The following is a 56275-nucleotide window of genomic DNA, read 5'->3' as shown; positions in this document are numbered from 1 at the left end:
TCGGCCCCAACGGCGCCGGCAAGACCACCTGCTTCTACTGCATCACCGGACTGATCTCGCCCAACAGCGGCAAGATCCTGCTCGACGGCCAGGACGTCACCACCCTGCCCATGTACCGGCGGGCCCGCCTGGGCATCGGCTACCTGCCCCAGGAAGCGTCGATCTTCCGCGGCCTGTCGGTGGAGGACAACATCCGCGCCGTGCTGGAACTGGTCGAACCCAGCGCCGCCCTGCGCGAGGAAATGCTCGACCTGCTGCTGACCGAGTTCGCCATCGGCCACCTCCGGCGCGCCTCGGCCCTGTCGCTGTCCGGCGGCGAGCGGCGCCGGGTCGAGATCGCCCGCGCCCTGGCCAGCCAGCCCCACTACATCCTGCTCGACGAGCCGCTGGCCGGCATCGACCCGATCGCCGTCGGCGACATCCGCGATCTGGTCGCCCAGCTCAAGGACCGTGGCCTGGGCGTGCTGATCACCGATCACAACGTGCGCGAAACCCTGGACATCGTCGACCGGGCCTACATCCTGCACGAAGGCTCGGTGATGATGGAGGGCGCCCCGCATGACATCGTGGCCCATGAAGGCGTCCGCCGCGTCTACCTGGGCGACCGTTTCCGGCTCTAGCGCCTGACCGCCATGGCCTTTGCTCCCCGCCTGGAACTCCGCCAGAGCCAGTCGCTGGTCATGACGCCGCAGTTGCAGCAGGCCATCAAGCTGCTGCAACTGAACAACCTCGAGCTGACCGCCTATGTCGAGGCGGAGCTGGCCGAAAACCCCCTTCTCGAACGCGACGAACGGCGCCCGGACGATGGCGCCGGCCGCGTCGAGCCGACCGACACCCGGCCCGGCGCCGACCAGGGGGTGCTCGACGGCCTGGCCCCGCGCCGCGAGGCCCCGGTCGACGTGGAGCACGACAACAACCACGACGAAGGCTCGCCGGGCGAGGCCGCGCCCAGCCCCTATGCCGCCCCGGGCGCCAGCGGGCGCGGCGGCGACGGCGAGTTGCCGAGCCTGGAGGAGACCCTGGCCGAGGGCGACACCCTGCGCCGCCATCTGGAACGCCAGATCGGCCTGGAGTTCGCCGACCCGGGCCAGCGGCTGATCGCCCTGGCCCTGCTCGACGGCCTGGACGCCGCCGGCTACCTGCGCGCCGAGGCCGACCAGTTGGCGGCCCAACTGGGCGCCGACCCGGCCCAGGTGGCGGCGGTGCTGGCCCGCCTCAAGCGGCTCGACCCGCCGGGTGTCTTCGCCGCCGACCTGGCCGAGTGTCTGGCCCTGCAACTGGCCGAGAAGAACCGCCTCGACCCGGCGATGGAAGCCCTGCTCGCCAACCTCGACCTGCTGGCCCGGCGCGACCTCTCCGCCCTGCGCGACATCTGCGGCGTCGACGAGGACGATCTGGCCGGGATGATCGCCGAGATCCGCCGCCTCGACCCCAAGCCGGGCAGCGATTTCGCCGCCGCCCCGGCGCAGACCCTGATCCCCGACGTGCTGATGCGCCCGGCCCCGGACGGCGGCTGGCTGGTCGAGCTCAACCCCGACACCCTGCCCCGGGTGCTGGTCAACAACCGCTATCTGGCCCGGGTTTCGGGCTCGCTGAAGCGCGAGGACAAGGCCTTCCTGGCCGACCGTCTGGCCACCGCCCAGTGGCTGACCCGGGCGCTCGACCAGCGGGCCCGCACCATCCTCAAGGTGGCGACCGAGCTGGTGCGCCGCCAGGACGGCTTTTTCGCCCACGGGGTGAGCCACTTGAAGCCGCTCACCCTGCGCGACATCGCCACCGCCGTCGAGCTGCACGAAAGCACGGTCAGCCGGGTGACCAGCAACAAGTACCTGATGACCCCGCGTGGCATCTTCGAGCTGAAGTACTTCTTCACCCAGGCCATCGCCGCCACCAACGGCGCCGAGGCCCACTCGGCCGAGGCGGTGCGCCACCGCATCAAGGGGCTGATCGACGCCGAGCCGGCCGACGCCGTGCTCTCCGACGACGCCCTGGTGGCCCTGCTCAAGGCCGAGGGGATCGACATCGCCCGGCGCACCGTGGCCAAGTACCGCGAGGGCCTCGGCCTGCCCTCCTCGGTGCAACGCCGGCGCGAGAAAAAACAACGGGCCGCCTCGGCCTGAGCCGCCGTGGGGCGGCTGGCGCTGTCATGCTTCGCCGCTTGACACGGTGGGCGGGGCAAGACTAAGGTCCGCCCCCTCTAGAGAGAGGGTCTTTTTGGACAAGGTTGGGCGTGCCGTCTCCGCCCCGGATGGGTCGGCCGGCGCCGACGCTCCGCCCGGAAAGCGCCACCAACCCGACCCGGTACGGGAACCAAGGCAAACAGGGCAGGACCATCCCCTTGGAACAATGATCGCGAACCACGTTTTTGCAAGGTTCGCCCGGCCCGTGACCGGAACGATGTGACCGACAGCGCCAGGACCACATAGGCCAAGGGCCACGCCGCCAACCGCACACCACCGCCCTCGACGGGCCGTTCCGCCGGTCGACCGCGAGGCGTTCAGTCACCACGACCGCCATCCTTCAAACAACGCCCCCCAATGGGCGATCCCAATCCAGAAGGTCAGCGATGGAAATCTCCGATCTCATCACCTCCGAGGCCGTCATCGCCAACCTCAAGGCGACCAGCAAGAAGCAGGCCTTGCAGGAACTGGCCCGCCGCGCCGCCGACCTCAGCGGCCTGCACGAAAGGGCCATCTTCGACACCCTTCTGGAGCGCGAGCGCCTGGGCACCACCGGGGTCGGCAACGGCATCGCCATCCCCCACGGCAAGCTGGCCCAGCTGGACCGCCTGATGGGCCTGTTCGCCCGCCTGGAACGCCCGATCAACTTCGACTCCATCGACGAGCGCCCGGTCGACCTGATCTTCCTGCTGCTCGCCCCGGAAACCGCCGGCGCCGATCACCTGAAGGCGCTGGCCCGGGTGTCGCGTCTGCTGCGCGACAAGGGCACCTGCGAGAAGCTGCGCGGCAGCGACAGCGGCGAGGGCCTGCACGCCCTGCTCACCCAGGCCGAGAACTCCCAGGCCGCCTGAGGCCGGGCGCAGCCTCGAAGCCGCCCCGCCGGCCGGCACCGACGGTATCAGGGGGTCAGGCCGGGCAACTGCATGGCCATGGCGGCCACCAGCAGACTGACCACCACATCGACCATGACCAGCGCCGCCCCGGTGCCGGGGCCCACGTCCAGACCCTTCTGGACCATGAACCAGCCATACAGCAGCAGGGCCGACATAAAGCCCAAGAACAGCAACTGCTCGATGCCGCCGGCCAGACTGCCGCTGGCGGCGAACAGTTGCAGCGGCAGGGCGACCACGTTGGCAAACACCTGGAACCAGTTGTAGCCGACCAGATAGCGCAGCCCGTGCTGGCCGCGTTCCATCCAGTCGGCCAGCGGCAGCATGATCAGCGGATAGAGCATCCAGCCGATGGCGAAGACCAGCACGTCGCCGACCATCTGCACCACCAGACCGCCGGTCATCCCTTGCGAAATGGCGAACACCAGGCTGTTGAGGGCGACCATGGGGGCGATCACGGCGGCCGCCCAGAACGACATCCAGAAGCCGCGCGGGCTGGCGTCGAACATCAGGAAGCCGGTCGCGTCGAGGCGGATCAGCCGGGCCACCCCGGCGATCGCCGCCGCCACCTCGCCGATCGTCGGCAGGGTCATGGCGTGCTCCCGGTTTCGGAGGTGGAGTCGGTGAAGGAGCCGGCGAAAAAGCCGTCGATCAGCCGCCGGTAGACGCGGGTCAGGGTTTCCAGGTCGGCCAACGGCACCTGCTCGTCGGCCTGATGGATGGTCCGGCTGACCAGCCCGAACTCGGCGACCGGGCAATAGTCCTTGATGAAGCGGGCGTCCGAGGTGCCCCCCGAGGTGGACAGCTCGGGCTCGAGCCCGGTCTCGGCCCGCACCGCTTCGGCGATCAGGGTCGAGAAAACGCCCGGCGGGGTGAGGAAGCTCTCGCCGGACACCCGGGGCACGATCTCGATGCGCCCCGCCCCGGCCACCCGTTCGCAGGTCTCGGCGACGTGGCTGATCAGGGCCTCGCTGTGGTGATGGTCGTTGAAGCGGATGTTGAAGCGCGCCTCGGCCCGCCCGGGGATGACGTTCTCCGCCCGGTTGCCCACGTCGAGGCTGGTCAGGGCCAGGGTCGAGGGGTCGAAATGGTCGCTGCCCTCATCCAGCGGCGCGGCGGTCAGCGCCTGCAACACCGCGAGCAGTGGCGGGATGGGGTTGTCGGCCAGATGGGGATAGGCGGCGTGCCCGGCCCGGCCGTGCGAGATCAGCCTGAAGTTGACGCTGCCCCGGCGGCCGATCTTGATCATCTCGCCCATGCGCGTCGGGTTGCTCGGCTCGCCGACGATGCAGGCGCTCAGCCGCTCGCCCTTCTCGGCGATCCACGGCAGCAGGCGCACCGTGCCGTTGACCGCCGGGCCTTCCTCGTCGCCGGTGATGAGCAGGCTGATCGCCCCCGGCGGCGGCCCCATGCCGGCCAGCCGGCGGGCCACGGCGGCGACGAAACAGGCCACCGCGCCCTTCATGTCGGCGGCGCCGCGGCCGATCAGCGTGCCGTTGACGATGCGCCCGGCGAACGGATCGACGCTCCAGCCGTCGCCGGCCGGGACCACGTCGGTGTGCCCGGCGAAGCACAGGTTGGGCGCCTCGGCCGGCCCCAGGCGGGCATAGAGGTTGTTCACCGGGGCGGTGTCGGGCGCCTCGAAGGTGACCGGAAAGCACTCGAAGCCAAGCTGGCCCAGGGCCCGGGCCAACACCTCCAGCGCCCCGTCATCCTCGGGAGTGACGCTGTGGCGGCGGATCAGGTCCCGGGCCAGGGGCAAGGGGTCGGAGAGGAAGGTGCGGGCTGGCATGGTCTCTCCGTCAGCCCGGCCAGGGCGGATTCAGGGAATGGGTCGGCAACGGCGGTCCCGGAGCGGGGGTGTTCCCGGGGGCTCAGTCGCGCAGCAGGTCGTTGATGGACACCTTCGAGCGGGTCTTCTCGTCGACCCGCTTGACGATCACCGCGCAGTAGAGGCCAGGGCCGGGCGCGCCATCGGGCAGCGGCTTGCCGGGCAGGGTGCCGGGGACCACCACCGAATAGCTGGGCACGCGGCCCATGTGCACCTCGCCGGTGGCGCGGTCGACGATCTTGGTCGAGGCGCCGATGTAGACGCCCATCGACAGCACCGCCCCTTCCTCGACGATCACCCCCTCGGCGACCTCGGCGCGGGCCCCGATGAAGCAGTTGTCCTCGATGATCACCGGGCCGGCCTGCAACGGCTCGAGCACGCCGCCGATGCCGGCGCCGCCCGACAGATGCACGTTCCTGCCGATCTGGGCGCACGAGCCGACGGTGGCCCAGGTATCGACCATGGTGCCGCTGTCCACATAGGCCCCCAGGTTGACGAAGCTCGGCATCAGCACCACGCCCTGCGCGATATGGGCCGAGCGGCGCACCACGCAGCCCGGCACGGCGCGGAAGCCGGCCGCCTTGAAGTCGCTTTCGCCCCAGGAGTCGAACTTGCTCGGCACCTTGTCCCACCAGTGGCCGCCCCCGGGGCCGCCGGGGATGGGGCTCATGTCGTTCAGGCGGAAGGACAGCAGGACCGCCTTTTTCAGCCACTGGTTGACCTGCCAGGCGCCGTCCACCTTCTCGGCCACCCGCAACTCACCGCGGTCGAGGCCGTTCAGTGCCTGCTCGACCGCCTCGCGCACCGCGCCCCCGGTGGCTGGCGAGATGCCCTGGCGATCCTCCCAGGCCTGGTCGATGGTCGCCTGGAGGCTGTCAAAGGCGGAATTCATGGTGGGGAAAATCCTTCTGGCAAGGCGGGACCGGCGGGCGGAATGGTGGGCGGCGCCGGTCGATCCGGTTGGGCTCGGGGCGGCCGCCGGGCAAGAGGATAAGGCCAAGACCCGGCAAGTCAATCTCCCGCGCCCGGGTGCCCTTGGCCACCCTCTGGCCAGCCTCCTGACCAGCCTCCTGACCAGCCCCCTGGCCAGCCCCTGGCCAGCCGATGACAAGGCCGGGAACGGCTGATAAACTCCTTGCCCCAATAACCAGCGAGGTGGTGGATTGAGCCCCGGTCCGGCCCCCGACAGCCAGCAATACCCGCCCCCCGACACGGAGAGCATCGACCTCGGCTGGGCCCGTCTCGACACCGACGCCCTGGCCGCCGTCGACGCCCCGGTGGTCGGGCTGGACAGCGACGGCGTGGTGCGCACCACCAACCCCGCCGCCGAAGCCTTGCTCGCCTCGGTGGAAACGCCGCAGCTCGAGGCGCTCGGCCGGCTGTCCCGCGAGATCGCCCGCGGCGGCCGGGTGGGCGGCGATCTGGTGCTCGATCTGCCGGACGGCCCGCGCCGCTTCAAGGTCCTCTCGCTGCCCCTCGCCCTGGCCCCGGGCAAGCGGGCCGACGCCGCCGGGCGGGGTGCGCTGATCGTGCTGGACGACGTCACCCTGGAGCACAACCTGCGTGCCGCGCTGGTCGAATCCCGCCAGCGCTACAAGGACTTCGTCGAGATCGGCAGCGACTTCGCCTGGGAGACCGACGCCCACGGCCAGTTCACCTTCGTCTCGCCGAAGGGCGCCCTGGGCTATTCGGCCGAAACCCTGGTCGGCTGCGACCCCTACGACCTGGCCCTGGAGGGCATGGGCACCGACAACCTGCCCTTCTTCACCCGCCAGCCGGTGGAAGAGGCCGAGCTGTGGCTGCAACGGGCCGATGGCGCGGCGGCCTGCGTGATCGCCACCGCGGCCCCGCTGTTCGATCAGCGCGGCCGCTGGAGCGGGGTGCGCGGGGTGTGCCGTGACGTGACCGGCGAACGGCGGCGCAGCATCGCGCAAAACCAGGCGCGCCATCGGGAAATGGCCCTGGCCCACATGGCCCGCGCCTTCCGCGACCTGATCCAGCCCGACGAGATGCTGGCCGTGGCGGCCGAGAAGGTGGCCCGTGGCCTGGGCGTCACCGCCTGCCACATCTTCCGTCTGGCCGGCGCCGATCCGGCCGCCGTCAGCGAGGCAGGCCGGCACGACGCCGGGAGCGGACACTTCATGGCCGGCGGCAGTTGGGGCGCCCTGCCCAGCCGGGCCGCCGAACCGATCGTGCAGACGGTCAGCGAGGGGGCCGACCTGCTGGAAGTCAGCGAACAGGGCCACCGGGTGCTTGCCGTGCCGACCCGCTACCATCAGCGCATCAACGGGGTGTTGATCGTCTGGCGCGCCGCCGGTCGCGGCCCGTGGTCGGAGGATGACCGCCTGCTGGTCGCCGACATCGCCGAGCAGATCGGCATCACCAACGAACAGGTGGCGCAGCACGAGTTCATGCTGCGCATCTCGCGCACCGACGCCCTGACCGGGCTGTTCAACCGCCGCGCCTTCAGCGAGGAGGTGGAGCGCCGCCTGCAGCGGGCCGAACACGCCACGGGCGGCGGCGCCCTGCTCTATGTCGACCTCGACAACTTCAAGCCGGTCAACGACCAGTTCGGGCATCAGAAAGGCGATGCCGTGCTGATCAGGGTGCGCGAGTTGCTGCTCGGCCACACCCGGCCGACCGATCTGGTCGCCCGCCTGGGCGGCGACGAGTTCGCCATCTGGCTGGAAGGCGCCGACCGCGCCGTGGCCGAGGCCAAGGCCCAGTCGCTGATCGAGGCGGCGGCGACCAGCCTGGCCAATGAATCGGCGACCGGTCAGCCGCTGAGCCTGTCGATCGGTCTGGCCCTGCCCATGCCGGGGGTGCGGGAAGACCTGAACGCCCTGGCCCACCGCGCCGACGAGGCCATGTACGCCGCCAAGCGGGCCGGCAAGGCGGCGTGGCGAACAGCCTCCGATCCCGGGCCGGGCGGACCCGGGGCCCCGGCGGACGACGGCCCATGACATCCCTGCTGGAGAGATTGATGGGCGGCGACCCGGCCAGCAGCCTGACCTACGAGCGGGCCCGCACCCTGGCCCGCCACGACGACCCGGCGGTGCGCCGCGAGCTGGCCACCCGCGACGACGTGGTGCCGGAAATCCTCTACTTCCTGGCCGAGGACCCGGACGTCGGGGTGCGCAAGGCGATCGCCGGCAACACCGCCACCCCGCTGAAGGCGCAACTGCTGCTGGCCCGCGACCAGGAAGAGGACGTGCGGGCCGATCTGGCCGGCAAGGTGGCCCGCCTGTGCCCCCACCTGTCGGACCAGGATCACGCCCGCATCCACGACCTCGCCCACCAGGTGCTGGAATGCCTGGCCCGCGACCAGATCCCCCGGGTGCGCCGCATCCTGGCCGAGACCCTGAAGGACGTCGCCGCCGCCCCGGCCGAGGTGATGCGCCGCCTGGCCCGCGATGCCGAGGTGGCGGTCAGCACCCCGGTGCTCGAGTTCTCGCCGGTGCTGACCGACGAGGACCTGCTGGAGATCATCGCCGAGGCCCCGGTCAGCGCCCGCCTGTCGGCCATCTCGCGGCGCATCGGGGTGGGGATCAGGGTCAGCACGGCGATCGCCGAGACCGACGACGGCGACGCCATCACCCACCTGTTGGCCAACACCTCGGCGCAGATCCGCGAGGAAACCCTGGATCGCCTGATCGAGCGCGCCGAGGGGCGGCCCGACTGGCACGACCCGCTGGTCCGCCGTCCCGGCCTGCACAGCCGCGCTGCCCGGCGTCTGGCCTGCTTTGTCGCCGCCAACCTGCTCGGCGCCCTGGCGGCGCGCCAGGACCTGGACGCCGAGACGGTGGCCGAGGTGTTGCGGGTGGTGCGGACCCGTCTCGCCTCGGAGGACGGCGGGTTGCCGGCCACGGCCCCCAACGACCGGGCGCGGGACGATGACCAGACTGAAGGCAAGGTCGACTTCCACCTCGACAGTTGGCGCCGCTCGCTGAGCCTGGCCTACGAGGCGGCCCAGCGCGAGGCGGCCAAGCCGGACGGCCTGTCGCACCAGAAGGTGCTCAACCGGCTGGCCCGGGGCGAGGCCGAGTTCGTCATCGGCGCCCTGGCGGTGCTGGCCGACCTGCCGCCCGACGTGGTCGGCACCATCGTCGAGGAGCACAGCGCCAAGGGCCTGTTGGCGGTTGCCTGGAAAGGCGGCTTCTCGGCCCGCGACGCGGTCGCCCTGCAGATGCAGCTCGGCCGGGTGGCACCGGAGCAGGCGATCAAGCCGAACGACGACAGCGGCTTCCATCTTTCCGGCACGGAAATGGAGTGGCAGCTTGAAATGTTCACCGAGGCGGCCGGCCAGAAACGTCCGCGCAGCCTGGACGACGCCCTGGCCCGCCACGGAATGTGATCGTCGCCGGCCCAATCGCGCGTCGCGCGCCAGCACCAGACGCCGACCTAAAGGGCCAGATCAACGCCCTGCCCTCGACGGAAGAGCCTGCCGCCGCGCCCTCCACCGCACTGCCGCCGCGCGACCGGCGGAGAATGCTTGCCAGCCATGACGGATTGTTGCAGCTCATTGACAACCCTGGCACAAACGGCTGATCCTCGATCCATGCCGCGGCGCGGCAAATTCCTGCACGGCGACCAGCAAACGCACCAAGTGTTGCCTTTTTATGCTCAAAAGTGCTTTGCTCGTTGTGGGGAACCAGGAAGCACTGGGAGTTACACAAAACCATGTCCACCCGCAAATCCGGCTTCGGCCTGAGCAACGTCCGCATCAGCCGCAAAATCTGGCTGCCAACCATCCTGGCAACGCTAGGTCTGGCGGGTGTGATCGCCTTTTCCTTCCAGATCCTGCGCCACGAGATCACCCAGGAACGGGTGGTCATGGTCCGTTCGGTGGTCGAATCGGGCCTGGGCATCATCGCCTACTACGATTCCCTGGTTGATCTCGGCCTGATGGACGAACAGGTGGCGCAGGACCGGGCGCGCGCCGCCCTGCGGGGCATCACCTACGGCGATGGCGAGTACGTCTTCGCCTTCGACTACAGCGGCATCATGCAGGTCTTCCCGCCCAATCAGGCCTGGGAGGGCACCAGCAAGATCGATCTGGCCGACGCCAACGGGAAGACATTCGTCAGCGAGATGATCGAGGCCGCCTGGGAAGGCGGCGGCAAGGTCACCTACAGCTTCCCCCGCAAGGGCTCGGACACCGCCGAACCCAAGGTTTCCTGGGCCCAGGCCTACGAACCCTGGGGCTGGGTGCTGGGCACCGGGGTCTACGTCAGCGACGTCAACGCCACCGCCTGGCGGGGCGGTTCGAAGCAGTTGGCGGTGGGCGGCGGCTTCCTGATCATCGCCATCATCATCTCGGTGATGATCATCCGTGGCGTGGTCGGGCCCATGGGGCGCCTGAACAAGTCCATGGCCGAGTTGGCCGGTGGCCACCTCGACATCGACATCGCCGACCAGGAGCGCGGCGACGAGGTGGGCGTGATGGCCCGCGCCGTCGAGGTGTTCAAGGAGAACAGCCAGAAGGTCGTGCGCATGCAGGCCACTCAGGAGGCCGAACACCGCCGCAACGCCCGCCGGGTGAAAAGCGAGATGTTCGCCCTGACCAACGCGCTGGAAGAAGAGGTGCGGGGCGCCATCTCCATCGTCCACCAACAGGCCGAGGCGATGCGTCAGGCGGCGCACGAGATGTCGGAATCGGTCGACCACACCACCGAGAGCGCCACCGCGGCGGCCGGCGCCTCCCAGGAATCGGCCTCGGCGGTGGAGGCGATGGCGGCGGCGGCCGAGGAGATGGCCTCCTCGATCAGCGAGATCAGCCGACAGGTCACCGGTTCCTCGGAAATCGCCCACCGCGCGGCGCAGGAAGCCGAGACGACCAACGAGCGCATCAAGAGCCTGGCCAACGCCGCCAACCAGATCGGCGAGGTGGTCGAGCTGATCAGCGACATCGCCAAGCAGACCAACCTGCTGGCCTTGAACGCCACGATCGAGGCGGCGCGGGCCGGCGAGGCCGGCAAGGGCTTCGCGGTGGTCGCCGGCGAGGTCAAGACGCTGGCCAACCAGACCGCCAAGGCAACCGAGGAAATCGCCAGCCAGATCAGTTCCATGCAGGCGGCGACCGGGGAGGCGGTCAGCGCCATCCAGGGCATCGTCAAGGTGATCGGCGAGATCAACGAGGTGACCACCGCCGTCTCGGCGGCGGTCGAGGAGCAGACCGCGGCCACCGGCGAGATCAGCCACAACGCCCAGCAGGCGGCGCAAAGCACCCAGCAGGCGGCGCAGAGCATCCAGGACGTCTCGGCCAGCGCCGATACCACCCGGGCCCACACCGGCGAGGTGCGCCAGTCGTCCGAGGAGGTCAACGAGCGGGTCGGCATGATGCAGACCGCGCTGGAAGCGATCATCCGCGCCGGCAGCGCCGACGAGCGCGAGGCGCACGCCCTGCGCACCCTCAACGTCGGCGTCCAGGTGGAAAACCAGGAAGGCCGGGTGCGCTCGTGCCTGCTGCAGGACATCGCGCTGTCCGGCGTCGGGACCCTCGACCGCTCGGTGGAGGCCGAGCGTGGCGAAACGCTGACCATCGAGCTGCCCGATGTGGGCGCGGTCGAGGCCATCGTGGTGGCACGCACCGAAAGCGCCACCCATATTCGCCTGGACCTTACCGACAGGCAGGTCGATCCCTTCCAGGCCTTCGTCCAGGCCCGGGCCCCGACCGTCTGAGCCAACCGCTCCTCTCCCGGGTGGCCGCCTTGCTGGCGCCGCCCCATGCCCCCGTCAAACGCGGAGACGTCACGCCGTGAAGCACCAGATCACCAAGGATGGAAGCACCGTCATCGTCCACCTCAGCGAGCGCCTGACCAGCCACGACCGGGGCGACTTCGACCGCCTGGTCAGCGAGCTGATGGCCGCCCGCCCGGGCCAGATCGAGGTCAACCTGAAGGAACTTGCCTTCATGGACTCGGCCGGCCTTGGCTTCCTGCTCACCCTGCGCGAGCAGGCCGAGGCCGGCAACGCCTCGGTGCTGCTGGTCGACCCCAAGGGCGAGGTTCGCGAAACCCTGGAACTGGCCCGTTTCGACACCCTGTTCCATATCGTCCAGCGCACCACCGACTGAGCCCCCGGCGCCCCGGCAGGTAGGCCCACCCACCGGACCCGGGGCGACACCGCAGGCCCATCGCGAACGGACCCCGAAACGGGCCGGCCCATCCCCGGCCGGCCCGTTTCCATTCCCAGGCAGGTCACCCGGCGCCCAACCTGCGGCCCACCCGGCGCCCCCCAGGGCCGCCACCACGAGGACCCCCCGCCATGTCGAGCGCCCGCATCCTGGTCATCGACGACAGCCTGCCGGTGCGCACCCTGCTCGAGGCCCACCTCTCCGGCGCCGGCTACACCGTTGTCCAGGCCGAGGACGGCGACGACGGCTGGGCCCTGCTGGAGCGCGAGGGCAACAGCTTCGACGTGGTGCTGCTCGACCGGCGCATGCCGCGCATGGACGGCATGGAGGTGATGGCCCGCCTGAAGGCAACCCCGGCGCTGGACGGCCTGCCGGTGGTCATGCAGACCGCCGCCGACCGCCAGGAAGAGATCGTCGAGGGCATTGCCGCCGGGGTCTACTACTACCTGACCAAGCCGCTCGATCCGGAGCTTCTGCTCCAGGTGGTCGCCGCCGCGGTGGCCGACCGGGCCCGCTACCGCCGGCTCAGCGACGAGGTGGACCAACGCACCCTGGCCCTGGGCCTGCTCGAGGCCGGGCGCTTCACCTTCCGCACGCCGCGCCAGGGCAGCGATCTGGCGGTCGTCCTGGCCGCCGCCATGCCGCAACCCCGGCGCCGCGTGGTCGGACTGTCGGAGCTGATGCTCAACGCGGTCGAGCACGGCAACCTCGGTATCACCTACGCCGAGAAGACCGCCCTGCTGGCCGACGGCGGACTGGACGGGGAAATCGCCCGCCGACTGGCCAACCCCGAATGGCGCGACCGCGAGGTGGAGGTGACCTTCGAACGCCGGGCCCGCGAGATCGAGGTGACCATCACCGACCAGGGCGCCGGCTTCGACTGGCGGCGCTACCTGACCATGGACCCGGAGCGTGTCTTCGACACCCACGGCCGCGGCATCGCCCTGGCCCGCGACCTGTCCTTCGACAGCCTGGAGTACCGGGGGCGCGGCAATCAGGTGGTTGCCACCATCCTCACCGAGGGTCAGACGGCGAACCCGGAAGAGGCCCGCGAACTGGCGGTGACCCGGGGGCGCGACCCGGTGGTGCCAGCCATGCAGGCCAAGCTGCGCGACACCCGGGCCGACCTCGAGGCCTTCAAGGCCCGGCTGGCCGACGACCTGGACGCCGCCCGGCGCATGCAACAGGAACTGCTGCCCGAGGCGGGCCGCCTGACCACCCTGGGCCAGCGCTTCGGCCTGCGGCTGGAAACCCACTTCGAGACCTCGGCCGAGCTGGGCGGCGACCTGTTCGGCGTGGTCGCCCTGGACAACCGGCGCCTCGCCCTGTGGATGGTCGATTTCGCCGGCCATGGCATTTCCTCGGCGCTGAACACCTTCCGCCTGCACACCCTGCTCGAGGACCTGCGCGGCGGCATGGAGGACCCCGGCCACTTCCTGACCCGCCTCAACACCCGGCTGGCCGGCCTGCTGCCCACCGGCCAGTACGCCACCGCCCTGTTCACCGTGTTCGACACCGTCGAGCACCGCCTGAGCTACGCCGCCGCCTCGGCCCCGGCGCCGCTGGTGGTCGATCTGGCCAGCGGCGAGGTCACCGCCGGCCAGGGCGCCGGGCTGCCGCTGGGCATCCTGGCCGGCGGCCAGTACGACACCCGGCAGATGGATTTCGCCCCCGGCCAGGCCCTGCTGATGCACAGCGACGCGCTGACCGAATGCGGCCGCGACGAGGGGGGCTCCCTGGGCCGGGAGGGGGTGCGCCAGTTGCTCGCCGAGGCCGCCCGCGCGGCCGGCCCCGGGCTGGCCCTGGAAGGGCTGCTCGACCCCTTCCTGTCGCGCCTCCAGCGACCGCTGAGCGACGACCTGACCGCCCTGCTGACCGTCCGCCCGCCGGCCTGAGACGGGCTCAGGGTTGGTCGAACATCGGGTGGCGGACCACGTCGCCGGGGTCGATGGACAGGCGGGCGGCGGTGCCCCCCGGCACCTCCAGCACGGCGCGGGCCGGCCATGGGCTGGCGATGATCGCCTCGGAACCGGGTTCGGCGTCGGCCTTGATCCAGACCACCCGGCCGCCGGCGTCGAGGAACAGCATGTCGAGGCCGATCAGGGTGTTCTTCATCCACATGGCGACCCGCCCGGTGGCCCCGAAGTCGAACAGCATCCCGGCGTCGGCCGGCAGGTGCGCGCGATGCATCAGGCCGCGCGCGCGCTCGGCCGGGGTGACCGCCAGCGCGACCCGGAAGACGTGGCGCGCCGCCGGGTCGGCGGTCTCGATCACCGCCCGCTCGGGGTAGACTGGCGCCGTCCCCTCGGCCCCTCCTTCGGCCAGGGCCGGAGAGGCCAGAGGAGTCCAGACAACCAGCCACAGCAAGACCAGCCAGCCACGCATCGGCCCTTTCCTCCGCTTTGCTCTCACCACATTCCGTCATCGCCCGCCGGCCCCGCTTCGGCAACCCCCTTGACCGCCGACCGGTTTCGGTTACAGACTCGCGACTTCCACTCGGGGGGAGCTCGCGCGCCGCGGGCTGAGAGGTTTCCAGGCAACGGGAAACGACCCCTAGACGCCACTCGCGTGCACCTGATCCGGGTAATGCCGGCGAAGGGACGAGGTTTTCCGTGCTCGACCGCGTACCGCCCGCAGACCCTCCGCACCCCGAGTCGCCCGGCGACCCGGCGACCATCGAGGTGGCCGGCCTGATCCTCAAGGCCGGCGGCGCCCCGCTCAGCCGGCCGCTCCGGCTGTCCCTGCCGGTCGGCCAGTGGACCGCCGTGCTCGGCCCCAGCGGGGTGGGCAAGTCCACCCTGCTCAAGGCGCTGGCCGGTCTGGGGCCGGATGGCGACCTGACGGACGGGCGGACTGGTGGACTGGCCGGCCGGGTGGCCTACATGGCCCAATCCGATGGCCTGCTGCCCTGGCTCTCGGTGGCCGACAACGGCGCCCTGGGGGCCCGCCTGCGCGGCCAGCCGGTGGATCGGGTGCGATTGGCGACGCTGCTTCAGGCGGTCGGCCTGAAGGCCCAGGCCGGGCTGCGCCCCGACGCCCTGTCCGGCGGCATGCGCCAACGCGCCGCCCTGGTCCGCACCCTGATGGAAGACCGCCCGGTGGTGCTGATGGACGAGCCGTTCTCGGCCCTCGACCCGGTGACCCGGCTCGACCTGCAGGACCTCGCCGCGCGCACCCTGGCCGGGCGCACCGTGCTGATGGTCACCCACGACCCCATGGAAGCCTTGAGGCTGGCCCACCGCATTCTCATCCTGCACGGTCGGCCGGCCCGCCTCGACACCCCGATCATTCCCCCCGGGGTGCCGCCCCGCTCCCCCACCGCCGGCGACCTGCCGGCCCGCCATGCCGCGCTGCTCGAGCGCCTGCACCATCTGGCGGCGGAGGGCGGCCGATGAGCCAGCGCCTCGCCCGAGTGGTCCGCCCGCTGGTCACCCTGGCCGGCCTGCTGCTGCTGTGGCAGGCCGCCCACTGGCTGAACGGAGAACGCGACTACCTGCTGCCCGGGCCGCTGACCACCGCCCAGACCGCCTGGGCCAAGGCGCCCTTGCTGCTCGACCACGCGCTGATCACCGGCGCCGAGATCCTGCTCGGCCTGTTGCTGGGGTGCCTGCTCGGCGTGGTCTCGGCCCTGGCCCTGGCCCAGGTGCGGACCCTGGAACGCTGGCTGCTGCCCCTGCTGGTGATCAGCCAGGCCATCCCGGTGTTCGCCATCGCCCCGCTGCTGGTGCTGTGGCTGGGCTACGGGCTGGCCTCGAAGGTCGCCATGGCGACCCTGATCATCTACTTCCCGGTCACCGCCGCCTTCCTCGACGGCCTGCGCCAGACCGACCCCCTGTGGCTCGATCAGGCCCGGGTCATGCAGGCCCGGCCGTGGCGGGTGCTGCTGCTGGTCCGCCTGCCGGCCGCCCTGCCCGCCCTGGCCTCGGGCCTGCGGGTGGCCACCGCGGTGGCCCCCATCGGCGCCGTGGTTGGCGAGTGGGTCGGGGCCAGCGGCGGCCTCGGCTACCTGATGTTGCACGCCAACGCGCGGATGCAGATCGACCTGATGTTCGCCGCCCTGTTCACCTTGGCCCTGTTCGCCGTCGCCCTCTACTGGGCGGTCGACCGGGGCCTTGCCCGCCTGCTGCCCTGGGTGCCGGACAGCCGCACCCGGGCGGCTCCTTCCGCCTGACCAAAAGGACCCGCCATGTTGCGCCGACTTTTGCGCCCCCTCTTGCGCCCTCTGGCCCTGGCCTTCTGCCTACTCGCCCTGACCATCCCGCCGGCCGCCGCCAAGCCGCTGACCGTGCTGCTCGACTGGTTCGTCAATCCGGACCACGGGCCGCTGGTGGTGGCCCAAGAGGCCGGCTACTTCGCCGAGGCCGGCCTTGAAGTGGAACTGATCGCCCCGGCCGATCCCAACGACCCGCCCAAGCTGGTCGCCGCCGAAAAGGCCGAGGTGGCGGTCACCTATCAGCCCCAGGTCCACATGCAGGCGGCCGCCGGGCTGCCCCTGGTGCGCATCGCCACGCTGGTCGCCACGCCGCTCAACTCGGTGGTGGTGCTGGACGAGGGGCCGATCAAGACCCTGGCCGACCTCAAGGGGCGCAAGATCGGCTACTCGGTGGGCGGCTTCGAGGACGCCCTGCTCGGCACCATGCTGGCCAGCCATGGGGTCAAGCTGGACGAGGTGGAGCTGATCAACGTCAACTTCGCCCTCTCGCCGTCCATCGTTGCCGGCAAGGTGGATGCCACCATCGGCGCCTTCCGCAACTTCGAGCTCAACCAGATGGACATCAACGGCACCCCGGGCCGCGCCTTCTATCCCGAGGAGCACGGCGTGCCGGCCTATGACGAGCTGGTGCTGGTGGCCCACCGCGACCACCTGGACGATCCCCGCCTGCCCAAGCTGGTCGCCGCCATCGGCCGGGCCACCCGGCACATGGTCAACCACCCCGAGGAAAGCTGGGAGATGTTCGCCCAGGCCTACCCGGACCTGAACGACGAGCTGAACCGGCGGGCCTGGGCCGACACCCTGCCCCGCTTCGCCCTGCGCCCCGCCGCGCTGGACACCACCCGCTACGAGACCTTCGGCGCCTTCCTCAAGGAACAGGGGCTGATCGACACCGTGCCACCGCTCGACACCTACGCCCGCCAGATCGACTGAGGCAAGCAAGGGGCGCTGCCCCTTGACCCCGCCGGGGGGACCAGGGGTCCCCCCGGACCCCCACCGTGACTTAAAAACCCGCCAGGGGGGCAAGCCCCCCTGGCGGGTTTTTGACTCATGGTGGGGTCTGGGGAGGCCCCCGGCCTCCCCAGCGGGGGTCAAGGGGGCGGCGCCCCCTTGCCTCCCTCACTCGTTCTTGAGCAGCGGCGCGGCCGGTTGGTTGAGCGCCTTGAAGGTCCCGGCGAAGCCGACCACCAGGGTCAAAAGGCCGGCCCCGGCGACGGTGGTCAGGGTGACCGTCGGCAGGAAGGTGAAGGGGATCATCATCAGGTTTTCCGTCACCAGGGCGGCGGCCCCGGTCCCCAGACCGGCGGCGAGCAGGCCGGCGATGGCCCCCAGCAGCCCGTACTCCAGGGCATAGGCCCGGGTCAGGTCGCCGCGCGTCGCGCCCAGCACCTTCAGCACCACCGAGTCATAGAGGCGGCGGCGATGGCCGGCGGCGATGGCGCCGGCCAGCACCAGGGCGCCGGCCACCAGGGCCACGGCGGCGGCCATGCGGATGGCCTGCCCGGCGGCGGCGAGGATGGTGTTGACGCTCTCCAGGGCCTGCCGGACGCGGATCGCCGAGACGTTGGGGAACGGCTCGGCGACCGCCTTTTCCAGCCGGTCCTCGGCCGCCGGGCTGTCGGCGGTGACGGTGGCGATCCAGGTCGCCGGCGCCCCCGCGAGCGCCCCCGGCGAGAGGATGAACGAGAAGTTCATGGACAGGCTCGACCAGTCGACCCGGCGCAAACTGGCGATCTCGCCGGTCAGGGTGCGGCCCAGGATGTTGAGGTCGATGGTATCCCCCACCCCGACGCCCAACCCCTCGGCGATGCCGTCGGCGAGGCTGATCAGGGGCGGGCCGGCGTAGTCCTCGGGCCACCACTGCCCGGCCGTCAGGTCCAGGTTGGCGGGCGGCGCGGCGGTGCTGGTCAGGCCCCGGTCGCCGCGAACCGCCCAGCGGGCATCGGGCGCCACCTTGTCGATCTCCACCGGAGCGCCGTTCAAGGCCACCACCCGGCCGCGGATCATCGGCGCCTGATTGACCAGTTCCACCCCCTCGGTGCTGTCCAGCAGGTCGCGGAAGGCGGGCATCTGGTCGGGTTGCAGGTCAATGAAGAAGAAGGCCGGGGCCCGCTCCGGCAGGCGCCCCAGCAGGTGGGCCTTGAGGTTGCCCTCGATCTGGGCCACGGTGACCAGCACGGTCAGCCCCAGACCCAGCGACAGCAGCACGCTGATGGTCGCCGCCCCGGGCCGGTGCAGGTTGGCCACCGCCAGCCTGAGACCCGGCCGCCCGGCCCCGGGGCTGACCCGGCGGGCCAGCGCCGTCACCGCGTCGCCGGCCAGACGGAAGATCACCAAACCGGCCACCGCCGCCACCACGAAGCCAAGCGCGAAGTCGGGGCGCGGCGCGGCAAGCACGGTCAGCGCCGCCAGCAGGCCGGCAAAAGGCAACGGCGCCAGCCGCATCCGCCAGGGCAGCCGCCCCCCGGCCCCGCCGGCCAGGGCGGCATCGCGGAACAGCGCGGCGCCGGGCATCACCTGAGCCCGGAGCAGGGGCAGCAGACTGAAGGTGAAGCCGGTCAGGGCGCCGAACAGGGCGGCCAGGGCAAGCGGCCCCGGATAGAGCGCGAAGCCCGTCTTGATCGGCAACAGATCGCCAGCCAGCCCCTGGGCGGCGAGCGGCGCCAGGGCCCCAAGGACCAGCCCGATGACGATCCCCAGCCCGCCCAACAGGCCGATCTGGATGAGGTAGGTCAGCCCCACCTGGGCCCGGCTGGCCCCCAGGCATTTGAGGGTGGCGATGGTCTCCGCCCGGCCGTCCAGATGGGCCTTCACCGCGTTGGCCACCCCGATGCCGCCGACCAGAAGGGCGGTCAGCCCGACCAGGGTGAGGAACAGGGTGACCCGCTCCATCATCCGTTGCAGGCCGGGGGCGGCCCGATCCAGGCCGCGAATGCGCCAGCCCAGGTCGGGGAACTCGGCGTTGAGGGTGCGCCGCACCTGCCCCGCATCGCGGCCCGGCGGCAGGGCCAGCCGGTAGCCATGGGTGATCAGGCTGCCGGGCAGGATCAGGCCGCTTGCCTCGAGCACCGGCTGGGCGGTCATCAGGCGCGGCCCGAAGGCGGTGACGCTGGCCACCCGGTCGGGCTCGGTGATCAGGGCGGCGCGCACCTCGACCCGGGCCTGCCCGAAGGTGAGCACATCGCCCACCTGTGCCTCCAGACGGGTGAGCAGGGCCGGATCGGCCACCGCGCCCCAGACGCCCTCGCGGCGGGCCAGCGCCTCGGCCAGCGGCAGGGGCGGTTCCAGTTCCACCTGACCGATCAGGGGGTAGGCCTCGTCCACCGTCTTCAGTTCGGCCAGGGCGCGGCGGTCACTGTCCGGGTTGCCGGCCATGACGCGCAAGGTACGCTGCTCGGAGACCGCGCCCATCTCGTCCAGGCGGGCCCGCGCCTCGGGCGGGATGGGGCGGTAGATCAGGCTGAAGTCGAGATCGCCGCCGAGCAGCCGGCGGGCGTCGCTGGCCAGCCCGCTTTCCACCGCCGAGCCGATCGAGCCGGCGGCGGCGATGGTCGCCACCCCCAGGGCCAGACAGGCCAGGAAGATGCGAAAACCGCGCACCCCGCCGCGCAATTCGCGCAGGGCCAGACGCACCGGCACCGGCATCCGGCTCATGCCCCCTCCCCGGCCGCCCGGCGGGCCGTCCAGCCGCCGAAGATGAGGGCGTGGAAGAAGTGCTCGATGTCGGTGAAGCCGGCGCTTTCCAAAAGCGCGATCATGCGCTCCAGGGGCACCCGGTGGATGTCGCGGTGCACATGGGCCAGGCCCTTCTCGATCTCCTCCGGCGGGATGCCGTGGCGGGCCTGCCAGCCGGCCCAGGCGGCGAGCAGGCGGCGGTGGTGCTCGGTCTCCGGATCGCCATGCATGTCGGCCAGGATCAGCGGCGCGGCGGCCTTGAGGCGCCCGGCGGTGGCGGTCAGCAGGCTCTGCTTGGCGCCGTCATCGGGCAGGAAATGCATGACCAGCAGGATGGTGGCGGCATCGAAGGTGGCCTCGGCGGGCAGGCACTCCACGGTGCAGGGGTGAAGCTCGGCCCGCGCCCCCACCCCGGCCTCGTCCAGACGTTCGGCGGCGACCGCCAGCATGGCCTCGGACGGGTCGCAGCCGACCGCCGTCCAGCCCGGGTTGTCGGCCAGGAAGGCGGCCATCTCGGTGCCGGTGCCACAGCCCACCACCAGCAGCCGGGCATCGGCCGGCAGCAGCTCCTTGAGCAGCAGGCCGCTCATCAGGTGCAGGCTGTCGTAGGCCGGAATGACCCGGCGGATGGTGTCGTCGTAGCGCCGCGCCCGGTTGTCGTGGAAATGGGCGCGCGGGATATCGATGGGGGCCTCGGTCATGCCGCGTCTCCCGCCGCCGCTGGCTGGCCGGAGCCATCGTCCAGTCGGCCGTCCTTCAAGCGCACCACCCGGTCGGTGCGCCCGGCCAGGGTGGGGTCGTGGGTGATCAGCACCAGGGCGCTGCCATGCTCCTCCTTGAGGGCGAACAGAAGGTCCATCACCTGAGAGCCGGTGCCCTGGTCCAGGTTGCCGGTCGGCTCGTCGGCCAACAGCAGCGCGGGGGCCGGGGCAAAGGCCCGGGCCAGCGCCACCCGCTGCTGCTCGCCGCCGGAAAGCTGGGCCGGGTAGTGGCCGACCCGGTGCTCCAGACCGACCGCCACCAACTGGGCCCGGGCCCGCTCGAAGGCATCCCGCACGCCGGCCAACTCCAGCGGCACGGCGACGTTTTCCAGCGCCGTCATGGTGCCGATCAGGTGGAACGACTGGAAAACGATCCCCACATGACGGCGGCGGAAAAGGGCCAGCCGATCCTCGCTCAAGGGGCCGAAGTCGGTGCCGGCGACCGCCACGGCGCCGGCCGTGGGGCGTTCCAGCCCGGCCATGACCATCAGAAGGGTGGTCTTGCCCGAGCCCGAGGGGCCGACCACGCCGACCGCCTCGCCCGGGTTGATGGCCAGGTCGATGCCGCGCAGGATGGAAACCGGCCCGGCCGGCCCGGGCAGGGTCAACTCAAGCCCCTCCAGGCGCACCGCCGGGGTCTCGGCAGACAAGGGAGAAACGGCCATGCGGATGCCACCTCCAGGCAACGGTTTCGGGCGGCGACGGATGCTCGCCGGACTGCTTGGGCTGGCTCTGGCCCTTGGGCTGGCATATGGCGCCCCAATCGGCGATGTCAACGCGAGCCAGCCGGCCGCGCCGCTGCGCATCCTGGCCCTGGGCGACAGCCTGACGGCCGGCTACAACCTGCCCCAGGGAGCCGGCTTTCCGGCCCAGCTCGAGGCGGCGCTGACGGCGCGCGGGCACGCCGTCGAGGTGATCAACGGCGGGGTTTCCGGCGACACCAGCGCCGGCGGCCTGTCGCGGCTGGCCTGGCAGTTGGGCGACACCCCGCCCGACGCGGCGATTGTCGAACTGGGCGCCAACGACGGCCTGCGCGGCCTCGACCCGGGGCGCACCGAGGCCAACCTGTCACAACTCATCGCCCGTCTGAAGGGGACCGGGGTGGCGGTGCTGCTGGCCGGCATGATGGCCCCGCCCAACCTGGGGCCGGAGTACGGAGAAGCCTTCAACGGGCTCTATCCCCGTCTGGCCGACCAGCACGAGGTGTTGCTGTATCCCTTCTTCCTGGAGGGCGTGGCGGCCCAGCCCGAGTTGCTTCAGCCGGACGGCCTGCACCCCACCGAGGAGGGGGTGGCCGAGATCGTCCGCCGGATGCTGCCCAAGGTGGAAGAGCTGATCGCCCGCGCCACCCCATGATCCCCTGTTGCCGATAGAGTTTCCCGCCATGCGCCTGTTCGTCGCCCTGCCCCTGCCCGCCCCGGTGGTCGAGACCCTGACCGGCCTGACCGGCGGCATCCCCGGGGCGCGCTGGGTGCCACCGGAGAACCTGCACCTGACCCTGGCCTTCATTGGCGAGGTCGACGGCGGCGCGGCGGCCGAGCTGGCCGAGGCCCTGGAGGGGGTGCGCTCCCCCCCCTTCACCCTGCACCTGCAGGGCATCGGCACCTTCGACCGGGGACGCAGCCCGCGCGCCCTGTGGATCGCCGCCCCCCGCGAGGCGGCCCTGGTCCAGCTTCAGGGGCGGGTGATCTCGGCCATCGAGGCGGCCGGCCTTGAGCCCGAACGGCGCCGCTTCACCCCCCATGTCACCCTGGCCCGCCTCAAGCATCCCGACCCGGCGCGCCTGGGGCGCTTCATCCAGGCCCACAACCTGATCCAGACACCGCCCTTCACGGTCGATGAATTCTGTCTTTTTTCCAGCCACTTGCGACCGGACGGCCCAAGCTACCGACGGGAGGCCGAGTACCCCTTCGGCTGACCCCGCGCGCCCCCTCAGACAGGTTTACGGAACCGTGAAAGGTGTCTAGAGTTGTCATCAAGCGGCAGCCTTGAAAGGCCGCGCGTTGCAAGGGTCAATGCCGGCTGGCCACCCCTTGGTCAGCCACGCTTCTGGCCCATACACCTGGGGGGCTCTGGAGATGAGCGATCCGTCGTCACCCGTCCGGCCGACCGATCAGGAATCGGTGGACAGCCTCGCCGAAGCCGAACGGCTGCTGCTGAACGGTGAACCCCGGCGCGCCGCCGAGGCCGCCCGCCGGGCCCGCATGTTCGCCCGCCGCCACGACGACGACGGCGGCGAGGCCCGCGCCCTGATGCTGCTCGGCCAGGCCCTGGCCCAGGCCGGCGATCACAAGCCGGCGGTCGAGGCACTGGTCGAGGCGCGCGCCAAGTGGGCCGGGCTGCCCGACCAGCGCCACGAGGCCGAAGCCCTGATCGCCCTGGCCGAACTCAGCCCTGACGAGGCCACCGCCGACAGCTATCTGGACAGCGCCCGCCGACTGGCCCGCGCCGCCGGGGTGGTACGCCTGGAAGGCGACGCCCTGCTGGCCTGGGGCGAGCGGGCCGCCGCCCGGGGCGACGAGGACATCGCCCTGGAGCGCCTGAGCGAGGCCCGGGAGCGCTTCGAGCGCTCGGAATCGGTGCTGCGCCTGGGCCTGACCCTGAGCCGGCTGGCCAACCTGGAAGCCCGCCTGGGCCACGCCGACCGGGCCCACGAGGCCCTGGAAACCGCCATCGGCCTGTTCGAGGACAGCGGCGATCTGCTCGACGAGGCCGACGCCCGGCGCCAACTCGGCCGGCTGCTGGCCGGCATGGGCGACCGGGATGGGGCCCGCGATGCCCTGTCCGCCGCCGTGCGCCGCTTTGCCGCCGGCGGCGACCTGGAAGGCGAAGGCGCCTGCCTGCTCGATCTCGGACGGCTGGAGGCCAAGGCCGCCCCGGGTCAGGCCGGCCGCCACCTGCGCCACGCCGCCGAGCTGTTCCGCCGGGCCGGCAACGCCGCCCTGGGCGCCGAAGCGCAGAAGGCCATGGCCCTGCTGCCGGCCGAATAGGGCAACTCCCGAGCCATCCGGAACGGATCGCCCGAACCGGTCAACGACGACGACTTGCGGGAATATCAATAGCCTGGAGCCTGTTGGGTGAGTCGCAAAGCACGCAACCTGCTCCTAGGGTGCGCTTTGCAGACGACCCCGCCAGCCTGACCGGGCCGGAAGTCGGACGATTCCCACTGTCGCGAGGATTGCGGGGACAGCGTTCGACCCAGGCGTTCCACGCCGTCGGGTCAGCCACGGCGCGCCGCGCGGAACCGCGCGCAAAAGAGGAACATTGGCGGATCTTCATCGCCTTGATCCGCCTTGCCCCACCCCAAACGCGGACACAATCGGCACAATCCGGTCATAAACCTGTCGCCAGCGCCTTTTGGGCTGGTTATAGTCTGCGTGGATCGGCGCTTTCGGAGTCCCTGTTTGGAGCTCCCACAGGCGTCGCCCGGGAGGAAGCGAGTCCGCCCCAAGGCCCCGGCTTAAAAAAATCACCAGGGGTCAGGCGGGTTCGACGAAACAGGTACGATCGGGAGCGTGGTGTCCGCCAGCATGTGGCCCACAGCCAATGGCTCTGTCGAGCCGTTCGCCCTTGCAAGTCCCCACACGCCAGCGGCCGGGTTTCCGGCCGGCGATGTCGCGCGCGTCCGTGCCGCCTCCCCACCCCATTCCCACCGTCCATCGCTTCGGGAGACTTCCCACATGAAGACCCTTGTCAGCCTGACCACCGCGGCCCTGGCCACGGTCGGCCTGATGGCCGCCCCCGCCCAGGCCGCCGAAACCCTGAACGCCGTCAAGGAACGCGGCGAGATGATCTGCGGCGTTTCCACCGGCCTGCCCGGCTTCTCCCTGCCCGACGACAAGGGCAACTGGACCGGCCTTGACGTCGACACCTGCCGCGCCGTCGCCGCCGCCGTGCTGGGCGACGCGACCAAGGTCAAGTTCATCCCGCTGACCGCCAAGGAGCGCTTCACCGCCCTGCAGTCGGGCGAGATCGACATGCTGTCGCGCAACACCACCTGGACCCATACCCGCGACACCTCGCTGGGCCTCAACTTCGCCGGCGTCAACTACTACGACGGCCAGGGCTTCCTGGTCAGCAAGAGCCTCGGCGTGACCAGCGCCAAGGAACTGGACGGCGCCTCGGTGTGCATCCAGTCGGGCACCACCACCGAGCTCAATCTGGCCGACTACTTCCGCCTCAACGGCATGAACTATTCGCCGGTGGTGTTCGACACCTCCGACCAGACGGTGCAGGGCTTCTCGGCCGGCCGTTGCGACGTGCTGACCTCCGACCAGTCGCAGCTCTACGCCCTGCGCACCAAGCTCGACGATCCGAACAGCGCCGTGGTGCTGCCCGAGGTGATCTCGAAGGAGCCGCTGGGTCCGGTCGTCCGCCAGGGTGACGACGAGTGGTTCAACATCGTCAAGTGGTCGCTGTTCGCCCAGCTCAACGCCGAGGAAATGGGCATCACCTCGGCCAACATCGACGACAACATGAAGAGCGAGAACCCCTCGGTGCAGCGCCTGCTGGGCACCTCGGGCGACATGGGCGCCAAGCTCGGCCTGAGCGCCGACTGGGCCTACAACATCGTCAAGCAGGTCGGCAACTACGGCGAGATGTTCGAGCGCAACGTGGGCAAGGACACCCCGCTGGCCATCGCGCGGGGCCTCAACGCCCTGTGGACCGAGGGCGGCATCCAGTACGCCCCGCCGATCCGCTAGGCGTCCACAACACCCACTTCGGAAGCGGGGACCGCCGGGGTCCCCGCTTCCCCGCTTTTTCGCCCCCCTCCAGCTTCCCCGCTTTTCCACCCCCCCCTCATGCCCCCCCTGATTGCCCGACAAGGATAAGGCATGGCCGCCGATCCCCGATACGACACCCCCGCCAACGGCGCCCCGGACCTGCCCAGCCGCCCCAACCCGATCAACGACCCGCGCGTGCGGGCCATCGCCTTCCAGGTGCTGGCGCTCGGCCTGCTGGGCCTGTTCCTGTGGACCATCTTCCAGAACACGCTGGCCAACATGGAAAGCCGGGGCATCACCACCGGCTTTGCGTTCCTCGAGAACCCGGCCGGCTTCGGCATCCTGATGAGCCTGGTCGACTACGACGAGACCTTCAGCTACGGCCGCACCTTCATCGTCGGGCTGCTCAACACGCTGCTGGTCTCGGGCCTGGGCATCGCCATCGCCACCGTGCTGGGCTTCGTCATCGGCATCGCCCGGCTGTCGAAGAACTGGCTGGTTGCCAAGCTGGCCCTGGCCTACATCGAGACACTGCGCAACGTTCCGCTGCTGCTGCAGATCTTCTTCTGGTACTACGCGGTGCTGAGGACCCTGCCCGGGCCGCGCCAGAGCCTGGAGATGGGCGGCGCGGTGTTCGCCAACAACCGTGGCGTCTACCTGCCCGCCCCGGTGCCCGAGCCGGCCTTCTGGGCCGTCGTCGCGGCCTTGGTCGCCGGCGTGGTGGGCACCGTGGTCATCGCCCGCTGGGCCAGGAAGCGCCAGGACGCCACCGGCCAGCCCTTCCCCACCGGCTGGGCCGGCCTGGGGCTGATCGTCGCCCTGCCGGGGGTGGTCTTCCTGCTCACCGGCCTGCCGCTGTCGTTCGACGTGCCGGCCCTCAAGGGCTTCAATTTCGGCGGCGGGGTGCGCGTCATCCCCGAGCTGATGGCCCTGCTGTGGGCCCTCAGCATGTACACCGCCGCCTTCATCGCGGAAATCGTCCGGGCCGGCATCCTGTCGGTCAGCCACGGCCAGACCGAGGCCGCCCACGCCCTGGGCCTGAAGCCGGGGGTCACCCTGCGCAAGGTGATCATCCCCCAGGCCATGCGGGTGATCATCCCGCCGCTGACCAGCCAGTACCTGAACCTGACCAAGAACTCCTCGCTGGCCACCGCCATCGGCTATCCGGACCTGGTTTCGGTGTTCATGGGCACCACCCTCAACCAGACCGGCCAGGCGGTGGAAATCGTCGCCATGACCATGGCCGTGTATCTCACCATCAGCCTGTCGATCTCGTTCCTGATGAACTTCTACAACCGGGCCATGGCCCTGAAGGAGCGGTAAGCCATGGCCGACCCCGACCGCTTCACCCCGCTGCCCGCCCAGGCTCCGCCCAGCTCCAGCGCGGGCCCCTTGGCCTGGGTGCGGGCCAACCTGTTGTCGAGCCCGCTCAACGTGGCGATGACCCTGGGCGTGCTCTACCTGCTGGTCAGCATCGTCCCGGGCATCATCGACTGGGCCATCCTCAAGGCCACCGTGTCCGGCGACGGGCCGAACGCCTGCGACGCCACCGAGGGCGCCTGCTGGACCTTCATCCGCCTGCGCTTCGACTTCTTCATCTACGGCTTCTACCCGGAGCCCGAGCGCTGGCGGGTCGACGTGGTGCTGGGCCTGCTGCTGCTGGTCGTCGGGCCACAGTTCCTGTCCCGCTTCCCGGGCAAGAAGTGGATCGGCCTGTTCGGCCTGACCGCCTTCCCGCTGATCGTCGCCATGCTTCTGATGGGCGGCCTGTTCGGCCTGCCCGAGGTCGAGACCGGCAAGTGGGGCGGCCTGATGCTGACCCTGGTGCTGTCCTACGTGGGCATCGTGGCGGCCCTGCCGATCGGCGTGGCGCTGGCCCTGGGGCGGCGTTCGACGATGCCGGTGATCCGCGCCATCTGCGTGATCTTCATCGAGATCTGGCGCGGCGTGCCGTTGATCTCGGTGCTCTTCATGGCCTCGGTGATGCTGCCCCTGTTCCTGCCCGAGGGGGTCAACTTCGACAAGCTGCTGCGCGCCCTGATCGGCATCATCATGTTCCAGTCGGCCTACATGGCCGAAGTGGTGCGCGGCGGCCTGCAGGGCATCCCCAAGGGCCAGTACGAGGCCGCCGACGCCCTGGGCCTGGGCTACTGGAAGGGCATGGGGCTGGTCATCCTGCCCCAGGCCCTGAAGATGGTCATCCCGGGCATCGTCAACACCTTCATCGCCCTGTTCAAGGACACCACCCTGGTGCTGATCATCGGCCTTCTGGACGTGCTGGCCACGGTCCAGGCCTCGATCGTCGATCCGGCCTGGGGCAACGTCGCCACCGAGGGCTACCTGTTCGCCGCCTTCTGCTTCTGGGTCTTCTGTTTCGGCATGTCCCGTTACAGCCAGTCCCTGGAGCGCAAACTGCATACCGGCCACAAGCGCTGACCGGAAGGGGTACCGACATGAGCGAAACCGTCTCCGCCGACGAGATCAAAGCCCGCCACCCCCACCTCGAGCACGAGGTGGGCCGCCAGCCGATGATCGAGATCCGCAGGATGAACAAGTGGTACGGCGAGTTCCACGTGCTGCGCGACATCAATCTGACGGTTCATCAGGGCGAGCGGATCGTCATCTGCGGCCCCTCGGGCTCCGGCAAGTCGACCATGATCCGCTGCATCAACCGCCTGGAGGAACACCAGCGCGGCACCATCATCGTCGACGGCGTGGAGCTGACCCACGACGTGAAGAACATCGAGAAGGTGCGCCGCGAAGTGGGCATGGTGTTCCAGCACTTCAACCTGTTCCCCCACCTGACCGTGCTGGAAAACTGCTGCCTCGCCCCCATCTGGGTGCGCAAGGAGCCGCGCCACGAGGCCGAGGCCCGGGCCATGCACTACCTGGAGCGGGTGCGCATCCCCGAGCAGGCGAAAAAGTACCCGGGCCAGCTTTCCGGCGGCCAGCAGCAGCGCGTGGCCATCGCCCGCTCGCTGTGCATGCAGCCCCGGATCATGCTGTTCGACGAACCGACCTCGGCGCTCGATCCGGAGATGATCAAGGAAGTGCTCGACACCATGGTGCAGTTGGCCGAGGAAGGCATGACCATGCTCTGCGTCACCCACGAGATGGGCTTCGCCAAGACCGTGGCCGACCGGGTGATCTTCATGGACCAGGGGCAGATCGTCGAGGAGAACAACCCCCACGACTTCTTCAACAACCCCAGGAACGAACGCACCCAGCTTTTCCTCAGCCAGATCCTGGCCCACTGAGCCGACGGCCGACCACCCGAAAAGCCGCTGGGCGCACGCCGTCAGGCGGCTTCCGGAGCCCGTGACTTGAGGCTGACATAGCCCCAGAACAGGCGCCGGGCCAGCCAGCCCAGGCGCCCCTTGGGATCGAGGCCGGCCGCCTTGAGGATCATGTTGGAGCCCCGGTCACAGTGCTCCGGCCGGTACAGCCGAAAGGCCCGGGTGGCGTAGGCGCGGTTCGAGGCCTTGTGGTCAAAGGGAGCCTCGGGCGGGTTGTTGGCGCAGTGGTAGGCGAAGGAGAGTTCCTCGTCGTCGGCCTCCCGGAAGCGGCCCAGGGCAACCCCGAACCGACGGGGGAGGCTCAGCCGGTCCCGCGCCAGATGGCGCCGGGCGTGGTCCATGAACAACTTGTAGTGGCGGAATTCATCGCCGGCCACCCGGTGGGCGATGTCCTTCAGCACCGGCTCGTCGGTGGCGTCGCGCAGCGCCGAGTAGAACGAACTGGTGCCGCTTTCGACAATCGAGCGGGCGATCAACTCGCCACTCTTCGAGCCCCGGACCGAGGCGGTGGCCTCCAGCGGCAGCGCGTAGCCGGCCCGGAAGCGGTCGAAGGCCGCCCGGTAGTCGAACCCCGGGTCGGCCAGTTCGGCCCAGCGGCCCAGCGCGTCGCCGTGCTGGATCTCCTCGGCCGCCCAGGCGTCGATCAGCGGCAGGAAATCGGGGTCGTCGGCGAAGACGTTCTTCAGATAGCGGGCGTAGTCCGCCCCGTTGCGTTCGACCAGGGCGGCGGCCCGCACCACGGCCATGACGGAAGCGTCGACATGCTCCACGGAGAAGGTCGACCAGTCGATATCGTCCAGGGTCCAGCGCGCCATCACTGCCTTGTCCTTGGGTGAACACCGGGCGAACGCCCGGACGCGGAGAAGTCGCACCCGGCCATATGGGGTCGGGTGGCGCCTGACGGAAGCGGGGTCCGCCCACGCAAACGCCTCTTTCCTTTGCCCCCCTGGGCGGGGTAGCTTGCGGTATTCGAGAATAAAATCAGACTGGCGACAAGGTGGCGCAAGGACACAAAGGCATGACCGAGGAACGGGCCCACCAGCAGGCGCGGGTATACGCCGTTCGGGCCCTGTCCGAACTCGACGCCCTGGGGTTGCCACCGACCCCTCCAAATTTCACCGTCTGGTTTGCCGCCCACGCCGGCAACCTGCCCGATCTGGCGCGCCAGATCGAACGCCTGAAAGCCGCCGGCCCGATCGACCAGGGGACGGCCGATTCCCTCTACGCCCGCTTCATCGCCGAACAGCCGGAGCGGGCCAATCTGGCCGAGACCAGCGCCCGCATGTTGGCCACCCTGAACGGCGTGCGCGACGCCGTCGGCGCCGCCGGCGATGACGCCGAGCGCTATGGCCAGACCTTGCAGACCTTCGGTGACTCGCCGCTGGAAGACACCGAGCAGATGCGCCGCCGACTCGACGCCGTGATGGCCGAGACCCGGGCCATGGCCGAGGCCAACAAGGCCCTGCAGGAACGTCTGGACCGCTCGGCCAAGGAAATCGATTCCCTGCGCGAGAACCTGGTCACCCTGAAACGCGAGGCCAGCCACGACGCCCTCACCGGGCTGGCCAACCGCAAGGCCTTCGACAGAACCCTGGCCGAGCATCTGCACCAGTTGCGCCACAAGCCGGGGTTCCTGTGTCTGGTCATGCTCGACGTGGACCACTTCAAGGCCTTCAACGATACCCACGGCCATCAGATGGGCGATCAGGTGCTGAAACTGGTCGGCCATACCCTGAAAACCAGCATCGACGCCGCCAGCTTGGCCGCCCGCTACGGCGGCGAGGAGTTCGCCGTCATCCTGCCCGACCGCCCGCTGGCCCGGGCCCGCGAGGTGGCCGAGGCGATCCGCCGCGCGGTGGCCGAAAAGAACCTGACCAACCGCCGCACCGGAAAGACCCTGGGCCGCATCACCTTGTCGGCCGGGGTGGCCGAGTACATCCTGGGCGAGACCGGCGAACAGATGATCGCCCGCGCCGACAAGGCGCTGTATGTTGCCAAGGCCCAGGGCCGCAACCGGGTGGTGGCCCAGAACGAACTGGACCCGGCCCACCTGACCGGCTGACCCCCGCCGGCCGCCCAGGCCGGCCAGGATCAGGAACCGACGCCGAGCATGCCCCCGCTCCTCCCCTTCCTCCGCAGCCGCCTCGCCGGCGGTCCCGGGCGCCGGTCGGGCAACCCCCAGGTGCTGCTGGGGGTGATCGCCATGCTGGTCGGCCTGGCCGTGGGCGGCGCCATCGTCGGCTTTCTGGAAGCCATCTCGCGGATTCAGGAAATCCTGTACGGCGGCGGCGCCGGCCTGGTGGTGGCCTTCGCCGGCGAGTTGCCATGGTGGCAGGTGATGCTGATCCCCACCGGGGGCGGCCTGATTGTCGGACTGCTGCTGACCTTTGTCATGCCCGGCCGGCGGCGCCAGGGCATCCCCGAGGTGATCGAGGCGACGGCGACCCGCGATGGTCGGCTGCCCTGGGGCCGGGGGCTGGTGGCCGCCCTGGGCGCCGTGCTGTCGCTGGGCAGCGGCGCCTCGGTGGGGCGCGAGGGGCCGGCCGTCCACCTGGGCGCCACCCTGGCGGCGACGCTTGGCGGCTGGCTGGGTTTCGCCCGCTCCATGCGGCGCACCCTGCTCGGCTGCGGCGCCGCGGCGGCGGTGGCGGCCAGCTTCAACGCCCCCATCGCCGGCGCCCTGTTCGCCCACGAGGTGGTGGTCGGCCACTACGCGGTGCGCGCCTTCGTGCCGGTGGTCATCAGCTCGGTCGCCGCCACCGCCGTGTCACGCTCCTGGTTCGGCAACTTCCCCGCCTTCGTGCTGCCCGAGATGCGGCTGGTCTCGTTCTGGGAGATGCCCGCCTTCGCCGTGCTCGGCCTGCTGGGCGGGCTGGCCGCCGTGCTGATGATGCGCGCCATCGAGGGCGGCGAGCGCCTGGCCGCCGCCACCCGGCTGCCGCCGTGGGCCCGCCCGGCCCTCGGCGGGCTGCTGCTCGGCGCCCTGGCCATCCCCTTCCCCGAGGTGCTGGGGGTCGGCTACGAGGTCACCGACGCCGCCCTGCAAGGCGCCCTGCCCCTGGCCCTGATCGCCGCCCTGGCCGCCGCCAAGCTGCTGGCCACCGGGATCAGCCTGGGCTTCGGGTTCATGGGCGGGGTGTTCAGCCCCTCCTTGAGCATCGGCGCCCTGCTCGGCGGCACCTTCGGGCTGCTGCTCAGCCGGCTGGGCGACAGCCTGAACGGTCTGGCGATCTCTCCCCTCGACTCCGCCGCCTATGCCGTGGTCGGCATGGGCGCGGTGGCGGCCGCCGTGCTCGGGGCACCCATCTCGACCACCCTGATCGTCTTCGAGATGACCGCCAACTACGGCCTGACCCTGGGCGTGATGGTCGCCGTGGTGCTGGCCGCCGGGCTGTCGACCCACCTTTACGGCCACCCCAGCTTCTTCCACGGCCAACTGCAGCGGCGCGGCCTCGACCTGGCGGGCGGCCCCGAGTTGCACCTGCTGGAAGCCCTCACCGTGGGCCCCCTGGTCCGCGCCGACACCCCCACGGTCGGCCCCGGGACGCCGCTGCCCGAAGTGCGCCGCCAATTGCTGGCGGCGCCACACGGACTGGTGCTGGCGATTGACGACGACAACCGGTTGCTCGGCCCGATCAGCGCCCAGGAACTGTCCGCCGCCAGCTTCGACCCCAACCTCGACCCCCTGGTGGTGGCCGCCGACCTGATCCACCCGTCACCGCCCATGCTCACCCCCGAGGACACCCTCGATCAGGCCCTGCGGGTGATGAGCGGGGAAGGCCTGGAACACCTGCCGGTGGTCGAAGACCGAACCAGCCGCCGCCTGCTCGGTACCGTGCGCGAGACCGACCTGCTGCTCTACTACAATCGCGAACTGTTCGATCATCGCGCCGCCGAACACCCGAGTGCCGGCAAACGTCCCTTCTCCTGAACCACGCCGCCCCCCTTGACGCACCCCGACCCAGGCCAAATCTTGACTCCGTTGATCGGATAAACCGGCACGGAGAGCCCACCATGGAAGGCACCCTCTACCCCTTCATGATCATGAAGGTCGTCATCGTCGTCGTGGCCCTGGGCTGGTTCATCGCCCAAGCCATCCACTACGGACGGGAAAGCGAACGCATCTCGAAAGAACGCGAACAGGAATAGGGCGCCATGGAAGAAACCTCCATATTCCAAACCCCCCTGCCCGGAATCTTCTTCGAACTGATCGTCATCTTCGGCGGCGGCATCGCCCTCTGCCTGTACCAACTCTACGGCCTGAAAAAACTCGACGATCAGGAAAAAGCCCAAACCGACAGCGACTGACCACAACCCCCAGGCTGGAGTAGGAGGCGGCAAAGCAAAGGGGCGCTGCCCCTTTGAACCCCGCTGGGGAGGCCGGGAGGCCTCCCCAGACCCCACCATGAGTCAAAGCCGTGAAGAGGGGGGTAGCCGAGCGCGCGCGCTCGGCTACCCCCCTCTTCACGGCTTTAAGTCGCGGCGGGGGTCCGGGGGGGCCCCTGGTCCCCCCGGCGGGGGTTCCAAGGGGGCAGCGCCCCCTTGGCTCTGGCGCCCCCTGCTCTAGCCTGGGGGGTGTGGTCAGTCGCCGACGGTGAGGGTGCCGGTTTCGGCGTGGACGGTTTGGCCGATTTTGGCGACCATGGGGCGGACCAGTTGGCGGGCCAGTTCGGTGGGGTTGCGGCCGTGGGTGGCGGCGTTGGCCCAGCCTTGCCACAGGCGTCGTCCGTTGGCGAGGTCGGTCACGCCGACTTCGAAGCGCATGGAGGAGTCGGGCACGGGGGTTGGTTTGCCGTCCCGGGGCCGTCCGCCGAAGACGCTGGAATCGCTGGACGAGAAGAGGTTCAGGTCGGCGCGCAGTTGGCCATCGTCGTAGCCCCCGCCGGCCCGCCCTTGCAGGCGCAGCATGCCGTCGTTTTCCTCGGGGGCGGCGTTGCCGCTGTCGGTCACCTCGAAGGCCAGGACCAGGGTCGCCTGCCCGTCGTCCGGCACCACCCGGTAGCCGCTCAGTTTCAACTGCTGCTCGAAGGCCTGCTTCAGGGCGAGGCCGGCCTGGGAATCGTCGTACAGCCGCACCGCGATGGGTGCCCCCTGGGGTACCGGCTGGAAGGCCATGGCGCTGAGGGTGACGTCGCTGGTCAGCGCGTCCTGGGCCGGGGCGGGGCCGGCCGACAGCGCCAGCGGGGCCGCCAGCAGGGCCGCGGTCAGCAGGACGGCACGGGAGCGGCGGGGGGAGCGCATCGGGGGGGCCTCCGGCAGGCGATCATGGACCGGGTCATGATGGGCGGCGCGTTGGCCTGAGTCAACGCGCCGCCCGGGGTATGGGGCCGGCTCAGCGCCGCTTGAGGATGCTCTTGCCGGCGTAGACGGCGGCCTCGCCCAGTTCTTCCTCGATGCGGATGAGCTGGTTGTACTTGGCGATGCGGTCGGAGCGCGACAGCGAGCCGGTCTTGATCTGCCCGGCGTTGGTGGCCACCGCGATGTCGGCGATGGTGGAATCCTCGGTTTCGCCGGAGCGGTGGCTGATGACGTTGGTGTAGGCCGCCTTGTGGGCCATTTCGACGGTCTTCAGGGTCTCCGAGAGGCTGCCGATCTGGTTGACCTTGATGAGGATCGAGTTGGCGATGCCCTGCTCGATGCCCCGGATCAGGCGGGTCGGGTTGGTGACGAACAGATCGTCGCCGACCAGTTGCAGCTTGCCGCCCAGCTCGTCGGTCAGGGCTTTCCAGCCGTCCCAGTCGTCCTCGGCCATGCCGTCCTCGATGGAGAACAGCGGGTAGCGGGCGGCCAGATCGGCCAGATAGCGGGCGTGGCCCTCGGCATCCAGGCTCTTGCCCTCGCCGGCCAGCTCGTACTTGCCGTCCTTGTAGTATTCCGAGGCGGCGCAATCGAGCGCCAGCACCACGTCGTCGCCCGGCTTGTAGCCGGCCGCCTCGATGGCCTTCATGATGAAGCCCAGTGCCTCGTCGGCGCTGTTGAGGGCCGGCGCGAAGCCGCCTTCGTCGCCCACGTTGGTGTTGTGGCCGGCGTCCTTCAGGTGCTTCTTCAGGGCGTGGAAGACCTCGGCCCCGGTGCGCACGGCGTCGGCGATGGAGGGCGCCGCCACCGGCATGATCATGAATTCCTGGATGTCGATGGGGTTGTCGGCGTGCTGGCCGCCATTGACGATGTTCATCATCGGCACCGGCAGCAGGTGGGCGAAGGTGCCGCCCAGGTAGCGATAGAGCGGCAGGCCGGCTTCCTCGGCCGCCGCCTTGGCCACCGCCAGCGAGACGCCGAGGATGGCGTTGGCGCCCAGGCGGCTCTTGTTCTCGCTGCCGTCGAGTTCGATCAGGGCCGAATCGATGGCCAGCTGCTCCTCGGCCTCCATGCCGCCCAGGGCCTGGAAGATTTCGCCGTTGACCGCTTCCACGGCGCGGCGCACGCCCTTGCCGCCGAAGCGCTCCTTGTCGCCGTCGCGCAACTCGACCGCCTCGTGAGCCCCGGTCGAGGCGCCGGAGGGCACCGCCGCCCGGCCCATGGCGCCGGTTTCCAGCAGCACCTCCACTTCGACCGTGGGGTTGCCGCGCGAATCGAGGATTTCGCGGCCGGTGATGTCGATAATGGCGGTCATGTCGAGCGGTCTCCGATTGCTTCGGGGGACAGGTGAGAGGATATCGGGGCCGACTTGGCCACGCGGTCGAGCTCTTTCAAGGTGGCGAGCACGCCGGGCACGGCGGTCAGCGGCAGCATGTTGGGGCCATCGCTGGGCGCTCGGTCGGGATCGGGATGACATTCGGCGAACACCCCGGCCACCCCCACGGCCACGGCGGCGCGGGCGATCAGGGGGGCGAAGCGGCGCTCGCCGCCGGTCGCCGCGCCCAGGCCGCCGGGCTGCTGGACGGCGTGGGTGGCATCGATGATCACCGGGCAGCCGGTGCGCTCGGCCATCAGGGCCAGGCCGCGCATGTCGACCACCAGCGCATTGTAGCCGAAGCTGGCCCCGCGCTCGGTGACGATCACGTTTCGGTTGCCGCTGTCGTCCAGCTTGCCGACCACGTGATCCATGTCCCAGGGGGCCAGGAACTGCCCCTTCTTCACGTTGACCACCCGGCCGGTGGCGGCGGCGGCCAGCAGAAGGTCGGTCTGTCGGCACAGGAAGGCGGGGATCTGCAGCACGTCCACCACCTCGGCCACGGGGGCGCACTGCTCGCGCTCGTGGACGTCGGTCAGCACCGGCAGACCCAGGCTGTCGCGGATCTCGGCGAACACCGACAGGGCGGCCGAAAGCCCCAGGCCGCGCCGGCCCTTGAGGCTGGTCCGGTTGGCCTTGTCGAAGCTGGTCTTGTAGATCAGCCCCACCCCGGCCTGGGCGCAGATTTCCTTGAGCGCCGCCGCCACCTCCAGCGCGTGGTCGCGGCTTTCCATCTGGCACGGCCCGGCGATCAGCACGAAGGGCCGGTCGTTGGCCAACTCCAGGTCGCCGACGGCGACCCGGCGCGGGGGGCTGTGGGGCATGGGCGTCAGACCAGCCGGCTTTGCGTCACCGCCGCGGCGATGAAGCTGGTGAACAGGGGATGGGGGGCGAACGGCTTGGATTTCAGCTCCGGGTGGAACTGCACGCCGACGAACCACGGATGCTCCGGGTTCTCGACCATCTCTGGCAAAAGGCCGTCGGGCGACATGCCGGAGAAGCGCAGCCCGGCCGCCTCCAGGCGTTCCTTGTAGGCGATGTTCACCTCGTAGCGGTGGCGGTGGCGCTCGTTGATCTCGGCGGCGCCGTCATAGATCTCGCGCACCCGGCTGCCCTCGGCCAGCCGGCAGGGATAGGCGCCCAGGCGCATGGTGCCGCCCAGGTCGCCGCCGCTCCTGCGGGTTTCCAACTGGTCGCCCTTCATCCACTCGGTCATCAGGCCGACCACCGGTTCGTCGGTCGGCCCGAACTCGGTGGAGCTGGCGCCGAAGATGCCGGCCAGATTGCGCGCCGCCTCGATGACCGCCATCTGCATGCCGAAGCAGATGCCGAAATAGGGCACCTTCTTCTCGCGGGCGAAGCGGGCGGCGGCGATCTTGCCTTCCGCCCCGCGCTCGCCGAAGCCGCCGGGGACCAGGATGCCGTGCAGGCCCTCCAGGTAGTGGACGGCGTCCTCGCGCTCGAAGATTTCCGAATCGATCCAGTTCAGGTTGACCTTGACGTGGTTGGCGATGCCGCCATGGTTCAGCGCCTCGGCCAGCGACTTGTAGCTGTCGAGCAGCGAGGTGTACTTGCCGACCACGGCGATGCTCACCTCGCCCTCGGGCTTCCTGACCCGCTCGCAGATGCCCTGCCAGCGCTTGAGGTCGATGTCCTCCTCGCGGCAGGGCAGGCCGAAGTGGCGGCACACCTGCCGGTCCAGCCCTTCCTCGTGATAGCTGATCGGCACCTGATAGATGCTGTCCACGTCCAGCGCCGGGATGACGTTCTGTTCGCGCACGTTGCAGAACAGGGCGATCTTGCGCCGCTCGCCCTCGGGCAGCGGGCGGTCGGCCCGGCACATCAGGATGTTGGGCTGGATGCCCAGGCTTTGCAGTTCCTTCACCGAGTGCTGGGTGGGCTTGGTCTTCAGCTCGCCGGCGGTGGGGATGTAGGGCAGCAGGGTCAGGTGCACGAACATGGTGCGCTCCGGCCCCAGTTCGTTGCCCAACTGGCGGATGGCCTCGAAGAAGGGCAGCCCCTCGATGTCGCCCACCGTGCCGCCGATCTCGCACAGCACGAAGTCCTCCTCGCCGCTGTCGGCCAGGACGAACTCCTTGATGGCGTTGGTGACGTGGGGAATCACCTGGACCGTGCCGCCCAGGTAGTCGCCGCGCCGTTCGCGCTCGATCACCGTCAGGTAGACGCGGCCCGAGGTCACGTTGTCGCTCTGCCGGGCATGGACGCCGGTGAAGCGCTCGTAGTGGCCCAGGTCAAGGTCGGTCTCGGCCCCGTCGTCGGTGACGAAGACCTCGCCGTGCTGGGTCGGGCTCATGGTCCCCGGATCGACGTTCAGGTAGGGGTCGAGCTTGCGCAACCGGACCCGATAGCCCCGCCCCTGGAGCAACGCCCCAAGTGCCGCCGAGGCCAGACCCTTGCCGAGGGAGGAGACCACGCCGCCGGTGATGAAAATGAACCGCGTCATGGACCGCTACCATACTCCATATGGCCCCGCCCCACCAGCCATCCGAACGGGCCCGTCCGCGCCGGTTGCGCCGCCGGCCCGGGCCGGGGGCGGGGAAAGAAACAGAACAGGATGAAAAGGCCGTCCGACCGGCGGAAACCGGCGCGGCGACCGCACGATCAGGGGATCAGTTCCCAGCCGGGGCCTGGGGACGCGGGGCCTCCTCGGCGGTCGGCGCCCCAGTGGAATCCGGGGTGGTGTCCGGGGTGGTGTCCGGGGTGGACATCTCGGGCGTCGGGGCCGGCTCGGCGGCCTGCGGCGGGAAGGGCTGATCGGTTTCCGGGGTCAGCTCGACGCCCGTTTCCGGCAGCGCCGACTCGGGCACCGTCTGCGGCGCGTCGGCCGCCGGCTGGCTGGCCGCCCCCCCATCCGGATCGGGCAGGGTCGGGTAACCGGGATCGGGCAGGGCCGGGCTGGTCGGGGCCGGCTGGCTGGCTTCCGGCACCGCCGGAGCACTCAGGCCGCCTTCGGGCACGCTGGGCACCGCCGGTTGGGCCGGCTCGGGCGCCGGCACGGCCGGGGCAACTGGGGTCGGGGCGCCGTCGGTGGCGGCCGCCGGGGTGCTGTCGGTGGCGTCGTCGAACAGGGTGCCGCCGGTGCGCTCCATGTTGGCGAGCAGGGCCAGGCCCAGGCTGGTCGCCATGAAGCCGGCGGCCAGGATGGCGGTGATCCGGGTCAGCGGGTTGCCCGAGCCCCGGGCTCCCGGCATGCCGCCCCCGCCGCCGCCGATGCCCAGCGCCCCGCCTTCGGAGCGCTGCAACAGGATGACCCCGACCATGGCCAGGGCAAGCAGCAGGTGGACGACCAGAACGACCTCGATCATGTCGCAATCCGTTTACGCAGTGAGGGAAACAGTCTGACAGGCCCCGACCGGCAAAAGCCGGCCCGGGCGCCACCCCTGGGGGAAGCGCCGCCGGAACCGTCGTTGGGCGCCCTTGTACTCCCTTTGGCGGGCGCCTGCAAAGGGGGCTGTTGGGCCGGACGTCGCCAGATCGCTTATTGGGCCGCCTATTGGACCGCCTGGGCGATGGCCCAGAAGTCGTCCACCTTGAGACTGGCGCCGCCGATCAGGCCGCCGTCGATGTCCGGCTGGGCCATCAGCTCGGCCGCGTTGCCGGGCTTCATGGAGCCGCCATAGAGCAACCGCATGGCCCCGGCCGCCTCGGCCCCCAGGCTCTCGCCCAGAACTTGGCGGATCATGGCGTGCACCTCCTGGGCCTGCTCCGGCGAGGCGGTGCGCCCGGTGCCGATGGCCCACACCGGCTCGTAGGCGATCACCGTGTTGGCCGGGGTCGCCCCGGCCGGCAACGAGCCGACAAGCTGGCGGCGGTTGACGGCCAGGGTCTCGCCGGCGTCGCGCTGCGCCAAGGTTTCGCCGATGCAGACGATGGCCACCAGCCCGGCGGCCAGCGCCGCCTCGGCCTTGGCCTTCACGGTGGCGTCGTCCTCGCCGTGGTCGGCCCGCCGCTCCGAGTGGCCGACGATGACATGGCTGGCCCCCAGCTCGCGCAGCATGGCGGCGGCGATGTCGCCGGTGTGGGCGCCGCTCTCGGCCGTGTGGCAGTCCTGACCGCCGACCATCAGCGGCGAGCCGAGCACCTCGCCGGCCACCGCCGCGACCAGGGTGGCCGGCGGGCAGACCAGCATGTCGAAGGGCCGCTCGGCGGTGTCGGCCAAACGGCGGGCCAGGGCGCCGGCCAGGCCGTCCACCTGGGCCAGGCCACCGTTCATTTTCCAGTTGCCGGCGATCAGCGGGCGGCGGGCGGTCATGGGCTGTGCTCTCCGTGGTTATGCAATCCCAAGGGCGATCTTCCGGGAGATAGCATGGAAGTCGACCGACTGACCAGCCGGGCCGAGTCTCAAGGCCGCCGCTGTTGCGGCCCCGCGCCCGCCCCGACTATGATGCGCCGCCTGCCTTTCCGCGCCGCTTTCAAGGGACGTCTTTCACAGCCATGCTCAACATTCTGCGCCGCCACACCGGGTCCTGGATCGTCAAGGCCCTGCTCGGCCTGCTCATCCTGAGCTTCGCCGCCTGGGGGGTGGGCGACATGATCCGCGGCGCCGCCGGCGACCGGGCGGCCATCGTGGTCGGCGACGAGCACATCGGCCCGGAAACCCTGCGCCGCCACTTCACCGACGACCTGGAGCGCCTGCAAGCCATGCTGGGCGGCGCCATCGACCGCGACACCGCCATCCGCATGGGGCTGCTCGACGCCACCATCCGCCGCCTCGCCCGGCAGACCCTGCTCGACATCGAGGTGGCCGACAACCGGCTGGTGATCAGCGACCCGGCGCTCAAGGCACACGTTGCCGGCAACCCGGCTTTCCAGGCGAACGGCCAGTTCTCGCGCCAGGTGTTCGAGCAGACCCTGGCCGCCAACCGCCTGAACGAGCGGGCCTATCTGGCCGGCGAGCGGGCGGTGATGGCTCGCCAGCGGCTGGAACAGGCGGTGATGGCCGGGGCGGCGGCGCCCGAGGTGCTGCTCACCGCGCTGGCCGACTACCGCGACGAACAGCGCCGCATCACCCTGCTGACCATCGACCCGGCCGCCCTGCCCGCCCCGCCCGAGCCCGACGAGGAGGCCTTGCGCGCCTTCCACGCCGCCGGCCAGGACGGCTATCTGGCCCCCGAGCGGCGCAGCCTGACCTACGCCGTGTTGAACCCGGAGGGGCTGGCCCCGATGATGGCGCTGGAGGAGGGCGCGGTGGAAAGCGCCTATGAACAGCGCCTGGAGCAGTTCACCAGCCCGTCCAGTTGGGACCTGGAGCAGATCCTGGTCGACTCTGAAGAGACCGCCGCCCAGGTACTGGCGGCGCGCCGCGAGGGCCGCACCCTGGCCGCCGCCGCCCAGGCCGCCGGTGCCCCGGCCCCGGTGCGGCTGGAAGCGGTCGGCGCGACGGAACTTCCCCCCACCCTCACCCTGGCCCTCAGGAACCAGCCCGAGGGCGCCGTGATCGGCCCGGTGGAAAGCCCCCTGGGCTGGCATGTGGCGGAGATCGTCGGGTTGACCGAGGGCACCGTCCAGCCGCTCGAGGAGGTGCGCGAGCAGCTCACCGAAACCCTCAAGGTGGAACGCGCCATCGAGCGCATCTACGAGTACGCGGCGCAGGTCGAGGATGCCCTGGCCGGTGGCGCCACCCTGGAGGAGGCGCTGGCCGACCTCGACCTTGAAACCCACAGCCTGACCCAGGTCGCCCGCGACGGCGGGCTGGCCGACGGCACCCGGGCCGAGGACCTGCCGCCGACCCTGCTCTCCCGCGCCTTCGAGCTGCCGGCCGATGCCGAGCCGCGCATGGTCGAGACGGAAACCGGCTACCTCGCCCTGCGCCTGGATCAGGTGACCGAGGCCCGACCGCTGACCTTCGAGGAAGCCCGCGACCGGGTGCTCGCCGACTGGCGGCGCGAGCAACGCCTCGAGGCCGCCGACGCCCTGCTCGCCGAGCTTGAGAAGCGCGCCGGCGAGGGCGCCGATCTGGCCACCCTGGCCGCCGAAACCCCGGCCGCCAGCCTGTCCGAGCCGCCCCCCTTCACCCGGGGCGCCACCCTGCGCAACGGTCAGGGCCCCCTGCCCCAGGCCCTGGTCGGCCCGCTGTTCAAGGCCGAGCCGGGCGCCCTGGTCAGCGGCGCCGGCCCCAACCGCCGCCTGCTGGCCCGCCTGGACGAGGTGATCGTGCCGCCGGCGCGGGTCGACGATCTGGCGCCCACCGTCACCGAGGCGCTGGCCGGCGACCTGCTCGACCAGTACGCCACCGCCCTGGCCCGCCGGCACGGCATCCAGGTCAACCAGCGCCTGATCCAGGAAATGATGTAGGCAGGCGCCACCACCCCCCCAGGCGGGTATTTGGCGAGCCCAGGTTTCGCCCTTGAAGGCCCGCGCCAGAGGAAACGGTCATGCAGCTCAGTCCGGATGTGGAAAGCTTCCGCGCCACCTACCAGCAGGGGCGCCCCCAGGTGGTCTGGACGACCCTGGCCGCCGACCTGGAAACCCCGGTCTCGGCCATGCTCAAGCTGGCCGACGGGCGGCGCTTCTCGTTCCTGCTCGATTCGGTGGAAGGTGGCGCGGTGCGCGGCCGCTACTCGCTGATCGGCCTGAAACCCGACCTGATCTGGCGCTGCCGGGGCGAACGGGCGGAGATCAACCGCCACCTGCTGCGCGGCGACGAGGACAGCTTCGAGGACGACGGCCCGGCCCTGGACTCGCTGAAGCGGCTGATCGAGGAATCGCGCATCGACCTGCCCGACTGCCTGCCGGCCATCGCCATGGGGCTGGTCGGCTACATGGGCTACGACACCATCCGTCTGGTCGAACGGCTGCCCGACGACAACCCCGACCCCATCGACATCCCCGACGCGGTGTTCGCCCGGCCCACCGTGCAGGCGGTGTTCGACAACGTGAAGGACACGGTGACCCTGGTCACCCCGATCCGCCCGCGCGACGACATCTCGGCCGAGGCCGCCTGGGAGCTGGCCGGCGAGCGTCTGGCCGAGGTGGTGGCCGACTTCGAGCGCGGCCTGCCCTACCGCCGCGACACCGGGCGCGAGCGCCACGCCGCCACCCTGACCCCGGCCATGGCTCCGGCCGACTATCAGGCCATGGTGGAGCGCGCCAAGGAGTACATCCGGGCCGGCGACATCTTCCAGGTGGTGTTGAGCCAGCGCTTCTCCATGCCCTTCCGCCTGCCGCCGCTGGCTCTCTATCGGGCGCTCCGGCGGACCAACCCGGCGCCCTTCCTGTTCTGCCTGGATTTCGGCGACTACGCCCTGATCGGCGCCAGCCCGGAAATCCTGGTCCGCCTGCGCGACGGCGAGGTGACCGTGCGCCCCATCGCCGGCACCCGCAAGCGCGGCGCCACCACCGAGGAAGACGAGGCCCTGGCCGCCGACCTGCTGGCCGACCCCAAAGAGCTGGCCGAACACCTGATGCTGCTCGACCTGGGGCGCAACGACGTCGGCCGGGTGGCCGAGGTGGGCACGGTGAAGGTGACCGACCAGATGGTCATCGAGCGCTACAGCCAGGTCATGCACATCGTCTCCAACGTGGTCGGCCGGCTGCGCCCGGAACTGGATGCCATGGACGCCCTGATGGCCGGCTTCCCGGCCGGCACCGTCTCCGGCGCCCCCAAGGTGCGGGCCATGGAGATCATCGAGGAGTTGGAGCCCCTGCGGCGCGGCTTCTACGCCGGCGGGGTGGGCTACATCGCCGCCAACGGCGACATGGACACCTGCATCGCCCTGCGCACCTCGCTGCTGAAGGACGGCGAGCTGCACCTGCAGGCCGGGGCCGGGATCGTGCTCGACAGCGACCCGGTCAAGGAGCACGAGGAGTGCGAAAACAAGGCCCGCGCCCTGGTCCGCGCCGCCGAGGAAGCCCTGCGCACCGCCGGGCGGTAGGGGGGCGGAACAAGATAATGTTTTTTCAAGGCCGCCAGAGGGGCGTATATAGTACCCTCACCCTCACGACAGCCGGCGAGCGATCCTCGGCGCGCGGACGGAGAAGGCAGTCAGAATGGCGTCCGACACCTCGGAATCCCCGGGCGGCAAGGCCGATCCAGAACACCTGGTCGAAAGCCGGATCCCAAAGGACATCCGGGACAGATACGAGATCCACAGTTATCGCAGCGCAGCCCTGATTCTCTCGGAAAACCATCCCGAGGCCTTCACGGATCTGCTGGCCGCCTTGCGGGCGTTTTCGATCACAACCGACATGATCCGGCGGGCCGGCGGGAACGAGTCCCAGATCCCCAAGCTGTTCAGCACCGTGCTGCGGCCGCGCGGTTGGCACGAGACCTCCATCCAGGGCGATCTTCTGGTGACCATCAGCTGGCGGGAGAACGATGAGGGCGCCGGAAAGACCAGTGTCAAGAAAACCCGGACCATGAACTTCGAGCGCTACCTCGACGGCCATCAGATCGATTACGTCAAGGATGGGGTGGCTTTCGATCTGGAATGGAACAGCAAGGACCAGACGTTTGACCGGGATCTCTACGCTTTCAGCGCCTTTGCCCATACAGGGGTCATTGATGTGGCGGTCCTGGTGACCCGCAGCGCCGCCCTCAACCCGGTCTTTCGCCAACTTGGTGAATCGCTGGACCGCAACGGAAACGTGGAATGGAAACGCAACGGCGAGCCCCGCATGATCCGTGAAAAGTACGGCGCCAGCACCACCTGGATGGGCAAGCTCCTTTACCGCCTGAACGCCGGTCGCAATGGCGGCTGCCCGGTTCTGGCCATTGGCATTGGCCCCAAGTGCATTGAGGATTGGCCCCATGACTGCTGAACAGCCGGACCCGATCCTGGACTTCCGAACCCAACTGGCGGGACAGACATTCTCGACGGTGCTGGCCGACCCCCCCTGGCGCTTCCAGAACCGTACCGGAAAAATGGCCCCGGAGCATCGGCGCCTGTCCCGCTATGGCACCATGACCCTGGACGAGATCAAGGCGTTGCCCGTGGCCGACCATGTCAAGGAACCGGCGCATCTTTATCTTTGGGTGCCCAACGCCCTGTTGCCGGAAGGAATCGACGTTCTTCGCGCCTGGGGTTTTGAGTACAAGAGCAATCTGGTCTGGCACAAGGTGCGCAAGGATGGCGGGTCCGATGGGCGCGGCGTCGGCTTCTACTTCCGCAACGTCACCGAGCTTGTCCTGTTCGGCGTGCGGGGAAAGAACGCCCGGACCCTGGCCCCCGGTCGCCGACAGGTCAACCTGATCGCCTCGCGCAAGCGCGAGCACAGCCGCAAGCCCGACGAACTCTACGAGGTCATCGAGCAATGCAGCTCCGGGCCCTATCTGGAACTGTTCGCGCGCGGGTCACGCAGGAACTGGACGTCCTGGGGCAACCAGTCCGAGGACTACAGCATCTCCTGGGAAACCTATCACTACCACAGCCAGGTCGAACCGCTGCTGGCGGAGTGATCCCCGCCCTACACCTGCTCCAGCTCGACCAGGGTGCCGTAGAGGTCCTTGGGGTGGAGGAACAGCACCGGCTTGCCGTGGGCGCCGATCTTCGGGTTGCCGTCGCCCAGCACCCGCAGGCCCTGCGCCTTCAGCCGGTCGCGGGCGGCCAGGATGTCCTCCACCTCGTAGCACACATGGTGGATGCCGCCGGCCGGGTTCTTGTCGAGGAAGCCCTGGATCGGCGACTTCTCGCCCAGCGGATGGAGCAGCTCCATCTTGGTGTTGGGCAGGGTGATGAAGACCACCGTCACCCCGTGGTCGGGCTGGTCCAGGGGCGCGGAGACCTCGGCTCCCAGGGTGTCGCGATAGGTGGCGCTGGCCGCCTCCAGGTCGGGAACGGCGATGGCGACGTGGTTGAGCTTGCCGATCATTCGGGGATTCTCCTTCTGGGCCCCGCGCTTTGCGGGCCACGAAACGGGTCGGGTCGCTTTCTATATTCGGATCAGATGCACGTCGGTCAACGGCTTGCGGCCCTGGTCGCGCTGGAAGGCGCGGCGCAGGGCGGTGCGCGCCGCCTCGGCCACCGCCTCGTCGTCGCCGGCGTCGCGGCGGTCCAGGCGATTGACGGCGCGGCGTACCACCTCGACGATCTGGCGCACCTCGTCGTCCTCCTCCTCGCCCGGCTCGAACAGGCCGTGGGTGGTGATCATCGGCGCCCGGGCCAGATTGCCGGCCCGATCCAGCACCAGGGTAATGACCGCCGCCCCGTGCATCACCATCCGCTTGCGGTCGCGCAGGGTGGCGCTGTTCAGCGGCACGATGCGCTCGCCGTCCAGGGCCAGGCGGCCGGTCGGCACCTCGGCGATGACGCCGGCCTCGTCTATGGGCGCCAGGGCGACCAGATCACCGTTCTCGATGACCAGGGCGCGCCCCGCCCCGCTGGCCTCGGCGACCCGGGCGTGCTCCTCCAGGTGGCGCCGCTCGCCGTGCACCGGCACCGCCAGGGCGGGACGCAGCAGGCCGTACATCTCTTCCACCTCGGCCCGCCCCGGATGGCCCGAGACGTGGATCGGCTGGTCGTAGTCGGTGATCACCCGCACGCCGCGCCGGACCAGTTGGTTCTGCATGCGGAAGATGGCCTTCTCGTTGCCCGGAATGACGCGGGACGAGAACACCGTCACGTCGCCCGAGCCAAGCGCGATGTGCGGATGGCTGCCGAAGGCGATGCGGGCCAGGGCGGCGCGCGATTCGCCCTGGCTGCCGGTGACGATGTAGAGCACCCGATCATCGGGCAGGTGGGTCGCCTCGTCGGCCTCGAGGAAGGTCGGGCCGTCGGCCAGATAGCCGGTGGCCCGCGCCGTGGCCACCATGCGCCACAGGCTGCGCCCGGCCAGACAGACCTCGCGCCCGACCCGGCGCGCCGCCTCGGCGATGCTCGACAAGCGGGCGATGTTGGAGGCAAAGCAGGCCACCGCGATGCGCCCCGCGCCCTCCTCGTGCAACTCCTTGACCAGGGCGCACAGGCCATCGCGCGCCTCGGCCTCCGAGCCGGCCCGCCCGGGGGTGAAGATGTTGGTCGAATCGCCGAAGTAGGCCAGCACCCCCTCGTCGCCGATGGCGGCCAGCCGCGCGGTGTCGGCGGGGCCGGAGATCAGCGGCTCGGGGTCCAGCTTCCAGTCGCCGGAATGGGCCACCAGGCCGACCGGGGTGCGGATGATCAGGTTGTTGGGCTCGGGGATGGAGTGAGCCTGGAAGACGTACTCCAAGTCGAACGGCCCGACCGTGAAGCGCCCTTTGAGCGGCACCTCGATGATCGGCACCTCCTTGTCCAGTCCCTCCTCGGCCAGCTTGGTCCTGAGGAAGGTGGCGGTGAACGGGGTGGCATAGACCGGGCAGCCGAGATCGGGCCACAGATAGGGGATGGCGCCCAGGTGGTCCTCGTGGGCGTGGGTCAGCACGATGCCGACCAGCTCGTCGGTGCGGGCTTCGATGAAGGCGGTGTCCGGCATGATGACGTCGATGCCGGGAATGGCGCTTTCCTCGAAGGTGACCCCACAGTCGACCATCAGCCAGGCGCCGTCATGGCCGTAAAGGGCCAGATTCATGCCGATCTCGCCGACCCCGCCAAGGGGGACGAACCACAAATCGTCCGGGCCGGGGGTCAGGCTGTCGAGGTCGGGGGAGGAACTCATCAGGCGGGGTGCTTTCCTGGATACGGTGAAAAGGAACTCAGGTGGCGGTGTTGCGGCGATGGATCTCGCGCAGACCCTTCAGGGTCAGGTCGGGGTCGTAGTGGTCGATGGCCTCGGTGCCCTCGCCGAACAGCGAGGCCAGGCCGCCGGTGGCGATCACCCGCATCGGCTCCCCGGCCTCCTCGGCGATGCGCCGCACCATGCCCTCGATCAGGCTGACATAGCCCCAGTAGATGCCCGAGCGCATGGCGCTGACCGTCGCCTTGCCGATCACCGAAGGCGGCCGGCCGACCGCCACCCGGGGCAACTGGGCGGCCGCCGTGTGCAGCGCCTGAAGCGACAGGTTGGGGCCCGGGGCGATGGCCCCGCCCAGGTAGTTGCCGTCCCTGTCCACCACGTCGAAGGTGGTGGCGGTGCCGAAATCGACCACGATCAGCGGCCCGCCGTATTCGATGTGGGCCCCCACCGCGTTGACCAGACGGTCGGCGCCGACCTCTTCCGGGCGGTCCATCAGGATGTCGATGCCCAGGTCCACCCCGGGCGTGCCGACGATCAGCGGATCGACCCCGAAATAGGCCCGGCACAGGGTTTTGAGGTCGAACAGGCTGGCCGGCACCACGCTGGCGATGATGGCCTCGGTGATGTCGGCCGGGGTCAGGCCTTTCAGGGCCATCAGTTGGCCCAGCCACACCCCGTACTCGTCGGCGGTGCGGTCGGCCCGGGTCGAGGAGCGCCACTCGGCGACCACGGTGGCGCCATCGAACACCGCGAACACGGTGTTGGTGTTGCCGGAATCAATGGCCAGCAGCATCCGTCAAGGGTCCCTGTCCGGAAAGTGGATGTCGGCGGCGAGCAGGCGCTCCCGCCCGGTTTCGGTGTCGAGCACCAGCGCCCCGTCGGGGTCGATGTCGGCAAACACCCCGTGGCGCTTGCCGGTGCCCAGCCGGGCCTCGATCGGCCCGCCCAGGCCGTGGGCCCGCTCGAGCCAGGCGGCGCGGATCGGCGCGAAACCCTGATGGCGCCACACCGCGAGCCACACCGCAAGGCGCGGCACCAGGGCGGCGAGCAGGGCATCGCGCCCCGGCGCCGGACCGGCGTCGGCCAGACGGCCGGGGGGGAAGGCCATTTCCGGCCCGCGCGGCGGGGCCCAGGCCAGATTGACCCCCAGGCCGAGCACCAGCCACGGCCCGCCGTCTGTCCCAAGCGCCGTCTCCAGCAGCAGGCCGGCCACCTTGCGGCCGTCGAGCAACAGGTCGTTGGGCCATTTCAGGGCCGGCGCGGCGGCCGGCATCAGGGCGGCCACCGCCTCGGCCAGGGCCACCCCGGCGACAAAGCCGACCTCGGCCAGACGGGCCGGCCCGGCGGCCCCATCCAGCAGCACCGAGACATAGAGGTTGCCCGGCGGGCTGTGCCAGTCGCGGCCCTGGCGACCGCGCCCCGCCGTCTGCTGGTCGGCGACCAGCACCACGCCCTCGGCCGGCGCGCCATCGAACGGCGCGCCCCGCCCCTCGGCCCAGCGCACCAGGGTGGCGTTGGTGCCGTCCACCTCGTCCCGGCAGAGCAGCCGCCAGCCGGGCGGCAGCGCGGCCTCGGCCTGGGGCAGCGGGGAAGCTGGGGTGCCGCCCTGGAGGGCGGTCAATGTCCGTCCCCGGAGGCGTCCCCGGTTGCCTCGGCCGCCGCCGGCGCAAGTTCACCGACAGTCGATGCCCCAACAATCGGGGCGGCGGCCGCGTCGGCCGGGGTGGTCAGCCGGGCCGGCACCACCGAGAAGAACAGCACAAGCAGGCTGCTCACCGCCAGCACCGCCGCCGTCGGCTTGTCCAGCGTCCTGTCGAAGCCGTCCACCGGCTGGTCGAAATACATCACCTTGATGATCCTGAGGTAGTAGTAGGCCGCCACCACGCTGGACAGCACGCCGATGATGGCCAGCGTCACCTGCCCGGCGTGGATCGCCGCCAGGAAGACGTGGAACTTGGCGAAGAAGCCGGCCAGCGGCGGAATGCCGGCCATGGAGAACATCAGGATGCCCATGGCGGCGGCCAGCATGGGATTGGTGCGGGCCATGCCGGCCATGTCCGGGATGTTCTCGACCAGCCGGCCATGCTGGCGCAGCGACAGGATGACCGCGAAGACGCCAACGTTCATCACCACATAGATGGTCAGGTAGACGAGCAGCCCGCGCACCCCTTCCGGGCTGGCGGCGGCGAGGCCCATCAGCGCATAGCCCACATGGCCGATCGAGCTGTAGGCCATCAGCCGCTTGATGTTGTTCTGCGGGATGGCGGCGAAGGCGCCCCAGATCATCGAGGCGGCGGCGATCAGCACGATGATCTGCTGCCAGTCACCCACCATGCCCAGGAACGGCCCCATGGCGACCCGCACCAAAAGGGTCAGGGCGGCCACCTTGGGGGCCACCGAGAAGAAGGCGGTGACCGGGGTGGGGGCGCCCTCGTAGACATCCGGCGTCCACATGTGGAAGGGCACGGCGGAAACCTTGAAGGCCAGCGCGGCGAGCACGAAGACCAGCCCGATCATCGCCCCGATGTGCCCCTCGCCATCGCCCAGCACGGTGGCCAGGGCGGCGAAGTCGGTGGTCCCGGCGAAGCCATAGACCAGCGAGGCGCCATAGAGGTAGAGGCCCGAGGCCACCGAGCCGAGCACGAAGTACTTGAGCCCCGCCTCGCTGGCCTTGACGTTGCCGCGCTGGAAGGCGGCCAGCACGTAGAGCGCCAGCGACTGAAGCTCGAGCCCCATGTACAGCGACATCAGGTTGCCGGCCGAGATCATCATCATCATGCCGAGCACGGCGAAGAGGACCAGCACCGGGAACTCGAAACGGGCCTCGCCCTCGCGATCCAGCCAGCTCAGCGACATGGCCAGGGTCGCCGCCGCGCCGCCCAGGGTCAGCAGCTTGGCGAAGCGGGTGAAGGCGTCGGTCACGAACATGCCGCCGAAGGTGCTGGCCGGCGCCGTCTGCCAGACCAGGGCGGCGGTGATGGCCAGCACCAGCAGGCTCAGCCAGCCGACCAGCCCCGCCGTCGCCGCCGCCGTGCCCTGACGGAACACCCCGAGCATGAGCAGAACAAGCCCGGCCACCGCGAGAACCATCTCGGGCAGGACGGGAAGCAACGGCGGCAGGACGGGGTCGGTCATGGCGTTGGTCGTGCTTTCTGTTCGTTCCTGAGGAAACTTGCCGGGGGAACTTGCCGATCAGGCGCCACCAGCCGGGGCGGCGTGCCCCAGGGCGGCCTGGTAGTTGTCGATCAGGTTGGCCACCGAGGCATGCATCACCTCAAGGAAGGGCAGCGGGTAAAGGCCCATCCACAGCACCACCAGCGCCAGCGGGGCCAGGATGGCGATCTCGCGGCCCGAGAGGTCGGGCAGCACGCGCACCTCGTCGCGCACCAGCTTGCCGTAGATCACCCGGCGGTACAGGTACAGCATGTAGGTGGCGCCCAGGATGATGCCGGTGGTGGCGAACAGCGCCACCCAGGTGTTGGCCTGGAAGGTGCCGATGAGGACCAGGAACTCGCCGACGAAGCCGCTGGTTCCGGGCAGGCCGACGCTGGCCAGCATGAACAGCATGAACAGCAGGGCATAGCGCGGCATGTTGGTGGCGAGGCCCCCGTAGCGGGAAATCTCGCGGGTGTGCAGGCGGTCGTAGACCACCCCGACGCACAGGAACAGGGCGCCCGAGACGATGCCGTGCGACAGCATCTGGAAGACCGCGCCTTCCACCGCCTGCTGGGTCATGGCGAAGATGCCGATGGTCACGAAGCCCATGTGGGCCACCGAGCTGTAGGCGATCAGCTTCTTCATGTCCTCCTGGACCAGGGCGACCAGCGAGGTATAGACGATGGCGATGATCGACAGGGTGTAGACCAGGGGCGTGAAGAACGCGCTGGCCTCGGGCAGGATCGGCACCGAGAAGCGCAGGAAGCCATAGGCGCCCATCTTCAGCAGCACCCCGGCCAGGATCACCGAGCCGGCGGTCGGCGCCTCGACGTGGGCATCGGGCAGCCAGGTGTGCACCGGCCACATCGGCACCTTCACGGCGAAGCTGGCGAACAGGGCCAGCCACAGCCAGATCTGCAGTCTGTAGGGCACCTCGGTGGTCATCAGGGTGGGCACGTCGGTGGTCCCGGCGAGGCCATACAGGGCCAGCAGGGCCAGCAGCATCAGCACCGAGCCGAGCAGCGTATAAAGGAAGAACTTGAAGGCGGCATAGATGCGCCGCGCCCCACCCCACACACCGATGATGATGAACATGGGGATCAGCACGCCCTCGAAGAAGACGTAGAACAGCACGTAGTCGAGGGCACAGAACATGCCCACCATCATGGTCTCCAGGACCAGGAAGGCGACCATGTATTCCTTCACCCGATCCTTCACCGACTCCCACGACGCCAGGATGCACAGCGGCGTCAGGAAGGTGGACAGCAAAACGAAGAACATGGAGATGCCGTCCACCCCCATGTGATAGGCGATCCTGTACTCGGGCAGCCAGTCCAGGCGCTCGACGAACTGGAACTCGTGGGTCCCCGTCTCGAAGCCGAACCACAGGAACAGGCTGAGCAGAAAGGTCGCACCACTGACCATCAGGGCGACGTTGCGGGCGTTGCTGGCGACCAGCTCGGGGTTCTCCGAGCGGGCGAAGACAAGAATGAACGCCACCCCGGCCAGGGGCAGGAACGTCACCAGCGAAAGCAGCGGAAATCCGGTCATTGCGTTGGTGTCCCTTGAAGCCTCTCTGTCCGGATCAACCGAAGATGCCAATGACGAAGTAGGTGACGAAGGCGGCGACGCCCAGCATCATGGCCAGGGCGTAGTGGATGACCAACCCCGACTGCAAACGGCCGACGCGGCGCGCCACGTCCTTCACGGCGGCGGCCACCCCGTCCGGGCCGACGCCGTCGATCAGGGCCCCGTCGCCGCCCTTCCACAGGGCGCGCCCGACCCGGAAGGCGGGGCGCACGAAAATGCGGTCGTAGAGCTCGTCGAAGTACCACTTGTTGAGCAGGAAGCGGTACAGGCGCGGGAAGCCGGCGGCCAGCGCGGCCGGCACCTCGGGCGCCATCTGGTACATCACATAGGCGGCGGCGATGCCGGCCAGGGCGACCACCACCGGCAGCGCCTTGACCCACAGGGCCACATGGTGCGCCGCCTCGATGCTGTCGTTGCCGTCCCGCACCAGGATCGACTGGGCCCAGAAGACGGCGCGGCCGTCGCCGACGAACAGATCATAGCCGATGAAGCCCGAGAAGATCGCCCCCAGGGCCAGCACCATCAGCGGCACGGTCATCACCGGCGGGCTTTCGTGGACGTGGGCCATCACGTGCTCGTCGGCCCGCGGCTTGCCGTGGAAGGTCATCAACAGCAGGCGCCAGGAGTAGAAGGCGGTCATCAGGGCGGCCATCACGCCCAGCCAGTAGGCCAGCTGGCCGACCACGCTGTGCGCCCCGAACGCGGCCTCGAGGATCATGTCCTTGGAGTAGTAGCCGGCGAAGAAGGGAATGCCGGCCAGGGCCAGCGAGCCGATCCACATCATGGCGTAGGTCAGCTTGATGTGGCGCCAGATGCCGCCCATGCGGCGCATGTCCTGCTCGTCGCTCATGGCGTGGATGACCGAGCCGGCGCCCAGGAACAACAGCGATTTGAAGAAGGCGTGGGTCATCAGGTGGAAGATGGCCGCCGGATAGGCCGACACCCCCAGGGCGAAGAACATGTAGCCCAACTGTGAGCAGGTGGAATAGGCGATCACCCGCTTGATGTCGTTCTGCACGCAGCCCACCGTGGCGGCGAAGAAGGCGGTCGCCGCGCCGACCAGCGTCACCACCGACAGCGCGGTGGTCGAGAACTCGAACAGCGGACTCATGCGGGCCACCATGAACACCCCGGCGGTGACCATGGTGGCGGCGTGGATCAGGGCGGAGACCGGGGTCGGGCCCTCCATGGCGTCGGGCAGCCAGGTGTGCAGGCCGATTTGCGCCGACTTGCCCATGGCGCCGAGGAACAGCAGCAGGCAAATGGCGGTGATGGCGTTCACCTCCATGCCGAAGATGTTGAAGGTCTCCCCGGCCCGCTCCGGCGCGGCGGCGAAGATGGCGTCCAGTTCCACCGTGCCGAAGAACAGGAAGGCGCCGAAGATGCCCAGCATGAAGCCGAAATCGCCGACCCGGTTGACGATGAAGGCCTTGATCGCCGCCGCGTTGGCCGAGGGGCGCTCGTACCAGAAGCCGATCAGAAGGTACGAGGCGACGCCGACTCCCTCCCAGCCGAAGAACATCTGCACCAGGTTGTCGGCCGTCACCAGCATCAGCATGGCGAAGGTGAAGAACGACATGTAGGCCATGAACCTGGGCTTGGAGAGGTCATGGGCCATGTAGCCGATGGAGTAGACATGGACCATGAACGACACCCAGGTGACGGTCAGCACCATCACCGCGGTCAGGGTGTCGAATTTCAGGGCCCAGTCGAAGGCCAGCGGGCCGCTTTCGATCCAGCGCAGCAGGGGAACGGTGATCTCCTCGCCACCCAGCGCCACCTGGTTGAAGATGAGGATCGACAGAACGGCCGACACACCGACCGCCCCGCAGGTCAGAAGCTGGGCGTTGCGGTCGCCGAGCGTGCGCCCGAACAGGCCGGTGACGATGGCCGCGGCAAGCGGCAGGAAGATGGTCAGGGTGTACATCGGCCCGCTCTCTCAGCCCTTCATCTGGTTCACGTCCTCGACCTCGATCGAGCCGCGATTGCGGAAGAAGACCACCACGATGGCCAGTCCGATGGCGGCCTCGGCGGCGGCCACGGTAAGGATGAACAGGGTGAACACCTGGCCCGCCAGATCGCCCAGATGGGCCGAGAAGGCGACCAGATTGATGTTCACCGCCAGCAGCATCAACTCGACCGCCATCAGGATGACGATGATGTTCTTGCGGTTGATGAAGACGCCGACCACGCCAAGGCAGAAGATGACGGCGGCGACCACCAGGTAGTGGGTCAGGGAAAGTGCCATCATGGGATCACACCCCTCCCCGCGGCGGCACGTCGACCAGGGTCAATTCATCCTCCTTGCGCCGCGCGATCTGCTCGGGGATGCGCTGCTTCCTGACCCCCTCGCGGCGTCGATGGGTGAGCACGATGGCGCCCACCATGGCGACCAGCAGGATCAGCCCGGCGGCCTGGAAGAGGTACAGGAAATCGGTGTAGAGGATCGCCCCCAAAGCCTCGGTGTTGGGTGTTTCGGCGAGGTCCGGGGTGGGCGCCTGCCGCACCCCTTGGGCCTCGGGCGCCACCGCCCAGCCGCCGACCAGCACCAGCAGCTCGGCCAGCAGCACGAAGCCCACCGCCACCACCATCGGCACGTGCTCGACGAAGCCCTCGCGCAGGGTGGCCACGTTGAGGTCGAGCATCATCACCACGAACAGGAACAGCACCGCCACCGCCCCCACGTAGACGATGACCAGCAACATGGCGACGAACTCGGCCCCGGTCAGCACGAACAGGCCGGCCCCGTTGAAGAAGGCCAGGATCAGCCACAGCACGGCATGCACGCTGTTGCGCTGGGTGATCACCATGCCGGCGGAAAGCACCGCCACCGTGGCGAACAGGTAGAAGGCCAGGGCCTGTACGATCATCTCACTCCCTCTCTCGGCGGATCGGTCGCGGGCCCTGGTTTCAAGCGGCGGGCCGGGGCGGGGGATTTTGGTGCTTGGGCCCCGAAGCGGGGCCGGGTGGTGCTTGGCCCCCGAAGCGGGGCCGGGTGGTGCTTGGCCCCCGAAGCGGGGCCGGGTGGTGGTTGCGCCCCGAAGCGGGGCCGGGCAGCGGATAGGCGACGTTCTTAGCGGTAGGGGGCATCCAGTTCCAGACGGCGGGCGATCTCGGCTTCCCAGCGCTCGCCGTTGGCCAGAAGCTTGCTCTTGTCGTACAGCAATTCCTCGCGGGTCTCGGTGGCGAACTCGAAGTTGGGACCCTCGACGATGGCATCCACCGGGCAGGCTTCCTGGCAGAAGCCGCAGTAGATGCACTTGGTCATGTCGATATCATAGCGCGTCGTGCGCCGCGAGCCGTCGTCCCGCGCCTCGGCCTCGATGGTGATGGCCAGGGCCGGGCAGACGGCCTCGCACAGCTTGCAGGCGATGCAGCGTTCCTCGCCGTTGGGATAACGCCGAAGGGCGTGCTCGCCCCGGAAACGCGGCGACAGGGCGCCCTTTTCGTAGGGGTAGTTCAGGGTCACCTTGGGCTTCAGGAAGTACTGGAAGGTCTTGGCGAAGCCTTCCAGCAACTCCCACAGCAGGACGGCGCGGGCGGTGCGGTCGAGAAAGGACATGGCGTGGCTCCGTTCGGCTCCTCTCGGTTCGGCCGCTTATTCGGGCAGGTTGCCGGTCAGGGTCAGCACCGAGGCGGTCAGCACCACCCAGATCAGGCTGCCCGGCAGGAACACCTTCCAGCCCAGACGCATCAACTGGTCGTAGCGGAAGCGCGGGAACGCGGCCCGGCACCAGATGAAGACGAACAGCAGCGCCATCACCTTCAGCGAGAACCAGAAAATCCCCGGCAGCCAGTTGAACGGCGCGATGTCCACTGGCGGCAGCCAGCCGCCCAGGAAGAGGATGGTGGCCAGCCCGCTCATCAGGATCATGTTGGCGTATTCGCCCAGGAAGAACAGGGCGAACGGCATGGCCGAGTATTCCACGTTGTAGCCCGAAACCAGCTCGGCCTCGGCCTCCGGCAGGTCGAAGGGGTGGCGGTTGGTCTCGGCCAGGATCGAGATGAAGAACATCACGAACATGGGCAGGTGCGGGATGGCGTACCACAGGCCCTGCTGGGCCTCGACGATGGCGCTCATGTTCAGCGTCCCGGCGCTGAGCAGCACCGAGATGATGATCAGCCCCATGGCCACCTCGTAGGAGACCATCTGCGCCGCCGAGCGCATCGCCCCCAGGAAGGCGTACTTCGAGTTGGAGGCCCAGCCGGCCATGATGATGCCATAGACGCCCATCGAGCTGATGGCGAACAGGTACAGCACGCCGACGTTGATGTCGGCCAGCACCCAGCCGTCATTGACCGGGATCACCGCCCAGGCGACCAGGGCCAGGATGAAGGTCAGCATGGGGGCGGCCAGGAAGACCACCGGGCTGGCCCCGGTGGGGATGATGGTCTCCTTCAGGAACAGCTTCAGGCCGTCGGCGATCGGCTGGAACAGCCCGAACGGGCCGACCACGTTGGGCCCGCGGCGCATCTGCATGGCCCCGATCACCTTGCGCTCGGCATAGGTCAGGTAGGCCACGCTGCCCAGCAGGGGCATG

Annotated in this window: 51 protein-coding genes (2 of these 51 only partly in view); 26 read left to right on the top strand and 25 right to left on the bottom strand. The window is 69.8% G+C overall.

The window, feature by feature from the left end; genetic code table 11:
- The 3 genes from lptB to ptsN form a co-directional block, all read left to right on the top strand.
- Window positions 1-620: the 3' portion of an LPS export ABC transporter ATP-binding protein gene (gene lptB / locus BLR95_RS09765; RefSeq protein WP_092619050.1), read on the top strand. Its footprint begins 268 nt before the window's first position; 620 of the gene's 888 nt are visible here — the last part of the coding sequence; its start codon lies beyond the left edge, outside the window; its stop codon occupies window positions 618-620.
- 12 nt (window positions 621-632) lie between these two features.
- Window positions 633-2120 carry an RNA polymerase factor sigma-54 gene (gene rpoN / locus BLR95_RS09760; RefSeq protein ID WP_092619047.1) on the top strand — a complete coding sequence of 496 codons (1488 nt, stop codon included), beginning with the start codon at window positions 633-635 and terminating at the stop codon, window positions 2118-2120.
- Window positions 2121-2566: 446 nt separating this feature from the next.
- Window positions 2567-3031, top strand: coding sequence for a PTS IIA-like nitrogen regulatory protein PtsN (gene ptsN / locus BLR95_RS09755; RefSeq protein ID WP_092619044.1), 465 nt, complete (start codon window positions 2567-2569; stop codon window positions 3029-3031).
- Between the two features lie 47 nt (window positions 3032-3078).
- Here the strand turns inward: ptsN and BLR95_RS09750 are convergent, their stop codons facing one another.
- From BLR95_RS09750 to dapD, 3 genes are all read right to left on the bottom strand, one after another.
- Window positions 3079-3663, bottom strand: coding sequence for a hypothetical protein (locus BLR95_RS09750; RefSeq protein ID WP_092619041.1), 585 nt, complete (start codon window positions 3661-3663; stop codon window positions 3079-3081).
- Window positions 3660-4862: a succinyl-diaminopimelate desuccinylase gene (dapE, locus tag BLR95_RS09745; protein ID WP_092619038.1), complete on the bottom strand. Its 1203-nt coding sequence runs from the start codon at window positions 4860-4862 to the stop codon at window positions 3660-3662. Before dapE ends, BLR95_RS09750 begins: the two co-directional genes overlap by 4 nt.
- A gap of 82 nt (window positions 4863-4944) precedes the next feature.
- Entirely contained in the window at window positions 4945-5793 is an 849-nt protein-coding gene (dapD, locus tag BLR95_RS09740) for a 2,3,4,5-tetrahydropyridine-2,6-dicarboxylate N-succinyltransferase (protein ID WP_092619035.1), read from the bottom strand.
- Window positions 5794-6064: 271 nt separating this feature from the next.
- Between dapD and BLR95_RS09730 the strand changes: the two genes are divergently transcribed.
- The 5 genes from BLR95_RS09730 (at window position 6065) to BLR95_RS09710 (ending at window position 13931) form a co-directional block, all read left to right on the top strand.
- Window positions 6065-7864: a diguanylate cyclase domain-containing protein gene (locus BLR95_RS09730; RefSeq protein WP_092619029.1), complete on the top strand. Its 1800-nt coding sequence runs from the start codon at window positions 6065-6067 to the stop codon at window positions 7862-7864.
- Window positions 7861-9255 carry a DUF2336 domain-containing protein gene (locus BLR95_RS09725; protein ID WP_092619026.1) on the top strand — a complete coding sequence of 465 codons (1395 nt, stop codon included), beginning with the start codon at window positions 7861-7863 and terminating at the stop codon, window positions 9253-9255. The genes BLR95_RS09730 and BLR95_RS09725 overlap by 4 nt, the downstream gene beginning before the upstream one ends.
- A gap of 326 nt (window positions 9256-9581) precedes the next feature.
- Window positions 9582-11582, top strand: coding sequence for a methyl-accepting chemotaxis protein (locus tag BLR95_RS09720; protein ID WP_092619023.1), 2001 nt, complete (start codon window positions 9582-9584; stop codon window positions 11580-11582).
- Window positions 11583-11658: 76 nt separating this feature from the next.
- Window positions 11659-11976 carry an STAS domain-containing protein gene (locus BLR95_RS15800; RefSeq protein ID WP_176787763.1) on the top strand — a complete coding sequence of 106 codons (318 nt, stop codon included), beginning with the start codon at window positions 11659-11661 and terminating at the stop codon, window positions 11974-11976.
- A gap of 191 nt (window positions 11977-12167) precedes the next feature.
- Window positions 12168-13931 carry a SpoIIE family protein phosphatase gene (locus BLR95_RS09710; protein WP_092619017.1) on the top strand — a complete coding sequence of 588 codons (1764 nt, stop codon included), beginning with the start codon at window positions 12168-12170 and terminating at the stop codon, window positions 13929-13931.
- A gap of 7 nt (window positions 13932-13938) precedes the next feature.
- Here the strand turns inward: BLR95_RS09710 and BLR95_RS09705 are convergent, their stop codons facing one another.
- Window positions 13939-14421 (bottom strand): DUF192 domain-containing protein, encoded by a 483-nt coding sequence (locus tag BLR95_RS09705; protein ID WP_092619014.1) that lies wholly within the window; start codon window positions 14419-14421, stop codon window positions 13939-13941.
- A gap of 227 nt (window positions 14422-14648) precedes the next feature.
- Here BLR95_RS09705 and BLR95_RS09700 point away from each other — a divergent pair, with 227 nt between their 5' ends.
- The 3 genes from BLR95_RS09700 to BLR95_RS09690 are packed head-to-tail and all read left to right on the top strand — an operon-like array spanning window position 14649 to window position 17182.
- A complete protein-coding gene (locus BLR95_RS09700) occupies window positions 14649-15431 on the top strand; it encodes an ABC transporter ATP-binding protein (protein ID WP_425438438.1) in 783 nt (260 codons plus the stop codon).
- A complete protein-coding gene (locus BLR95_RS09695) occupies window positions 15428-16207 on the top strand; it encodes an ABC transporter permease (protein ID WP_092619011.1) in 780 nt (259 codons plus the stop codon). The genes BLR95_RS09700 and BLR95_RS09695 overlap by 4 nt, the downstream gene beginning before the upstream one ends.
- Window positions 16208-16222: 15 nt before the next feature.
- Window positions 16223-17182, top strand: coding sequence for an ABC transporter substrate-binding protein (locus tag BLR95_RS09690; RefSeq protein WP_092619008.1), 960 nt, complete (start codon window positions 16223-16225; stop codon window positions 17180-17182).
- A 186-nt stretch (window positions 17183-17368) separates the two neighbouring features.
- Here BLR95_RS09690 and BLR95_RS09685 read toward each other — a convergent pair whose 3' ends face one another.
- Genes BLR95_RS09685 through BLR95_RS09675 form a run of 3 tightly spaced genes read right to left on the bottom strand, consistent with a single transcriptional unit; the run spans window position 17369 to window position 21350 of the window.
- The gene (locus tag BLR95_RS09685; protein ID WP_092619005.1) at window positions 17369-19903 is read right to left on the bottom strand and encodes an ABC transporter permease; all 2535 of its coding nucleotides are present in this window, start codon (window positions 19901-19903) and stop codon (window positions 17369-17371) included.
- Window positions 19900-20625 carry a class I SAM-dependent methyltransferase gene (locus tag BLR95_RS09680; RefSeq protein WP_092619002.1) on the bottom strand — a complete coding sequence of 242 codons (726 nt, stop codon included), beginning with the start codon at window positions 20623-20625 and terminating at the stop codon, window positions 19900-19902. Before BLR95_RS09680 ends, BLR95_RS09685 begins: the two co-directional genes overlap by 4 nt.
- The gene (locus BLR95_RS09675; protein ID WP_092618999.1) at window positions 20622-21350 is read right to left on the bottom strand and encodes an ABC transporter ATP-binding protein; all 729 of its coding nucleotides are present in this window, start codon (window positions 21348-21350) and stop codon (window positions 20622-20624) included. Before BLR95_RS09675 ends, BLR95_RS09680 begins: the two co-directional genes overlap by 4 nt.
- On the opposite strand from BLR95_RS09675, the gene BLR95_RS09670 reads away from it, so the two are divergent.
- The 7 genes from BLR95_RS09670 to BLR95_RS09640 all read left to right on the top strand — a co-directional run bounded on the left by BLR95_RS09670 (window position 21349) and on the right by BLR95_RS09640 (window position 28666).
- The gene (locus BLR95_RS09670; protein ID WP_245689406.1) at window positions 21349-22041 is read left to right on the top strand and encodes an arylesterase; all 693 of its coding nucleotides are present in this window, start codon (window positions 21349-21351) and stop codon (window positions 22039-22041) included. The two genes, BLR95_RS09675 and BLR95_RS09670, sit on opposite strands and share 2 nt — an antisense overlap.
- A 28-nt stretch (window positions 22042-22069) precedes the next feature.
- Window positions 22070-22603: an RNA 2',3'-cyclic phosphodiesterase gene (gene thpR, locus BLR95_RS09665; RefSeq protein WP_092618993.1), complete on the top strand. Its 534-nt coding sequence runs from the start codon at window positions 22070-22072 to the stop codon at window positions 22601-22603.
- Window positions 22604-22763: 160 nt separating this feature from the next.
- Window positions 22764-23675, top strand: a complete 912-nt coding sequence (locus BLR95_RS09660; RefSeq protein WP_092618990.1) for a hypothetical protein — start codon at window positions 22764-22766, stop codon at window positions 23673-23675.
- A 690-nt stretch (window positions 23676-24365) separates the two neighbouring features.
- Window positions 24366-25388: an amino acid ABC transporter substrate-binding protein gene (locus BLR95_RS09655; protein WP_092618987.1), complete on the top strand. Its 1023-nt coding sequence runs from the start codon at window positions 24366-24368 to the stop codon at window positions 25386-25388.
- A 132-nt stretch (window positions 25389-25520) separates the two neighbouring features.
- Entirely contained in the window at window positions 25521-26732 is a 1212-nt protein-coding gene (locus BLR95_RS09650; RefSeq protein WP_092618984.1) for an amino acid ABC transporter permease, read from the top strand.
- A gap of 3 nt (window positions 26733-26735) precedes the next feature.
- Complete coding sequence (locus BLR95_RS09645) at window positions 26736-27845, top strand: amino acid ABC transporter permease (protein ID WP_092618981.1); 1110 nt, start codon at window positions 26736-26738, stop codon at window positions 27843-27845.
- A gap of 92 nt (window positions 27846-27937) precedes the next feature.
- Window positions 27938-28666: an amino acid ABC transporter ATP-binding protein gene (locus BLR95_RS09640; protein ID WP_176787773.1), complete on the top strand. Its 729-nt coding sequence runs from the start codon at window positions 27938-27940 to the stop codon at window positions 28664-28666.
- A 41-nt stretch (window positions 28667-28707) separates the two neighbouring features.
- Here BLR95_RS09640 and BLR95_RS09635 read toward each other — a convergent pair whose 3' ends face one another.
- On the bottom strand, window positions 28708-29520 hold the full coding sequence (locus tag BLR95_RS09635) for a ferritin-like domain-containing protein (protein WP_092618974.1): 813 nt from the start codon (window positions 29518-29520) through the stop codon (window positions 28708-28710).
- Between the two features lie 203 nt (window positions 29521-29723).
- On the opposite strand from BLR95_RS09635, the gene BLR95_RS09630 reads away from it, so the two are divergent.
- The 4 genes from BLR95_RS09630 (at window position 29724) to BLR95_RS15795 (ending at window position 33013) form a co-directional block, all read left to right on the top strand.
- Entirely contained in the window at window positions 29724-30767 is a 1044-nt protein-coding gene (locus tag BLR95_RS09630) for a GGDEF domain-containing protein (protein ID WP_092618971.1), read from the top strand.
- A gap of 48 nt (window positions 30768-30815) precedes the next feature.
- Complete coding sequence (locus BLR95_RS09625) at window positions 30816-32636, top strand: chloride channel protein (RefSeq protein WP_092618968.1); 1821 nt, start codon at window positions 30816-30818, stop codon at window positions 32634-32636.
- 83 nt (window positions 32637-32719) lie between these two features.
- A complete protein-coding gene (locus tag BLR95_RS16240; RefSeq protein ID WP_281241292.1) occupies window positions 32720-32854 on the top strand; it encodes a hypothetical protein in 135 nt (44 codons plus the stop codon).
- A 6-nt stretch (window positions 32855-32860) separates the two neighbouring features.
- Window positions 32861-33013, top strand: a complete 153-nt coding sequence (locus BLR95_RS15795; RefSeq protein WP_176787762.1) for a hypothetical protein — start codon at window positions 32861-32863, stop codon at window positions 33011-33013.
- Between the two features lie 273 nt (window positions 33014-33286).
- Here the strand turns inward: BLR95_RS15795 and BLR95_RS09620 are convergent, their stop codons facing one another.
- From BLR95_RS09620 to tpiA, 6 genes are all read right to left on the bottom strand, one after another.
- On the bottom strand, window positions 33287-33946 hold the full coding sequence (locus BLR95_RS09620; RefSeq protein WP_092618965.1) for a hypothetical protein: 660 nt from the start codon (window positions 33944-33946) through the stop codon (window positions 33287-33289).
- Window positions 33947-34037: 91 nt separating this feature from the next.
- Window positions 34038-35318, bottom strand: coding sequence for a phosphopyruvate hydratase (gene eno, locus BLR95_RS09615; protein ID WP_092618962.1), 1281 nt, complete (start codon window positions 35316-35318; stop codon window positions 34038-34040).
- On the bottom strand, window positions 35315-36202 hold the full coding sequence (gene kdsA / locus BLR95_RS09610) for a 3-deoxy-8-phosphooctulonate synthase (RefSeq protein ID WP_092618959.1): 888 nt from the start codon (window positions 36200-36202) through the stop codon (window positions 35315-35317). The genes eno and kdsA overlap by 4 nt, the downstream gene beginning before the upstream one ends.
- A 5-nt stretch (window positions 36203-36207) precedes the next feature.
- Complete coding sequence (locus tag BLR95_RS09605; protein ID WP_092618956.1) at window positions 36208-37842, bottom strand: CTP synthase; 1635 nt, start codon at window positions 37840-37842, stop codon at window positions 36208-36210.
- A 166-nt stretch (window positions 37843-38008) separates the two neighbouring features.
- Window positions 38009-38704, bottom strand: coding sequence for a preprotein translocase subunit SecG (gene secG / locus BLR95_RS16280; RefSeq protein WP_176787760.1), 696 nt, complete (start codon window positions 38702-38704; stop codon window positions 38009-38011).
- A gap of 185 nt (window positions 38705-38889) precedes the next feature.
- Window positions 38890-39651, bottom strand: coding sequence for a triose-phosphate isomerase (gene tpiA, locus BLR95_RS09595; protein WP_092618953.1), 762 nt, complete (start codon window positions 39649-39651; stop codon window positions 38890-38892).
- A gap of 182 nt (window positions 39652-39833) precedes the next feature.
- Between tpiA and BLR95_RS09590 the strand changes: the two genes are divergently transcribed.
- The 4 genes from BLR95_RS09590 to BLR95_RS09575 all read left to right on the top strand — a co-directional run bounded on the left by BLR95_RS09590 (window position 39834) and on the right by BLR95_RS09575 (window position 44796).
- A complete protein-coding gene (locus BLR95_RS09590) occupies window positions 39834-41693 on the top strand; it encodes a peptidylprolyl isomerase (RefSeq protein WP_092618950.1) in 1860 nt (619 codons plus the stop codon).
- 80 nt (window positions 41694-41773) lie between these two features.
- Window positions 41774-43273 (top strand): anthranilate synthase component I, encoded by a 1500-nt coding sequence (trpE, locus tag BLR95_RS09585; protein WP_092618947.1) that lies wholly within the window; start codon window positions 41774-41776, stop codon window positions 43271-43273.
- A 115-nt stretch (window positions 43274-43388) separates the two neighbouring features.
- The gene (locus BLR95_RS09580; protein ID WP_092618944.1) at window positions 43389-44159 is read left to right on the top strand and encodes a BglII/BstYI family type II restriction endonuclease; all 771 of its coding nucleotides are present in this window, start codon (window positions 43389-43391) and stop codon (window positions 44157-44159) included.
- On the top strand, window positions 44149-44796 hold the full coding sequence (locus tag BLR95_RS09575; RefSeq protein ID WP_092618941.1) for an MT-A70 family methyltransferase: 648 nt from the start codon (window positions 44149-44151) through the stop codon (window positions 44794-44796). Before BLR95_RS09580 ends, BLR95_RS09575 begins: the two co-directional genes overlap by 11 nt.
- 8 nt (window positions 44797-44804) lie before the next feature.
- On the opposite strand, the gene mce is transcribed toward BLR95_RS09575, so the two are convergent.
- The 11 genes from mce to nuoH form a co-directional block, all read right to left on the bottom strand.
- Complete coding sequence (mce, locus tag BLR95_RS09570; protein WP_092618938.1) at window positions 44805-45209, bottom strand: methylmalonyl-CoA epimerase; 405 nt, start codon at window positions 45207-45209, stop codon at window positions 44805-44807.
- Between the two features lie 60 nt (window positions 45210-45269).
- Complete coding sequence (locus tag BLR95_RS09565) at window positions 45270-46970, bottom strand: ribonuclease J (protein WP_092618935.1); 1701 nt, start codon at window positions 46968-46970, stop codon at window positions 45270-45272.
- Between the two features lie 37 nt (window positions 46971-47007).
- Complete coding sequence (locus BLR95_RS09560) at window positions 47008-47781, bottom strand: type III pantothenate kinase (RefSeq protein ID WP_092618932.1); 774 nt, start codon at window positions 47779-47781, stop codon at window positions 47008-47010.
- Between the two features lie 3 nt (window positions 47782-47784).
- The gene (locus tag BLR95_RS09555) at window positions 47785-48609 is read right to left on the bottom strand and encodes a biotin--[acetyl-CoA-carboxylase] ligase (protein WP_245689404.1); all 825 of its coding nucleotides are present in this window, start codon (window positions 48607-48609) and stop codon (window positions 47785-47787) included.
- Window positions 48606-50123, bottom strand: a complete 1518-nt coding sequence (nuoN, locus tag BLR95_RS09550) for an NADH-quinone oxidoreductase subunit NuoN (RefSeq protein WP_092618929.1) — start codon at window positions 50121-50123, stop codon at window positions 48606-48608. Before nuoN ends, BLR95_RS09555 begins: the two co-directional genes overlap by 4 nt.
- A gap of 57 nt (window positions 50124-50180) precedes the next feature.
- Window positions 50181-51695 carry an NADH-quinone oxidoreductase subunit M gene (locus tag BLR95_RS09545; RefSeq protein ID WP_092618926.1) on the bottom strand — a complete coding sequence of 505 codons (1515 nt, stop codon included), beginning with the start codon at window positions 51693-51695 and terminating at the stop codon, window positions 50181-50183.
- 34 nt (window positions 51696-51729) lie between these two features.
- The gene (gene nuoL / locus BLR95_RS09540; protein ID WP_092618923.1) at window positions 51730-53661 is read right to left on the bottom strand and encodes an NADH-quinone oxidoreductase subunit L; all 1932 of its coding nucleotides are present in this window, start codon (window positions 53659-53661) and stop codon (window positions 51730-51732) included.
- A 12-nt stretch (window positions 53662-53673) separates the two neighbouring features.
- Entirely contained in the window at window positions 53674-53982 is a 309-nt protein-coding gene (nuoK, locus tag BLR95_RS09535) for an NADH-quinone oxidoreductase subunit NuoK (protein ID WP_092619157.1), read from the bottom strand.
- A gap of 7 nt (window positions 53983-53989) precedes the next feature.
- Window positions 53990-54604 (bottom strand): NADH-quinone oxidoreductase subunit J, encoded by a 615-nt coding sequence (locus tag BLR95_RS09530; protein WP_176787757.1) that lies wholly within the window; start codon window positions 54602-54604, stop codon window positions 53990-53992.
- 203 nt (window positions 54605-54807) lie between these two features.
- Window positions 54808-55296 carry an NADH-quinone oxidoreductase subunit NuoI gene (gene nuoI, locus BLR95_RS09525; RefSeq protein ID WP_092618920.1) on the bottom strand — a complete coding sequence of 163 codons (489 nt, stop codon included), beginning with the start codon at window positions 55294-55296 and terminating at the stop codon, window positions 54808-54810.
- 36 nt (window positions 55297-55332) lie between these two features.
- Window positions 55333-56275 carry the 3' portion of an NADH-quinone oxidoreductase subunit NuoH gene (gene nuoH, locus BLR95_RS09520; RefSeq protein WP_092618917.1) on the bottom strand. It continues 68 nt past the right edge of the window, so 943 of the gene's 1011 nt are visible here — the last part of the coding sequence; its start codon lies off the right edge, out of view; the stop codon is at window positions 55333-55335.

The organism is Roseospirillum parvum, assembly GCF_900100455.1.
Taxonomy (GTDB): Bacteria; Pseudomonadota; Alphaproteobacteria; order Rhodospirillales; family Rhodospirillaceae; genus Roseospirillum; species Roseospirillum parvum.
Note: the sequence above shows the minus strand (reverse complement) of the source record. Positions and strands in the feature narration are given on the sequence as shown.

Excerpts from the sequence above, each read along its gene's own strand:
- rpoN (WP_092619047.1), top strand. The coding sequence starts at position 633 with ATGGCCTTTGCTCCCCGCCTGGAACTCCGCCAGAGCCAGTCGCTGGTC.
- ptsN (WP_092619044.1), top strand. The coding sequence starts at position 2,567 with ATGGAAATCTCCGATCTCATCACCTCCGAGGCCGTCATCGCCAACCTC.
- BLR95_RS09750 (WP_092619041.1), bottom strand. The coding sequence starts at position 3,663 with ATGACCCTGCCGACGATCGGCGAGGTGGCGGCGGCGATCGCCGGGGTG.
- dapE (WP_092619038.1), bottom strand. The coding sequence starts at position 4,862 with ATGCCAGCCCGCACCTTCCTCTCCGACCCCTTGCCCCTGGCCCGGGAC.
- dapD (WP_092619035.1), bottom strand. The coding sequence starts at position 5,793 with ATGAATTCCGCCTTTGACAGCCTCCAGGCGACCATCGACCAGGCCTGG.
- BLR95_RS09725 (WP_092619026.1), top strand. The coding sequence starts at position 7,861 with ATGACATCCCTGCTGGAGAGATTGATGGGCGGCGACCCGGCCAGCAGC.
- BLR95_RS09720 (WP_092619023.1), top strand. The coding sequence starts at position 9,582 with ATGTCCACCCGCAAATCCGGCTTCGGCCTGAGCAACGTCCGCATCAGC.
- BLR95_RS09710 (WP_092619017.1), top strand. The coding sequence starts at position 12,168 with ATGTCGAGCGCCCGCATCCTGGTCATCGACGACAGCCTGCCGGTGCGC.
- BLR95_RS09705 (WP_092619014.1), bottom strand. The coding sequence starts at position 14,421 with ATGCGTGGCTGGCTGGTCTTGCTGTGGCTGGTTGTCTGGACTCCTCTG.
- BLR95_RS09695 (WP_092619011.1), top strand. The coding sequence starts at position 15,428 with ATGAGCCAGCGCCTCGCCCGAGTGGTCCGCCCGCTGGTCACCCTGGCC.
- BLR95_RS09690 (WP_092619008.1), top strand. The coding sequence starts at position 16,223 with ATGTTGCGCCGACTTTTGCGCCCCCTCTTGCGCCCTCTGGCCCTGGCC.
- BLR95_RS09685 (WP_092619005.1), bottom strand. The coding sequence starts at position 19,903 with ATGAGCCGGATGCCGGTGCCGGTGCGTCTGGCCCTGCGCGAATTGCGC.
- BLR95_RS09680 (WP_092619002.1), bottom strand. The coding sequence starts at position 20,625 with ATGACCGAGGCCCCCATCGATATCCCGCGCGCCCATTTCCACGACAAC.
- BLR95_RS09670 (WP_245689406.1), top strand. The coding sequence starts at position 21,349 with ATGCGGATGCCACCTCCAGGCAACGGTTTCGGGCGGCGACGGATGCTC.
- BLR95_RS09675 (WP_092618999.1), bottom strand. The coding sequence starts at position 21,350 with ATGGCCGTTTCTCCCTTGTCTGCCGAGACCCCGGCGGTGCGCCTGGAG.
- thpR (WP_092618993.1), top strand. The coding sequence starts at position 22,070 with ATGCGCCTGTTCGTCGCCCTGCCCCTGCCCGCCCCGGTGGTCGAGACC.
- BLR95_RS09660 (WP_092618990.1), top strand. The coding sequence starts at position 22,764 with ATGAGCGATCCGTCGTCACCCGTCCGGCCGACCGATCAGGAATCGGTG.
- BLR95_RS09655 (WP_092618987.1), top strand. The coding sequence starts at position 24,366 with ATGAAGACCCTTGTCAGCCTGACCACCGCGGCCCTGGCCACGGTCGGC.
- BLR95_RS09650 (WP_092618984.1), top strand. The coding sequence starts at position 25,521 with ATGGCCGCCGATCCCCGATACGACACCCCCGCCAACGGCGCCCCGGAC.
- BLR95_RS09645 (WP_092618981.1), top strand. The coding sequence starts at position 26,736 with ATGGCCGACCCCGACCGCTTCACCCCGCTGCCCGCCCAGGCTCCGCCC.
- BLR95_RS09640 (WP_176787773.1), top strand. The coding sequence starts at position 27,938 with ATGATCGAGATCCGCAGGATGAACAAGTGGTACGGCGAGTTCCACGTG.
- BLR95_RS09635 (WP_092618974.1), bottom strand. The coding sequence starts at position 29,520 with ATGGCGCGCTGGACCCTGGACGATATCGACTGGTCGACCTTCTCCGTG.
- BLR95_RS09630 (WP_092618971.1), top strand. The coding sequence starts at position 29,724 with ATGACCGAGGAACGGGCCCACCAGCAGGCGCGGGTATACGCCGTTCGG.
- BLR95_RS09625 (WP_092618968.1), top strand. The coding sequence starts at position 30,816 with ATGCCCCCGCTCCTCCCCTTCCTCCGCAGCCGCCTCGCCGGCGGTCCC.
- BLR95_RS16240 (WP_281241292.1), top strand. The coding sequence starts at position 32,720 with ATGGAAGGCACCCTCTACCCCTTCATGATCATGAAGGTCGTCATCGTC.
- BLR95_RS15795 (WP_176787762.1), top strand. The coding sequence starts at position 32,861 with ATGGAAGAAACCTCCATATTCCAAACCCCCCTGCCCGGAATCTTCTTC.
- BLR95_RS09620 (WP_092618965.1), bottom strand. The coding sequence starts at position 33,946 with ATGCGCTCCCCCCGCCGCTCCCGTGCCGTCCTGCTGACCGCGGCCCTG.
- eno (WP_092618962.1), bottom strand. The coding sequence starts at position 35,318 with ATGACCGCCATTATCGACATCACCGGCCGCGAAATCCTCGATTCGCGC.
- kdsA (WP_092618959.1), bottom strand. The coding sequence starts at position 36,202 with ATGCCCCACAGCCCCCCGCGCCGGGTCGCCGTCGGCGACCTGGAGTTG.
- BLR95_RS09605 (WP_092618956.1), bottom strand. The coding sequence starts at position 37,842 with ATGACGCGGTTCATTTTCATCACCGGCGGCGTGGTCTCCTCCCTCGGC.
- secG (WP_176787760.1), bottom strand. The coding sequence starts at position 38,704 with ATGATCGAGGTCGTTCTGGTCGTCCACCTGCTGCTTGCCCTGGCCATG.
- tpiA (WP_092618953.1), bottom strand. The coding sequence starts at position 39,651 with ATGACCGCCCGCCGCCCGCTGATCGCCGGCAACTGGAAAATGAACGGT.
- BLR95_RS09590 (WP_092618950.1), top strand. The coding sequence starts at position 39,834 with ATGCTCAACATTCTGCGCCGCCACACCGGGTCCTGGATCGTCAAGGCC.
- trpE (WP_092618947.1), top strand. The coding sequence starts at position 41,774 with ATGCAGCTCAGTCCGGATGTGGAAAGCTTCCGCGCCACCTACCAGCAG.
- BLR95_RS09580 (WP_092618944.1), top strand. The coding sequence starts at position 43,389 with ATGGCGTCCGACACCTCGGAATCCCCGGGCGGCAAGGCCGATCCAGAA.
- BLR95_RS09575 (WP_092618941.1), top strand. The coding sequence starts at position 44,149 with ATGACTGCTGAACAGCCGGACCCGATCCTGGACTTCCGAACCCAACTG.
- mce (WP_092618938.1), bottom strand. The coding sequence starts at position 45,209 with ATGATCGGCAAGCTCAACCACGTCGCCATCGCCGTTCCCGACCTGGAG.
- BLR95_RS09565 (WP_092618935.1), bottom strand. The coding sequence starts at position 46,970 with ATGAGTTCCTCCCCCGACCTCGACAGCCTGACCCCCGGCCCGGACGAT.
- BLR95_RS09560 (WP_092618932.1), bottom strand. The coding sequence starts at position 47,781 with ATGCTGCTGGCCATTGATTCCGGCAACACCAACACCGTGTTCGCGGTG.
- nuoN (WP_092618929.1), bottom strand. The coding sequence starts at position 50,123 with ATGACCGACCCCGTCCTGCCGCCGTTGCTTCCCGTCCTGCCCGAGATG.
- BLR95_RS09545 (WP_092618926.1), bottom strand. The coding sequence starts at position 51,695 with ATGACCGGATTTCCGCTGCTTTCGCTGGTGACGTTCCTGCCCCTGGCC.
- nuoL (WP_092618923.1), bottom strand. The coding sequence starts at position 53,661 with ATGTACACCCTGACCATCTTCCTGCCGCTTGCCGCGGCCATCGTCACC.
- nuoK (WP_092619157.1), bottom strand. The coding sequence starts at position 53,982 with ATGGCACTTTCCCTGACCCACTACCTGGTGGTCGCCGCCGTCATCTTC.
- BLR95_RS09530 (WP_176787757.1), bottom strand. The coding sequence starts at position 54,604 with ATGATCGTACAGGCCCTGGCCTTCTACCTGTTCGCCACGGTGGCGGTG.
- nuoI (WP_092618920.1), bottom strand. The coding sequence starts at position 55,296 with ATGTCCTTTCTCGACCGCACCGCCCGCGCCGTCCTGCTGTGGGAGTTG.